The organism is Rhodococcus sp. IEGM 1305 (assembly GCF_030058635.1).
GTDB classification, from domain to species: domain Bacteria; phylum Actinomycetota; class Actinomycetes; order Mycobacteriales; family Mycobacteriaceae; genus Rhodococcus_F; species Rhodococcus_F opacus_D.
In genome coordinates this window covers 1-57,350 of sequence record NZ_JASHKX010000013.1, presented here as the reverse complement: position 1 = coordinate 57,350, position 57,350 = coordinate 1, and the positions used below count along the sequence as shown (strand labels likewise).

Sequence of the window (57,350 nt, the reverse complement as noted above, 5' to 3'; positions counted from 1 at the left end):
TCGGGACGAGCGCCTGACCCTTCCGGTGCGCGCTGGGCGTCGATCTCGTCCCGGTGCAGGTTCCGCTAACGGCGAGTGCTGCGACACTGTGGCCAAAGGGTGGGGATATTCGACAATGTCGTCCTCGGGGATTGGCGCAGGTATACAAGCGCTCCGCACGTCGGGTCATCGACGATTGTCCGGTGTTCAACTTCCCGAGCTTCGACGCCTGCGTCACAGCCCGCGGAGAGAGACGCACCGCTGAATCAGGACGCCCGGGGTGTCATCCGAGACCCGCATCAATTCCAAGCGCGCCGAGTTCGTGACGGCAATCCATTGCACTGCGGTCGGAATGTTCGGCGACCGGGCTCCTCGACCAGTTCGCGTCGGCCCTGAGCACGACCACCCGATCTTCATACAACGACCCGAAACCGAAGGAACCAGAATGAGCCGCTCCGACACCACCGAGACCATCATCGAGTTCGAGCGACTGAGCGAGACACTCGAGGGCCGCCGTCACCGCACCTTCCTGCGGGCCAGGAGCCGGCGCCGCGTCGACGGCAAGGTGGTGCTGATCACCGGTGGGGCCCGAGGCATTGGTTCGGAGACAGCGAAGGCACTCACGGCCAAGGGCGCGCGGGTGGTCGTCACCGATGTCGACGCTGCCGCTTTGTCGGAGGTCGTCGCCGAGATCGGCGCGGACAAGGCCGTCGGTGTCGTCGCCGACGTCTGCGACCTCGCGGCGATGGAGGCGGCGGTGGCCCGGGGCGTCGAGAAGTTCGGTGGTATCGACCTGGTGCTCGCCAACGCCGGGATCGCCAGCTACGGCTCGGTACTCGGGGTGGATCCGGCCACGTTCAAGCGTGTCCTCGACGTCAATCTTCTGGGCGTGTTCCACACGGTGCGGGCGGCGTTGCCGTCCGTCATCGAGCGCAACGGCTACATCCTGGTCGTCTCGTCTCTGGCGGCGTTCGCACCGGCACCGGGCCTGGCGGCCTACAACGCGAGCAAGGCCGGCGCCGAGCACTTCGCCAACGCCCTCCGCCTCGAGGTCGCCCACCAGGGTGTCGATGTGGGGAGTGCGCATATGTCGTGGATCGACACCCCCCTTGTGCGGGAGGCCAAGGCGGACTTCTCCGCCTTCCGGCAGATGCTGAACTCGATGCCCGGCCCGCTGAGCAAGACCACCTCGGTCGACGCCTGCGTGAAGGCGTTCATCCAGGGCCTGGAACGACGTCAGCGCCACGTGTTCGTCCCCGGCTGGGTCGGCATCATCGCTCAGCTCCGCACCCTCGTGAACTCGAGGATCGGCACCCACGACACCCTCGCGCAGGCGTCCCAGCTCGTTCCCTGGATGGACGCGGAAATCGCCCGGCTGGGCCGCTCGACGAGTGCCCGCAACGTCGGCGCCGCGAGCTGACCCGACAAAAACCACCTGGCAAGGCTGACACCCATCGGAATTATCCGATGGGTGTCGGCGCATTCCCAGGCTATGCCGCACCCAGCTACTGACGAATGTGCTTCCCCCAGTAGATGTGTCGGATATTTTCCTAGTCGATGCCGGGTGCGGAGCGGTCGGTATCCGATGCCTCACCGACGAGCTCGGCGAGGGCGAGTGCGACGCGCAGCTCGAGGGTGCGCTTGTCCACGGACCGTCCCAGTATTTCTTCGGCTTGCCGGAGCCGGTAGCTGACGGTGTTCTCGTGAACGCTGAGTCGTTTCGCCGTTCGGCCGCGGCTGCCGTTTTCGGAGAGGTAGACGCGTACCGTCGCGGCGAGCCGGCGGGTGGTGTCGTCCCCCAATGCCAATGAACCGAGCTCGCGTTCAACGAAGGCGCGGGCATGGTCGAGGTCTGCTGTGGCGAGCGAGCGCAGTGAGATGTCGTCGTAGCGGGTGATGCTGCCCGCGGGGCGCCCGGCCAGCTGGGCGACTCGCTGCGCTTGCAGGGCCTCGGCATGGCTGGCGCGAAACCCTGCGATGCCGCGGGCGGGCTCGCCGATCGAGACGCGGACGCCGGGCGCTGTCGCGGTCCGCAGCCGCAGCTCGTCCAGGACCCGGGACGGCACGACGGATGTGGAGCTGATCCACGCTGCAACGGAAAGTATTCCGAGGGGATGGATGAGGGTCTTGCGGCTGCCGAGTGCGGTGGCGATGTCGCGGATGGCGGCCTCGAGCACGGTGAGGGTGTCGCGTCCCTCCTCCTGGCTGTCGAGCCAGGCGATGGCGCCGAGGTGCACCCGGCCCAGTTCGTGGCGCAGCCGCCGGCCCGCCACGTCGATGTCGATGGGCTGTCCGGACAGGATCGTTCTGATCGTCTCGGCCTGGGTGGCGGCGGTGCTGCGCAGCCAACGATCGCGTTCGGCGACGTAGACCTCCTCGACCAGGCAGAGCGCGGCGTCGACATACGCGAACAGCCACGCCGACAACAGTTCGTTCGCGCGGTTCAGCTCGTCCGCGTCGGCCGCGTGGTTCGCGAGGATCGCGTTGAGGTGCGCAGACGTTGCGGCGTGGCCGAGCCGGTAGCTGCGTAGCAAGGTGGTCAGTGGTATGCCGTGCCTTGCACCGTCCTGCGCGTAGGCGAGGGTCGCCGAGCCGAGGCTGGCGGCGTCCGCGGGGTCTTCGCCGGACTGCAGCACCTCGGCGAAGAGGCGGATACTCACTTCGGTGCTCGCCCGGTTCACCTCCAACGCCTCCGCGTTGGCGAGGAGTTCGGGCAGCCGCTCGCTCGTGTAGGCGGCGACCGCGTCGGCGAGCTCGGGGGCACGGGCGGCGAGTTCGACGGCCGCGGGTTGCAGGACCGTCGACCACAGCCGTCGCTCGCGCTCACCGCGGGCGCCCACCCAGCCGGGTTCCATGCATCTCACGCTATCGCTGCGCGTGTGGCGGTGGTGTGGATATTCGACAACAGCGGGCCGGTTTGTTGGCGCGCACGGACAAGCACTCGATGGCCCTGGCCAGCGACTATTGATGCATGCCAAACAACGGAACCGAGCAGCTCCTCACCGGGGCCAGTATGGACGACTACCCGCTGACCCTGACGAGCATCGTCGAGCGCGCCGAGCGGTTTCACACCGACCGAGAGGTGGTGTCGCTTCGGCCCTCGGGGGCGATCACCCGCACCACTCTCGGTGCCTGTGCCGGGCGCGCCCGGCGCCTGGCCGGCGCGCTGACCGGGCTCGGTGTCCGCGAAGGGCACCGGGTGGCGACCCTGCTGTGGAACCAGAGCGAACACCTGGAGCTGTACTTCGCGGTCCCGGCAATGGGCGCGGTCATCCACACATTGAACCCCCGGCTGTTCTCCGACGAACTTGCCTTCATCGTCGACGACGCGCAGGACACGGTGATCGTCGTCGACGAATCACTGCTCGAGGTGTTCGACACCTTCCGCGCCGGGCACGATTTCGCCCACATCATCGTCGTCACGCACACCGGCGAGACCCCCGAGGGAATGCTCGACTACGAAACTCTGGTCGCAGACGGTGAGCCGGTGCAGTGGCCGGAGCTCGACGAACGCCATGCGGCGGCAATGTGTTACACGTCGGGCACCACCGGCCGACCGAAGGGCGTCACCTACACGCACCGGGCCCTGGTGCTCCATTCCCTGGTCGCGGCGCTGCCCGACCAGCTGGCGGTCTCGGCACGGGACACGATCCTGCCGGTCGTCCCGATGTTCCACGCGAACGCCTGGGGCCTGCCGTATGCAGCGGCTCTGGCCGGAGCGCGGCTGGTCCTGCCCGGGCCGCGTCTGGACCCGCACAGTGTGCTCGGCCTGCTCGCCGACGAGCACGTGACGATGACCGCCGGGGTCCCCACCGTGTGGATGGGCATGCTCGCCGCGATCGACGCCGAACCCGACCGATGGGACCTGTCGGCCCTGGACCGCTTGGTCGTCGGCGGCGCAGCGGTGCCCCAGTCGATGTTCGAGGGATACGACCGGCACGGGCTGACCGTCATCCAGGCCTGGGGAATGACCGAAACCGCACCGCTGGGCACGGTGTGCCGACTGCCGGGCAGCCTCGACGAAAGCGAGGCGGACGACCAGTACCGGTACCGCACCCGACAGGGCATCGCCAGCCCCTTCTTCGACATCCGCGCCCGCGACGACGACGGCCGGCTCATCGCGTGGGACGACGCCGCCATGGGCGAGCTCGAGGTCCGCGGCCCCTGGGTCGCGGCGAGCTACCACCGCGGCAAGGGCGCCGACAGCTTCACCGCCGACGGCTGGTTCAAGACCGGAGACGTGGTCCGCATCGACAGCCGAGGGTGCGTCCGGATCTGCGACCGGTCCAAGGACCTCGTCAAGTCCGGGGGCGAGTGGATCTCCTCCGTCGACCTGGAAAACCAGCTCATGAATCACCCCGCGGTCGCCCAGGCAGCAGTCATCGCCATACCCGACGACCGGTGGGGCGAGCGCCCCCTCGCAGTCGTCGCACTGCGCGCCGGGGCCGAAACCTGCGCGGACGAGCTACGTGAACACCTTGCCCAGGAGTTCGCCAAGTGGCAGTTGCCGGACCGCATCGAGTTCGTGGACGCGATCCCCTGCACCGCCACCGGAAAGTTCAAGAAGACCGCACTACGCGACCAATTCACCTCAGCCTGAACAACCACCCCACCCCAGGGTCGACCGACCCGCAACAGAAGGAACCCACCATGAGCCGCTTCGACATCACCCAGACCAACCGCGCCGTCGAACGATTGATCGAAACGACCGACAACAAGCGCCACCTCTACCTCCTGCACGCCTACAACCGTCACCGCTACCTGGAAATGGCCGGACGCTTCGAGGAAATCTTCGCCCCCGACATGACTGTCGCCAACCCCGTCTACCACTTCAACCTGCTCGGCACCACCACCACATTGGAGGGCGCCGACGCCGTCAAGGAGGTCTACCGCGAGTGGACCGGCACGGCCCAGTGCGTGTTCTACGTGGACGACGAGAAGCTTGCGGTCAGCGACCACATGATCGTCTCGACCTCGACGATGTACCAGCAGACCCCCGGCAGTGTCCTCGCGGCCGGCGGGGCACCCGTCGACCCCGACGCCACCTACCTGATGAAGTCCGCCGAGCACATGATCTGGCCCTACGACAACCAGGGCCGCCTGATCGGTGAGGACGTGTGGGAGTACGACGAATCGGTCCGCGAGATCATCGCGCTCGATCCGAGCGAGGTCCTCACCGTCGAGCAGTCCGCCGCGCTGCTCGCGCCGCTCATCAAGCCCCTTCCGGCGTTGAACCCGTTCACCGCCTGACCACAAGCGCACGAACATCGCGGTTCCCCTTCGACGACCAAGTCGTTCATCGACGGGGGACCGTGAGCGAGGCTGCGATGCGCAGGCTCATCCCCCGCCGGCCACGGACGTTCGCCAATGAACGCGTGTCCGAACTACACGACATCGCAGTCCCCGCAATCGAAAGCGCACCAGTGACGTTGACAACCCCGATCACCAGTCCCGACGAGCACGCAGCACCGCTCGACCTCCTGCTCACCAACTCCACCCGCGGTATCGCCGGCCGAATGCTGCCGCGCGGGCCGCTGACCCGGCTCGGTGTCAGCCTCGCCAAGCAGCCCCGCACCCTCGCCGGACGCGGCTCCCTCCTCGCCCGCGAACTGGGCGCCATTGCGGCCGGCAAGTCCGGGCGCGTTCCCGCCAAGAGCGACAAACGCTTCGCCGACCCGGCGTGGCACGCAAATCCCTTGCTGAAACGGACCATGCAGGCCTACCTGGCGGCAGCCGACACCGCCGACGCCGTGTTCACCGACGCGGACCTGGACTGGCGGGACTCGGAGAAGGTGCGGTTCGCCCTCGACAACCTCATCGAGGGTCTGGCACCGACCAACAATCCGTTGCTCAGCCCCCTCGGGTGGAAGGCGCTGATCGACACAGGCGGACTGAGCGCGATCCGCGGAGTGAAAGCCTTCGCCCGCGACATGGCCTCCCACCCACGGGTCCCCGCGATGGTCGACCCGGACGCCTTCGCGGTTGGGGAAACCGTGGCCACCACCAAGGGGGCGGTGGTGCTGCAAACCCGGGCGTTCGAGCTGATCCACTACGCACCGCAGACCCCGGCGGTGCACGCGGTCCCGCTGCTGGTGGTGCCGCCGGTGATCAACAAGTACTACATCGTCGACATCGCCCCCGGCCGCAGCATGATCGAACATTTCCTGCAGCAGGGCCAGCAAGTCTTCACGATCTCCTGGCGCAACCCGCAGGCCCGGCACCGCGATTGGGGCTTCGACACCTACGGCGCCGCGATCATCGAGGCACTCGATGCGGTGCAGACGATCGCCGGGACCGACAGTGCGCACCTGCTCGCCACCTGCTCGGGCGGCATCCTCGCGGCCATGGTCGCCGCGCACCTCGCCGACATCGGGGAGGGCGAGCGGATCGCGAGCCTCGCGCTGGCGGTGACCGTGCTGGATCAGACCAACGCCGGTTTCGCTGCCGCCGCGATGAGCGACCGCGCGGCCCAGGCCGCCATCCGCACCTCCGCCGCCAAGGGCTACCTCGACGGCCGCACGTTGGCCGAACTCTTCGCGTGGCTGCGGCCGACCGACCTCGTGTGGCGGTACTGGGTCAACAACTACGTCCAGGGCCGCTCACCAGCCGCGTTCGACGTGCTGTTCTGGAACTCCGACACCACCAGAATGGCGGCCGCCCTGCACAAGGACATGGTGCTGCTGGGGACCGGCAACAAGCTGACCACTCCCGGAGCCGTCACCATGCTGGGGACGCCGGTCGACCTGTCCACCGTGACCGCAGACTCCTACATCGTCAGCGGGATCGCCGATCACATCTCCCCCTGGCAAGCCTGCTACCGCAGCGCACAAATGTTCGGCGGCAAGGACAACCGATTCGTTCTCTCCACCAACGGGCACATCGCCGCCCTGGTCAATCCGCCGGGCAATCCGCGGGCCTCGTTCCGGGCCGGCAGGGTCGACGAGTCGAGCGCCGACGAGTGGTTCGAGTCGTCGGAGAAGACCAGCGACTCCTGGTGGTCCGACTACACCGGCTGGCTCGCCGACCGCAGCGGCCCGCAGATCGAGGCGCCGCACACCCTCGGTGGCCGCGACCTCCCCCCGCTCGCGCCGGCTCCCGGCACCTACGTCCACCACAACTGACCGCCGACCGAAAGACCACGATGACCACCCATCTCGACACCCCCACCGCCCTCTTGGATCTGTCCGGACACACACTCGGCACGACCGACTGGCTCGACATCACCCAAGATCAGGTGAACCGCTTCGCCGACGCCACCGACGATCACCAATGGATTCACACCGATCCCGCCCGTGCGGCCGAAGGCCCGTTCGGCGGCACCATCGCCCACGGCTACCTCACGTTGTCACTCGCACCGATGGTCCTGGCGGAAGTCCTCGAGATCGACGACACCACGGCCGCTCTCAACTACGGCCTCAATAAGGTCCGCTTCCCCGCCCCGGTACCGGTCGGAGCGCGGCTGCGCGCCACGGTCACCGTCACCTCCGCCCAGCAGAAACCCGCCGGCATCGAGACGGTGTTCGGACTCACGTACGAGGTCGAAGGCGGCGGGCGCCCGGCCTGCATCGCCGACGTCGTCGTGCTCTACCGGTGACGGCCGCCCACCCCGGGCCCGTCGAAGAGAGCTATATCGCGGCGGGCGGGCAGCGCATCAGGGTCAGCGTCCGCCGCGGCACCGGGGTGCCGGTCGTCTTGTGCAACGGCATCGGCGCCAGCTACGAGGTGCTCGACCCCCTCGTCGCGCAGCTCGACCCCGACACCACCGTCATCCGATTCGACGTCCCCGGCACCGGCGGATCACCGGTGTCCCTGGTGCCGTACGGCTTTCCGTACCTCGCCTGGATGCTGGGCCGGATCCTGACCCGGCTGGGCGTCGGCGTGGTCGACGTCCTCGGTCTGTCCTGGGGTGGGGCGCTGGCACAGCAGTTCGCGTTCCAGAATCCGCGGCGCTGCAGGCGCCTGGTCATCGTTGCCTCCGGGACCGGCATGCTCATGATCCCCGGCCACCCCCGGATCCTGGTCAAGATGCTCACACCCCGCAGATTCCGCGACCCCGACTATGCGGCGTCCATCGCCGGCGACCTCTACGGCGGCACCGCCCGCACGCAAAAAGACGACGTCGCCCAACTCTTCCTGAAGCAACTCCACCCCGGATCGAAAATCGGCTACACGCACCAACTCCTCGCGGGATCGGTCTGGACAAGCCTGCCGACACTACCGGCAATACGACAACGGACGCTGATCATCGCCGGAGCCGACGACCCCATCATTCCCGTCGTCAACGCGCACATCATGAAAACGCTTCTCCCACACGCCACCCTGCACCTCCACGACGGCGGACACATCGACCTGATCACCAACGCCACCGAACTCGCCCCAGTGATCGAGACATTCCGTCATACCTAAGAAACCAGCGGTAGCAGCAATACGGAGGGGACGACCGCGCCGGACAGGATGCCGAAGCCGATCTGTTGGCACACCAGGAGGACGACGGTCCCGCGCCGATCGCACCGACTCGGGCGAACGGAGCCATTCTTCATCCCCTCAACCGCTATTGGAGGTCGGCGTAAGGTGTGAAACACCTAATTTGCTCGATCGTGCGAAGCGGTGTGGGCGGTGTCGAATCATCGCATTGCCGGTCCTGAAGACGACGAGCTCTACCAACCAGCCGCGGCCTGTGGTGATCGGTTTCTGATCAACGGCCGGGACTGGGGCGGCGGGTTCTCGTTGGTCGAGCACCGTTTGCCGCCGAGGGTACTTGCGGCTCCGTTGCACAGGCGCATTGATGGGTGTGCAGTGCTCGTCGATCGCGCGGATGTCAGAATGCGGCGAACTCGCCGTGCTGGCCTATCGGGGACCCGAGCCCTCGCCGACGACGTTCGCCCCGGGAAGGGGTTCGCAACCCGGGTATGCCGCTGCCAGCGGGTCGGTCATCGTGTGCGCCGATCGGGTCCACGAGACCCGATTCTCCACGGCCGGGATGACCGGGCGCCGGCTGCACAGCGGGGTGTGCGTTCCGATCGGCTCCGAAGCGGTGTGGGGTGTGTTGACCGCGCACAGTCGTCGTCCTCGCGAATACACCGACCGTGACCTGACCTTTCTGCGCTCGGTGACGGCGGTGCTGTCCGCGGCGATCCGCCGCATCGAGGCCGAAGCCGCGTTGGTGCACCAGAGCTTGCACGATCCGCTGACCGGGTTACCCAACCGCGCGCCGGCCCGCCGTCGGCTCGACGAGGCCCTGGTCGCCGCGCCGCGCGGCGGCACGCGCGTTGCGCTGTTGTCGGTCGATCTACACGACTTCAAGGTCGTCAACGACAGCCTCGGCCATGCCGGCGGCGACGACGCGCTGATCGTTCTGGCCAGGCATCTGCGGTCGGCGGTGCGCCCGGGCGATACCGTTGCCCGCCTCGGCGGTGACGAATTCGTGGTGGTGTGTGAGGACGTCGCAGGTGCAACGGAGGGGGTGGCAATTGCCGCCCGGATCACCGGAAGCCTCGCCGACCTGACCCGGGCCGAATCTCCCGACTGGCCGATCAGTGCCAGTATCGGTGTCGCACTGTCCGATCCGGAGTGCACCCGCGAAGAACTCGTCCGCCGGGCGGACTAGGATGTATCGGGCGAAAGCTGCAGGGCCGGGCGGTTACGCGCTCTACGACGGCACCTTCTAGGGCGGCAGCAGAGCCCGATCGGTGCACTGCGGCCGACGTGGCAGGAAGTCGCGGCCGCCGATAGGCACCCTAGGGAGGGGAAATTGTCATCTTGACGCGGCTCCCGACCCGTCGAATACTTTCTGGACAGGGCGGATCCCGTCGACCTACGACGAAAAGACTCCGCGCTTCGCCCTTGTGACAGAAAGATATTCGCGTCGTCGACTGCTCGTGAACGCATCGGCGTGTCAGGTCGACCTGCATCAGAGGTGAAAGCGATGAACACGAGTGTGCACGTCGGCACGAAGCCTGCCCAGCTCGGCGTGCGTCCCCGCGACGTCGTGGACGTCGGACGGAATTGAGGCGCCCGATGGCCGATTTCGACTCAGATGCGACCCAGGCGGCGTCGGTCCGTGCGGTCGGCCGCGGGATCGTGGCCGAATTGGACGCTGCCGGGTTCGCAGGTGCCGAGGAGGTCGGCCGGGGCGGGTTCGGTGTCGTGTACCGCTGCCTTCAGCGTTCGCTCGGGCGAATCGTGGCGATCAAGGTGCTGACATCGGACCTGGACCCCGAGAACCGCGAACGCTTCCTGCGGGAGGGGTACGCGATGGGTGGGCTCTCCGGTCACCCGAACATCGTCAACATACTGCAGGTCGGCGTGACCGACGCCGGTCGACCGTACATCGTCATGCACTATCACCCCCGTGATTCACTGGCGGTCCAGATACGCCGCGAAGGTCAGCTGCCCTGGCCGGAGGCGATCAGCATCGGGGTGAAGCTGGCGGGAGCCTTGGAGACGGCGCACCGCACCGGCACGCTGCATCGCGACATCAAACCCGCGAACATCCTTCTCACCGCCTACGGCGAGCCGCAGCTCACCGATTTCGGCATCGCGCACATCGCCGGCGGGTACGAAACGGCCACCGGCGGGTTTACCGGGTCACTGGCATTCACCGCACCAGAGGTGCTGAACGGGGAATCGCCGACCGCGAGGTCCGACGTCTACGGACTGGGCGCGACGATATTTTCACTGATCGCGGGGAGGGCGGCGTTCGAGCGGAAGACCGGTGAGGAACTCGTTGCGCAATTCGTGAGGATCAGCAGCCAACCGGTGCCCGACCTGCGCGCCCAGGGCATCCCGGACGGCGTGTGCGCCGTGATCGAGAGGGCGATGGCGACGAATCCCGCTGCTCGGCCGGGGTCCGCCGAGGAGTTCGGACACGAACTCCAAGCCGCGCAGCGACACATCGGACTGCGTTCGGACGCGATGGCGCTGGCACCCCGGGAGGCCGCGCAGGCGACCGAGGAGCGCCCGTCGGATTCCGGTGCCGATGGATACCGTCGAATCCGCTACGAAGGTTCGGACAGCGGTCAGCGTCCGTGGGGCGAACCGACCCAGCAGCTCCAGCCGGATTCTCATCCGTCGGGACCGCCGTTCTGGCCGCCGAATGGCCCGCCGCCCTGGCCGCCGACCGGAGAATCGGGCAGCATCGGAGAGTCCCGCACAGGTCGGCGCGCGGTCCTGACCGTCCTGGCACTGGTCGTCGCGCTGGTGCTGGCCGGCGGCGGGTACCTCATGCTTCGAGAAACCACCGGCCCAGGCACCGCACGACCTACCGTCCAGGACGCCGGCGCTTCTCCTGCCGTCGACCCAACCGCGGCGTGGCGACCGGTCGAGGATGCCCGTGTTGCCCGCCAGCAGACGGCAACGACAGTCGCGGACGGGACGATCTGGGTCTTCGGAGGGTTGGACGACAACGGCGTCTCCGCCCAGCAGGAGGGCTATGACCCGGCCATCGACACCTGGAAGGCCGGCCCCGACCTTCCGGTCCCGCTCAACCATGCGATGGCTGTCACCTACAACGACGAACCCGTACTGATCGGCGGTTGGAAAGCGGAAGGTCAGAACCTGACCGCGGTCGACTCCGATCGGGTGATGGCCATGCGAGACGGCGGGTGGGTGGACCTGCCGCCGCTGAACGCACCGCGGGCGGCTGGGGCCGCGGCCGTGGTCGGCGACAAGATCGTGGTCACCGGGGGACAGGCGAACGGTCAACTGGTGGCGACGACCGAGGTGTTCGACGGTACGAAGTGGACGACGGTCGCGCCTGTCCCCACGCCACGGGAGCATCTGGCCGGGGTGTCGGACGGGACGTACTTCTATGCAATCGGTGGGCGGGATCTGGCGTCGGACCAGAACACCGCCTCGGTGGAACGGTTCGATCCCGCCTCGGGAACGTGGACGACGTTGCCGGCCATGCCCACTCCTCGCGGCGGGCTCGGTGCGGTGTTCATCGACGGCCGCATCGTCACGGTTGGTGGTGAAGAACCGACTCGCGTGCTGTCGACGGTCGAGGCCTACGACGTGGTGGCCGGAACGTGGTCGCAATTGCCGGCCCTGCGCACACCGCGGCACGGGATGGCGGTCGGCGCGGTCGGAAACACGGTGTATGCCGTCGGCGGCGGTATCAAACCGACACACGCCGAATCGACTGCTGTGTCCGAGGCCCTCCAGCTCGCGCCACGCAAGACCCAGTGGGCGCCGGCGTGGCGTCCGCTGAAGGATGCACCGATCGCCCGTCAGCAGACGGCGACGGCCGTCGCGGACGGCACGATCTGGGTGCTCGGCGGACTCGACAATGCGGGGTCGACGCCGAAGGTCGAGGGGAACGACCCCGCCATCGACACCTGGAAGGCGGGCCCCGACCTTCCGGTTCCCCTCAATCACGCGATGGCCGTCGAGTACGGGGGCGAGTTGGTGGTCCTCGGAGGCTGGGTGCCGGAAGGTCCGAACCTCACCGGGATCACGTCGGACCGGGTGCTCGCGCTGCGGAACGGCAAGTGGGTGGATTTGGCGCCGATGAACGAGCCGCGGTCGGCTGGGGCCGCGGCCGTGGTCGGCGACAAGATCGTGGTCGCCGGGGGACAGGCGGACGGCGCGTTGGTGCCGACGACCGAGGTGTTCGACGGCACGAAGTGGACGACCGTCTCGGATATCCCGACCACTCGGGAGCATCTGGCCGGGGTGTCGGACGGGACGTACTTCTATGCGATCGGTGGACGGGATCTGGCGTCGGACCAGAACACCGCAGCCGTCGAACGGTTCGATCCCGCCGCGGGAACGTGGACGACATTGACCGCCATGCCCACTCCTCGCGGTGGGCTCGGTGCGGCGTTCATCGACGGCCGCATCGTCGCGGTCGGTGGTGAACAGCCGACCAAGGTGCTGTCGACCGTCGAGGCCTACGACGTTGACTCCGGCACCTGGTCACCATTACCGCCCATGCCCACGGGAGCTCACGGGATGTCCGTTGCGACGGTCGGTCACACCGTCTACGCCATCGGCGGTGCGTTACGGCCCACCCATGCGGAGTCCACCGCGACTGCACAGGCACTGGATTTCTGGTGAGAGTGCCTGCGCGGACCGGTCGATCTTCCACCGGTCACGCACGCTGAATGTCTTCTGTCCCTGTAGTTGTGCTCAGTAGAGGGGGACTAGACTTGTCATGGGAGGGGCGAGTTTCGCAGGATGCGGGTCGGGTAGGAAGTGGTTCGTGATGAAGGTGACGGCGAAGGCCACCCGTTGTGGCGGCTGGTGGGTGGTGGAGGTCCCGGGAGTCGAGGCCTCTCTCACCCGGGCGCGGCGGCTCGATCAGGTTTCTGCCATGGTGGCGGATGCTGTGCATCTGGTCGAGGATGTGCCGGCCGAGGACATCGAGGTTGTCCTCGACTACGAGATCGGGGATTCGGCGGCGCTCATGGAGGCCCGAGCGGCCCACTTGCAGGTCGAGTCCGCCGCCCACGCGCAGGAATGTGCAGCGCGGGCCTCGCGGGTCGCGGTAGCGCATCTGCGCCGATCGGGGCTTTCGGTGCGTGATATCGGCGTCATCCTCGAGCTGAGCCCTCAACGGGTCTCCCAGCTCGACCGCGCCGGCGCTCGTACCCGATGACAGTGCGAGCGACGGGTGCATACTCGGGGCCGTGAAGTCGGTCTCCGAGTGTGGTCCCGGTACTCGTTCTGGCGCTGAGGATTTCGATGTCCGACACCCTCACGATGTTCCTCGCCGGCGACGTGATGACCGGTAGGGGCGTCGACCAGATCCTCCCCTTTCCCGGCGACCCGGAGTTGAAGGAGCGTTGCGTCCGCGATGCCCGCGAGTACGTTGCGTTGGCGGAGAAGCGAAATGGTCGGATCCCCGGCCCCGTCGGGTTCGGGTGGCCGTGGGGTGAGGCGTTGCCGATCCTCGACGCGGCGGCACCCGACGCCCGCGTCGTCAATCTCGAAACGACCGTCACCACGTGTGCTCGATTCGCTTCCAAGGGAATCAACTACAGAATGCATCCGTCGAACCTGGGGGTGCTCACCGCTGCACGGATCGACGTCTGCGTACTGGCGAACAATCACCTACTCGACTTCGGCGCCGATGGTCTCGTGGAGACCCTCGACGTGCTGACCCGCAACGGCGTGCGGACCGTCGGAGCGGGGCGCACCGTGGCGCAGGCGTGGTGTCCCGTGGTCGTGGGGGGCGGAACGGGTCGTCGGCTGTTGATCTGGGCGGCAGGTATGTCGTCGAGCGGGGTCTCGCCGCACGGGGCGGCCCGCCGGGACCGGCCGGGTGTCGCGTACCTTTCCGAACCCACCGCCGCCGAGGCAGACCGTGTCCTCGACCGGACGCGGCTGATACGGAAGAACACGGACGTGGTGGTGGTCTCTCTGCACTGGGGTTCGAACTGGGGATACGACGTGCCGGATGCGCATGTCGAATTCGCGCATCGGCTCGTCGACGGTGGTGTCGACGTGGTCTTCGGGCACTCGTCTCACCACCCGCGGCCGGTCGAGATCTACCGCGGCCACCCGATCCTGTACGGCTGCGGCGACCTGATCAACGACTACGAGGGTATCGGGGGGCACGAAGGCTACCGCGACGATCTGCGGCTGCTCTACCTGGTGACGCTGGACGCGCGCACGCACGAACTGCTCGAGCTACGAATGGTGCCGATGAGATCCCGGCGGATGCAACTGCAACGCGCGTCGACACGTGACACCGAATGGCTGCGGCGGGTCCTCGACGGGATCAGCCGCGGCTTCGGCACCCGCATCGATGCAGGCGACGACGTCCTCGTCGCCCGCGCGAGGCACGCGAAGTAGAGACCGTCGGGGTACCTTCCGCGGCGCCCGAGTCGAAATCGGACGCCGCCGAAGAGTGGAATCAGGTTACCGATCAGCGTCGACGCCGCCGCGAATCCAGTGCTGGATCCGCCAGATCACGTTGTACAGATTCCACGGTGCGACGTCGTAGGTGTCCCACGGCTGACCGACGTGTGCGGTCCATTCGGGAATCCGCCCACAACAGATCCGGTGATCCAACACGGAATAGAGTGCATTGCAGAATGCAGTACGCATCAGGCTTCTCCTGAGTCGGGGCGGTCCCGGACCGGGACTAGCCTAGGTGCGTTCTGCGCATACGAGCACACTACCGGGCTCCAACGAGAACCTATGGCCCCCACCGCCTAGAATTTCGGGTGCACGGACCCGCAGACGCGGCAATTTCGATCGGCGGAGAGTGGCAATGCAAGTTGGAGCGCTATTCGGGAGATACCGGCTGGACCGTTCGCTGACGGTGGATGTGAGCGGCGAGGTCTGGGCGGCGTTCGACACCGTCACGTCCCGGCAGGTCGTGGTGCGGGTGCTGCCGCCGGATGCTACCGAGGACGACGAATTCTGCGAACGATTCGAACGGGATGTCGGAATCGCGGCGCAGATCCGGAACCCGCACATAGTGCCGATCCACGATTTCGGGCAGATCGGAAACCGACTCTTTCTCGCAACGCCGACGACGCAGGGAACGAACCTGCGGACGATCCTCCAGACCACCAGGCCGATGGAGGTATCACGGGCGGTCGGCGTTGTCGAGCAACTGGCGTCGGCGCTGGAAGCCGTGGGCGCGGCCGGGTTGGTCGAGCAGGAAGTGTCGCCGGCGAATGTGATCGTGCAGGACGGCGGACTGATCCAGCTCACCGACGTAGGGCTCCCCACGATTCTCGGGGCCGCATCGGGCGTCTACGGCCTGACCTGTGTGTTGTACGAGTGCCTCACCGGCGAGGCGTTCCCGACCTCGGCGGTCCCGACGCCGCCCGTCGGCATGGCCGCCGTGATCGCACGCGGGACGGCGGTCGACCCCGCGCGCCGCTATCGGTCGGCGGGCGAACTCGCCGCCGCCGCCCGCGTCGCGGCGCCACCGCAACAGCCTGCCGTCGAGCCCGCTCCCGCGACCCCTCCGATCGACCGGAACCGTCGCCTGATCGTCGCCGGACTTGCGCTCGCCGCGATCATCGCTGTCGCTATTGTCGGTGGCCTGATCATCGGGTCGGGAACATCATCGCCCCACGTTGCCGTGCCTACGCCGTCGTCGAGCGCGGCCGGGCCGGTATCGCCGTCGTCGTCACCGACCGCCATGGCGAACCCGACCGCTGCCGAGCAGGTGCCGCCGGTGCAAGCACCAGCACCGACTCAGGCGCCGGTGGCGGAGGCTCCCATTCAGGAGGAGGCCATACCGACACCGGCGCCGCAATCGCCACCGGTGGTGCCGGCACCCGCACCGCCTCCGGGAGCGTTCGCTCCGCAGGTGCTGCCGTGCTACCCGGGTTACGAGCACACTCCGCCCCCGGACGGTCCGTGTCTCCCGCCCGGCTCGCCACCGGCGAATGCACCGGCACCCGTGCCTGCCCCTGCACCCGCGCCGGCCCCTGCCCCGCAGGTGCTGCCGTGCTACCCGGGATACGAGCACACCCCGCCCCCGGATGGGCCGTGCTGGGCTCCCGCGGGCCCGTGAAGTCTCACCGACGATTGTCGGTGGCGATCCAGGTGTCGTAGACCTCGCTGACTGCTGCGGCGATCGCCGGACCGTGCAGTGTCCGCGCGGCTCGTGATTGTTCGATTTGGATTCCGCCGGCAGCGTCGATGGTCAGGCGGTTGACGAGGTTGGATGGGGATTCACCGCTATGTCGTTCTCCGGGTTCGGCGACCCGAACACAGATTCCGCTTCCGTCGAGTGCCTTCGCGATCGCGTTCCGGACGTCCGCCTTGAGCCGCGCGGGAGCGAGGCCGCCGATGAGGACGTCGTTTCCTCGGTAGCCGTGAAACGACAGCGCCCACCGGAATCGTCTCGCCGACAGGGAGCGTAGAAGCGGAAAGCTGTGCACGCTGAGATCAGTCGAGGAAATGTGCCATGCCCGGTAGGCATTGCCTACCGGTCGCCACCCTTTACACACCCACAGCGTCGAATCGCGTGATCCCAGCGAAGCGACGACCTGTTCAGCCTGCTGATCCGTTCGGGTTTCGATCGCGCCACCGTGCGGTGCCAGGACCACGAGACGGTGATGTCGCCCGTCGTCTTCGAGCCGCTCGATGAACTCACCCCCGATTTCGGCCTCTTCCTCGGTCATCGCGGAGGCGGTGCACCGACGGTCGAGAATCACCGTCTGTCCCGGCGCCGCGCCGAGCCGACGACAGCCACCCTCCGTTATCCCGATGGTGTCGATCTCTTCCACATCGGTATCCGGGATCAAAGTGAACAGTGCGGTCGTTTCCCCGTGGCTCACGCGAGCCTGTTGACGCGGCTCCGCTCCCATCCGAGTCAACATCCGCGGGTGAATCCCGATACGTTCGCCGGCGGATGCCCTGGTGGAGTGATCGTGACGGACTGCGAGGCGCAAAGGCATCGAAACCTGCTGAAACGAACGATGTTCGAACACCCTTTCAGGTTAGGCTCGAATCTGTTGTGGGTGCGGTCGAAACAACTAAACCGCCATCGATCTCGACGGGCGAATCCGGTGACTCGATGAAGCCCCCTTGTCGGCAGTCCTCGTGCGGCGAAGACTCGAATCCATGAGTAATAAAGCAGTGGTCAGTCTCACCACCGGTCTCGAGGACGCCGAGAAGGTGACGGTTGCGTTTCTGGTCGCGGTCGGCGCGGCAGAACAACAGCGCGAGACGCTGATGTTTCTCACGAAAGAAGCGGTACGGCTCGCGCTCGACGGCACGATTCAGGGCGTGGCCTGCGAAGGTTGTCCGCCGCTTCCCGATCTGGCGGCACGATTCGCGACCGCGGGCGGCATCTACATGGTGTGTCCGATCTGCTTCGAGGCCAAGCACCTCGACAAAGACGCGCTGGTATCCAATGCCGAACTCGCCGGGACGGTACCGATGTGGAAGTGGATCGGCGACGAAGGGGCGGTGACCTTCAGCTACTGACCGACGGAACGGGCGGGAGCCGGGTCCAGTTACACTGCGCGCGAGGGTGATCGAGTCGATTCGATCAGGGATCACGGGGGACAGGACCGGCAGTGACCGACCGTTACGTACTCGTCGACACCGACGCCGGCGTCGACGACGCGCTTGCATTGCTCACCATTGCACAGCACGCCGGAACCGAAATCGTCGGTGTCGGAACCGTGTTCGGGAACTGCACCGAAATGCAGGCCGCGCGGAACGCCCTCACCGTTCTGTCCGTCGCCGGCATGCGTGGCGTTCCGGTGTGCGTCGGACAACCACGCCCAGGGCCACCACCTGCCACCAGCTCCCCACACGGACTCGACGGACTCGGGGACCGCGGATATCGGCCACCACCGGGCGTGGGCCCGGCGTCCGAGTCCGCCGTCGATCAACTGCTCCGCGTCGCGCAGGACCGGCCCGGTGCGGTGGACCTGCTGTGCCTGGGTCCGCTGGCCAACATCGCCGCCGCTGTCACACGCGACCCACGGATCCTGACCCGCTTCCGTTCGGTCACCATCATGGGCGGCATGGGACCCGTCTCCCGTAGAGCTGTCGTGGCTGCAGAACAGCCACAATTCCTCGAGAAAGGTGACACCAATACCAACCACGATCCAGTCGCGGCCACGGTGGTTGCTGCAGCGCCTGGGCAGATTACTTGGGTGGGAATGAATGTCACCGGCCGACTCCGATTGGCCTGGGCCGATCTCGTCGCTCGTTCCGCGGTGGGAAAGACGGCGACGTTCGTCCGCGACATCACCGAGGACTATCACCGGTACTGCACGGGCACATATCGCTCCGAGGACCCGATCTACACCGCGCACGATTCCGTCGCGGCCGCCGTGATGCTCGAGCCCACGGTGGTGCTGTCCGCCGTCGGCGCCCAACCCCAGGTGCTCCACGAGGACGGCCGGGCCGCGGTGTGGGGCGTCGCTCCAGCGCAGGGCCCGGCACACCGATTCGTGACCGACCTCGATTTCCGTTCGATCGGTGAGCGGATCACCGCCACGCTCGACGCAGATCTTCCCCACCCGGGCACGACCGGCTAGCAGTGCCCGTGTTCGACGGCGTCGACGCCCTCATGCGGAGGCGTCGAGCAGATGCAGTTCCTCCGCCACGATCAGATCGACCTCCTCGCTGGTCAGTCCGGGCAACAGATGTGCTGCCAACATCGCTCTCACCTCCTCATGTGCTCCTACTTATTCGTCGAATCGGCGATCGCGATATCGACAAGTCGGGCACATTTTCGGTAGGTGAATTTCGGCGTCGACCGCGGGAACCCGATCTCGCCCGAAGTGGTGTGGGAACGTCTGCGGACGCGGCTACTCGCCGTCGACCGGAACGGCGTCCGCACCCGGTGCGGAGGGATCGAACGGTGGCGGATCGGCCGGGTCGAATCCACCCCGCACCGTCGAGCAGGTTGCTCCCGGTTCCGGGTAGGTGTTCGGGTTCTGTCGCAACGCGGTGAGGAAGTCGGAGATCCGCGGATCGGCTACGTCGTCGAGTTTCAGTTGGTGACCCCACGACTGCAGGGACACCGCCGAGTCGAGACCGGGGTACGGCGACATCAGGGTGTACGGTTCGCCGTCGACGTTCGCTGCCAGAGCCGCGATGTCGTCGTCGTCCAGCCGGTCCGGATCATAGGTCACCCACACGGCGCCGTGCTCGAGGGAGTGCACGGCGTTCTCGCTGCGGATCGCTTCGGGATAGACAATGCCGGTGCAGGTTGCCCAGTACTGGTCGTGTGCACCGCCGAACGGGGGACTCTGGTCGTAGGCCACCCGCTGCGGTGCCTGCACATGGGCGGCGGGCGGATAGTCGACGGTGACGACCCCTTCGATTCCCAGTGACGGATCAGGATTGTCCGCGCTCGGCGAGAAGTCGCGGGCTTCGTCGTCGGCTCCGGAAGTCAGCACGTAGGCGACGACGGCGACCGCTGCCACGACGACCACCACGACCGCCAGTAGCAACCAGGGCAGGCGCCGCCGCCCTGCGGACGGTCGAGATTTCGGGTCCACACTGCGGTCGTTCGTCATTGCCGATCCTTCGTCTCACCGGGTGCCCTGACCGCGCATCCCCATCTGCGAAGCATGGTAGTAGACGGTGAGGCAACGCCCGGTTCCGCGATGACCTGGCGATCTACCGGCGGGCCATTGCTGCGATACGCAGATCGCGGGTCCGCGCCTGGTGGGCGATCATCAGGATCCGCGCCATTTCGGCCTTGCCGCTCTGCACGGCGGTCAGGATCTCGCGGTGTTCCGTTTCGATCTGCTGCAGATTGGAGGAGGCCTGGGCTTCCTCCGCGTCCACAACCGAGCAACGTCTCCGGTAGCGGTGTACGGGACCGTCCGAGTCCGCGCCGATGGTCTCCGGTGTAGACGTCGCGGAAGTGTCTCGGACACAACGTATTCGGTGCGCCGGGACGATTCATCCGCGATGCCCGCGAGAACCACCTCGTTTCGGATTCGAGGACATCCGCGTGAAGCACATCGAGATTCACGGGGTGGAACAGCCGACGGCCGACTCATTGGCTGCGAAATTCGAGGCGTCCTGCCCGATCTACAACACCATCAGGCGGGGAAGTGGAATCGAGTTGACCGTCACTGCCCACTCCTAGCTGGAGTCCTTCGTTCGGACGTGGGTGCCGCAGGAGGTTCAGAGTGACGGGCGCGGGCGGGAGATCGCGGTGTCGATCACGGCGAAGATGTCGCGCTGTTGAACCGTGCCGCCTGCGTCGGCCGTCTGGGCCGCCTCGATCAGATCATCGATGAGGCTGTCGAACAGTAGCGCCGTACGAGGGTCGGTTCGGTGGCCGGGATCGTCGAAGGCATGCAGCGCATCGACCGCGTCGCGGTATCGGCCCAGCCCGTCGGGCGCCGCGCTCACCTGCATCGTTTGCACGTTCATCGTGCTCAGCTCCGAACCATGCTGTTGGACAGCCGGGCTTCGTTCACTGCTCGACTGGCGGGATCGCAGCGGTACTGACCGGTCGTGGTGTGCCGGTAGCCCGGGCCATCCTTGACGACGGCGTGCCCGCAGTAGCGGCATTCGTGACCGGACTGCCCTATGCGGATGGTTTCGATGGTTGGGTACGTGTTGGTGCTCATTGTTCTCGTTCGTCGGTGTGGTGGGTGGTCTGTGAAAGTGGGGTTGAACGACTCGGGTGGACTTCGCGGCGCCACTGCCGTAGGGGGCCGCGTCATGCGTATTCGGCGAGGGGTTCGGCCGAACCGACGTGGGCGCGCTCCAATGCCTCCCAGACGAGGTCGTAGCGCTTGAGGGTCATCTCGTCCGCGTTCGCCAGCAGGGCGTCGAGGAGGGAGTGTGGGTCGTCCTGCCAGGAGTTCAGCGCGGCCGCGACGGTTCTGTTGGTGAACAGGCCCGATTGAGCAAGGGCGTGACTCCACTCGTCGAACAGACCGCTGTAGATGCGTTCGACAGCGTCGTGGTCGAATCCCTCGGCGACGAAATCACGCGCGAAGGTTGCCGTGACGTAATCACCGCAGGTAATCGGTTCTGCATTCATCGGTGCGAGCACCCTCCGTCAGTGGCGGCGTCGGACCAGCGGGCGACCCCGGTTCGTGAGTATGAGACAGGTCACATCGTCGCGCACTGCGGGGAGATGGCGCATCGGCCGTTTCACCGGGGGGTATACCTATCTTCTGGTCCTCGCGGCCCTCATCGGGCGGGGATGCGGACCATTCTGCCTGGTCACGGCCTCTCGGCACCGTGCACCAGATCTCACCCCCGAGGCCATCGAGGGTGTTCCAGCCCGCTGGGGCACTCACCCGGGCGGCATGTATGCGCGGCTGCGGGCGCACGGTGCCACCGACGATCCGACCCTGGATCGCGCCCTTCGCCGGGTGACCGACGGGCCGGGGCGCTACGCCGTTCGTCCGCGGAGATTCAGCGACTCGCGGCGACTCTGGTCCGGTCGTCGTGCAACGCATCGGTGATCCTGCTGCACCCGCCCTCGCGCCTGAGCACCGTCCTGCCCAGCAGCACCAAACCCCACGGGCCTATCACCCATATCGGCCAGGGGTAGATCATCACGCCGGTAGCGAGCGAGACGACGCCCCAGATCGCGATGTTGATTCCTCCGGCGGCGAGCCAAACGAGCCACTCGATCCGCTGGTGACCCGGGATGCGACGACGCGAGGGGTGGGCCGCCGGTGCCACGGGCCGCGCGAGGGCAACTGGCGGGGGTGCCGACGGAAGATCACGCAACACCTGATGCGCCTGCTGCTGGGTCGTCGACTGGTACACCTGTGCCACCCGCTGGTCGAACTCGCCGATGGTCAGTCGCCCCTCGGTGAGATGCCGCCCGAGCTCACCGACGACCTGCTCACGTTCGGAATCGGATATCCGGATGTTGTCCGCGTACTGCATCGGACCCTCCTCAGCGATGACATTCCACTGTGGAATGTCGCTTCTCACTATGATCGATATGCCACAGTGGAATGTCAACCCCCCGACTGCGCGAAGGACCGTGCCATGGCAGAACGTCCCCTCAACGCCACTGCGGCATCGCTCCTCGGGTTCCTGCACGAGGGATCGAAAACCGGGTGGGACCTGGTCGTCACCGCGCAGGAACGCATCGGCAAGTTCTGGTCGATCACGACCAGCCAGGTGTATCGGGAGCTCGCCGCGATGGAGCGTGCCGGGTTGATCGAGGCGGGGGAACGGGGCGCCCGAGAGCGCAAGCCCTACACGCTCACCGAGGACGGTCGCCGGGCGTTTTCGGAGTGGATCGAGCGCGACCCCGGCCCGGAGAACATCCGTTATCCGATGCTGCTCACCGTCGCGTTCGGCGCGCACCTTCCGCCCGAACGGTTGGCCGAGATGCTGGACTCGCACCGGGCAGCGCACGAGCGTCAGCTCGCCGAGTACGAGCGTGACGCCGTGGTCCACGGTTCCAACCGATTCGCCATGGCCACGCTCGACTTCGGCATCGTGTACGAACGTGCAGTACTCGAATGGTTCGATCGCGTCGGGAACCGTCTGGGCCAGGAAAGTCGCTGATAGCCGCGCTGCTCGCCAGTTGCGGGTCTCGGCAGTTCAGCCGATCACGCCGTCCTCGGTAACGACAGCAGTCGGCAGGTCCACCCGTTGCGGAGCGCCGGCTTCGTCGCAGATCACGGTGACGAATGCCGGAAACACTATTCGCCACGAGCCGCCGACGGGCGACAACGCGCTCGCGGCGAATTCGGCCCACTCCTTCGGCAGCAACGTCACTTGTTCGTCCTGCAGCCATTGCGGCGTGGGAATCCGGCGGTTCTGTTCCTCGACGGGATCGACGACGAACCGCACGTCGGTGGCGGTACCCGTTCCGACGTTGCGGAGCCGGAACCGGTCGACGGGGCCCCGAATGCGGCGGACTTCGAACTCGACGTGCTGCGGTTGTGGGAATGCTCGCTGCGCGGCTTCGGCGATCCGGGTCAACGCGGTGACCTGTTCGAGCGCCACGTCCAGTGCAGCCTCGGCCTCGCGCCTGGCCTGATCGGCGAGGTTTGCCTTCCGCCACGCTGCGGCAGCGGTGGCACCGAACAGCACCGCAGCCGCCGCGCCGACCCACGATGCGGTTTCCATGCGCGGAAACTTACCCGAACGCATTTCGGGGAGACTCGCTGGTGATGTCTCCACGAACGGTGAGGCGCAGGCCGACGGACCTTGCCAATCCCACGACTGCGCACAGCGCCAGCACCAGCAGCGCGAGGCTCACACCCGCCACCCTGCCCGTCGGCGGTGCCGCGTTCCGGTCCTCGACACTCACAGGTTCGTCGGGGATGACGGGCAGGAAGAAGTGTCGATGCGGCCCGGTTTGGGTGAGGACGAACATCCCGTACAGAACCAGCGAGGCCACGGCCGCGAATATCAACTGAACCGAGGAGAATTCGGGGCCCGGCCGGCTCGTCGTGAAGGTCGGCAGCACCAGGCTCAGGGTAGCCAGTGACGCCACGGTCGCCAGTGCCGCGCCCGTACCCTCCGCATTGAACAGCGCGACCCCGTATCTTCGCGCGCCGACGAACAGAGACAACCCCATGATGCCGTTGACGGTGAGCATCACCGCCGCGAATACCGTGTCGCGGGCCAACGAGGCCGTCGCCGGACCACCCGAGATCATCAGTGTCACGATCAATCCGACCTCGATGACAGTGACGGCGACAGCGAGAATCAGCGATCCGAACGGCTCGCCGACCTTGTGTGCAACCACCTCGGCGTGATGAACAGCGGCGAGCACTGCGCCGACCAGCACCACCGCCACGACGAGCACCAGCACCGTGCCGATGTCCCGGCCCCAGGTCACGCCCAACACCGCAACGGACACCGGTGGAATCACCAGCGGCCACTCTGCAGTGACCGAACGCCACCCGAACGCCATGATCAGACCTTGCCGGCTCCATCCTCTCGGGTGGACCGCAATGCGGAACCCGCATCACCCATCCGCGGCGAGCCGGCGGTGAGTTGGGTCCGGGCCGACTGGGTTCGGGTGAGTGCGGCTCGCGTGGCGGCCTCAACCGTCATCACGATGAAATCGCGTCGGCGCGAGTCCCGGTCGCGGCCACACGGAAGGGGTGTCGAAAACAGCCGGTCTGCGGTCTGGAGAGCTACCCAGCCGTCGACGAGGGTGATCACGGTGATGAGCAGTTCCTGGGCGTCGCTCTCGGAAAGTTCGGGGACAGCTTCCCGTGCGCTGGCAACTATCGCCTGAGCGTGCTTCTGTCGCGATGCTTCCGCGACAGGCGCCTCGAGTTCGAGTCCTTCCCAGAACAGCAGACGGGTGAAAGTGGGGTGCTCGCGTTGGTAGTCGAATCGGCGACCGGCGTAGTCGGCGATGGCGACGACCCCGTGACCGGACAGTTCGACAGCGGCCAGCGTGGTTGCGAGTTCATGTTCGAGGACCGCGCTGAAGAACGCTTCCTTCTTGCCGAAGTACTGGTAGATGCGCTCTTTGTTCACGCCTGCTTTCTCGGCGATCCGATCGACACGAGCACCGGCCAGACCGAACGAACTGAACTCTGCAACTCCGGCCTCGATGAGAAGTCTCTTGGTTCGTTCGGTATCCCATGCCACGGCTGCATCCTACGACAACTCCAACTGTCTGGTTGCAATCTGTAAGTCCAGCCCCTACGGTCGAAAGGCAACTGAATAGTTGGAGTTACGAGAAGGGCTACCTCAGGATGGAATCTCTTGCTCTCGCATCTACGGTGGTCGAACATTTCGCTCCGACGACCACGAAGCGCCGGCCTCCACGAACGGAACGTGCCGACGGGCATGCTCGGGATCTCGTGCCGGAGAGGGCCCCGTCCATCCACTTGCGGGTGGTCGTCACCTGGGTGTCCATCTTCCCGCTCGTCACGGTGGGCATGACCGTCATGACCCTGTCGGGTCCGATCACGGCCACCTGGCCGACCTGGTTGCGGGCTTTGTCGCTCACCGGTGTCGTCGTTCCCACGGCGGTGTATTTCGTCGTGCCACGTGTGCTTGCCCTGTCCGTCCGGTGGATGAGCTGGCGGTGCCGGAACGGTACTTCGCGGTGCAGCTCCTGAGCGGCGCGAGCGCGCGCCGCAGATTCATGTCGGAGGTGCGAGGTACGTTCTCGTTGCGACGAAAGAGGTCGCCACTCACACTCACGTATCCGAGGCAGTCCGGCTCGGGTGGATACGAGGTGCACCCGCGCCTCGTATCTTGGGGAGTGGCGACCTCTCTCGGCTCGCCACCAGCTACTCGTGGTTTCTACGTGCCGGATCAGGCCGGCTCGGCAGCGATCCGCCCCGATTTCACCGCGGCGACCAGCGTTGCGTGGTCGGCTTCGGTCTGATCGGCGTAGCTGACGGCATACCGCCCGATCACCTCGTCCAGTTCCGTGTCGCTGGCGAAGTAGCCGGCGAGAACCCGCGGATCGAGCGAGCGGGTATGCGCACGCGCGAGCAGGGCGCCGGCGAGCCGGCCGTAGTCGTCGAGATGGTCTTGCTCGAGACCGGTTGGATCGATGTCCCCTTTGAGGTTTCGGAACTGCCGCACGATGTAAGGGAGGCCGTCGATGGTCGTCCAGCCCAGCAGAAAGTCCGATTCCGCCTGCACCAGCCGGGCGCCGTGCACTATCCGCTTGCCCTCGTGTTTCGGCTCGCCGACCGGTAGGTACGCCGACAGTGCGGACGGCCGGGCCTGTTTCAGTTGAAGTACGAGCACCTCGTCCCGATTACCGTGCAGCAGGGCGATATAGCTGCGCAGACCGACGCTGCCCGTTCCGACGATCCGGAACGCGACGTCGGACACGGCGAATCGGGCGATCAGGTTCCTGCGGGACTCGCGCAGTGAGTCGACATAAAGTTCCAGACCGTCGGTCACGGCATCGGCGGTTGCGCGATCGACGTGGGTGAGTACCGGCGGATCGTCGATGAACCGTCGTCGGCGGATCCCGGTCTCGTGATCTTCGATGTGAGCGGTCCACTTCGCCGCCACCTTCTCGCTGGTATTGCGCCGCGCCTTCTGTGCGGCCTTGTCGAAGTCGTCGAGCAGAGCCTCGGCCTTGGCCCGCTCGAGCACCGACTTGTCCGGGAGCGCATTCCAGGACTGAAGGAATGGCAGTTCGGCGAGATCGCGAATGGTGCGCCGATACGATTTGACGGCGTCCTCGGCGGCCTCGATGCAGCCGTTCTCGGACACACCGCCTTCGCGACCCGCGAGGACCAGGCTCGCGGCGAGGCGTTTGAGATCCCACTCCCACGGACCAGGGAGGGTTTCGTCGAAATCGTTGATATCCATGACGATTTGACCGTCCGGTGTCCCGTACAGGCCGAAGTTGGCCGCATGCGCGTCACCGCACAGCTGCGCTGTCAATCCGGTAACCCGAGAGTCGGCGAGGTCGGCCGCCATCAGGCCCGCGGCGCCGCGCAAGAAAGCGAACGGGGAGGCGATCATCCGACCGATTCGCAGCGGGATCAGATTCGCCAGCCTTCCTCGATTGCTGGCCTCGACGAAATCGAGCACATCCGGCCGTCCCGCGCCGACCGCGGCGCTCCCGTGCGCACTCGACGGCACAGTGGCACGCAACGCGTCGCCCCGCGCGAAGACGTCGTCCGCCTCGATCTGGGTTCGCAGGTCGACGGCTCGCGCTCGATTCTTCGTCACCTCGGCGACACTATCCCAGGCCCAGTCACCGTGTACCTCGTCAGCATTCGTCGCCGCCGTCTTCGCCACACGACATTGTGGTGAAAGAGTGGTTATGCTTCGGTTTCCGGTGGTCGGCAGCATCCGGCGCCGGAGACACGTTCCGGCGGCATGCCGTGCCGTCGGGCCTTCCTTAACGGAGGAACGTCATGTCCGCTGAATCCGTCGCCGCCACCCCCGAGCCCGCCGGTGGGCACATCCGATTGACCTCACACAGCGGCGGTGTCGGCGCCCTGCCGATCCACTGGGGAGCACCCACGCCGTCCGAGCGCGGACCGGTGGTCGGTACCACCACCAACCGCGCCCACCGCAACGTGATCGGAACGCACAGCGGCTCGTACAGCATTTACCGGGCACTGGCGGTGGCGTCGGGCGCGCTGTCGCGCCATCACAAGGCCGACCTCACCGATACCGCGCCCACGAACATCATCGGCCCGTACCCGCAGTGGAGCGAGCCCGGCAAGATCGTGAGCCTGGACCCGTGGGGTGCCACGGTGGCCGAGGTCTTCGCCGCCGAGTTGGCGGCGGGTCACGACATCCGCCCGAGCATCGCTGTCACCAAGGCGCATGTGATCCTGCCGGAGGTCATGGAGGCCATCCAGAAAGGTCGCCTGCACCCGGACGGCCGCTTCCTGCTGCCCAGTGGTGCTGCGCTGGTAACCAAGGCGGCGATCGAGCCCGTCTGGCACCTGCCGGGTGTGGCGGAGCGCTTTCACTGCAGCGAGACGGACCTGCGCCGCGTGCTGTTCGAGGAGACCGGCGGCATGTACCCCGAGCTCGTGACGCGCTCGGACCTCGAGGTGTTCCTGCCCCCGATCGGGGGTCAGACCGTGTACATCTTCGGCGATGCTCGTGACCTGGCCGATCCCGGGGTGGAGCTGACCGCACGCGTACACGACGAGTGCAACGGCTCGGACGTATTCGGTTCCGACATCTGTACCTGCCGCCCGTACCTCACGCATGCGATCGAGGAGTGCATCCAGGGTGCGCAGCGCGGTGGCGTGGGCCTGGTGGCGTACTCCCGCAAGGAGGGCCGGGCGCTCGGCGAGGTGACCAAGTTCCTGGTCTACAACGCGCGCAAGCGCCAGGTGGGCGGCGACACGGCCGACCAGTACTTCGCCCGCACCGAATGCGTGGCCGGCGTGCAGGACATGCGCTTCCAGGAGATGATGCCCGACGTGCTGCACTGGCTGGGCGTCAGAAAGATCCACCGCCTGGTCTCCATGAGCAACATGAAATACGACGCCATCACCGGCTCGGGTATCGAGGTCGCGGAGCGGGTGGACCTTCCCGCGGACCTGATCCCGGCCGACGCGCGCGTGGAGATCGACGCCAAGATGGCGGCCGGCTACTTCACGCCCGGCGCTGTGCCGGACGCTGACGAATTGGCGAAGGTCAAGGGCCGGGAGTTGGACGGATGAGCGTGACCGGCGTCGGTCCCGTCCTGGACACCGGGCGGGCCGAGGATGCGACCGCCGCTCTACGTACCACGTCGGCCGTGCGGGAGCGAGCACGACAACTGCTGTCCCGTGCGCGCGAGGGCGATTCACTCTGGTTCGGCATCGACGACGACGCATTGGAGGCGGCCGCGGCGGAGGTCGCCGCCGTCACGCGTGCCCGCTATCCAGACCTGACAATTCCGTACCACAGCCGCTGGCGCCATTTCGAAGCCGGCGGCGTGGACCGCAAGGCCGAGCTGGATGCACGACTGACCGCGCTGGACGCGCCGGGCCGCGCCCGCGCCATGATCGACCTGGCGGTGGTCAGCGTCCTGCTCGACGCAGGAGCCGGTCCCGACTGGCACTACCACGAGGTGGACGGCGGGCAGCGCTTCGCGCGTTCCGAGGGACTGGGCGTCGCGAGCTGGCACGCCTTCCTCGGTGGCCTGTTCTCGAGCGACGCGGCGCACCCGCTGCAGGTCGATGCGGCCGGACTACGCGGGCTGGATACCGACCGGCTGGCCGAGGTGTTCCAGGCCGGCCCGTCCAATCCGTTGGTGGGTCTCGAAGGTCGCGTGCTGCTGCTGCGACGGCTGGGCGAGGCGCTCGCCGCGCAGCCCGAAGTGTTCGGCCCGCACGGCCGGCCGGGTGGCCTGTTCGATGTGCTGGTCGCCCCACAGGGTGCCGCCGCGGCGACGGTCGCCGCCCACGACATCCTGTCGCAGCTTCTGACGTCGCTCTCGGGCATCTGGCCTACGGGCAACGCCATCGGCGCCGAACCGTTGGGCGACGTCTGGCGCCACGACGCGGTGGCCGGTCCGGGCTTGACCCGGGGCTGGATGCCGTTTCACAAACTGTCGCAATGGCTGAGCTATTCGTTGCTGGAGCCCTTCCAATGGGCGGGCGTCCGGGTGGTCGGGTTGGACGAGCTGACCGGCCTGCCCGAATACCGCAACGGCGGTCTGCTTCTCGACACCGGTGTGCTCCGCCTGCACGATCCGGTCTGGGCTGCACAAAACTGGACGGCCGGAGACGAATTGGTGGTCGAGTGGCGCGCGTTGACGGTAGCCCTCCTGGACGAACTGGCCCCGCTGGTGCGCGCACGTCTGGGCGTGGATTCCCGAGAGATGCCGCTGGCCTGCGTCCTGGAGGGCGGCACCTGGGCGGCGGGCCGCGCGCTGGCACAGCGCTCGCGGGGTGGGCTGCCGCCGCTGAACATCGCCAGCGACGGCACGGTCTTCTAGAAGAAACGAGGACGACTACATGGGCACGGTACACGTGATCGAGCACCCGCTGGTGCAGCACAAGCTCACGATGATGCGCCGTAAGGATGCCTCCACCAACAGCTTTCGTCGACTGGCGAACGAGATCTCCGCGCTGATGACGTACGAGGTCCTCCGCGACATCCCGATGCAGGAGATCGACGTCGAGACACCGCTGGAATCCACCACCGGAAAGGTCATCGACGGTAAGAAGCTGGTCTTCGTCTCCATTCTGCGCGCGGGCACCGGCATCCTGGACGGCATGCTGACAATTGTGCCGGGCGCGCGCGTCGGCCATATCGGTCTCTACCGCGATCCCAAGACCCTCGGAGCTGTGGAGTACTACTTCAAGATGCCCGGCGATCTGCAGGAGCGCGACGTGGTGGTGATCGACCCGATGCTTGCCACCGGCAACTCGGCCGTGGCGGCGGTGGAGCGACTGAAGGAATGCGGCCCCAAGTCCATCAAGTTCGTCTGCCTGCTGACCTGCCCCGAAGGCGTTGCCGCCCTGCACAAGGCGCATCCCGACGTCCCGATCTACACCGCCGCCGTCGACCGCCAACTCGACGAGCACGGCTACATCCTGCCCGGCATCGGGGACGCAGGCGACCGTCTCTTCGGCACCAAGTAGCGGGCCCGGTCTTCACGGGGCAGTGGTTTCCGGCGCTTCGAGTTCGGTGTCCGGGGGTGTGGGGAATCGCAGCGCGAGCGCTGTCTTGATTTCGATGTGACGCAACAGGAAGGCGCGCTCGTCGAGCCGCTTGCGCCGCAGCCAGCCGGTGACCTCGTCGTTGCACTTACTGGCGTTGCACGAGCCGCAGGCCGGGGCGATGTTGTCGAGGGTGTAACGCCCGCCGCGGGACAGCGCCTGCACGCAGTCGCGTTGCAACGGCTTGTCGGTCGCGCCGCAGTATGCGCAGCCACCCCACGCCTCGGTGAGCGCACTCCACTGCTCGGCGGTGAGGTCGTGCTCGACACTCTCCATCCGACGCTTGCGTTTACGGGCGCCCCTGGCCCTGCGACTCCGGTTGACCGCCATCGCCCCAGCGTAGGACTCGGGACGGGTCAACCGGCGACAGGGGGCACGCTCTGTTCGAAGCTGAACACGTTCTCCGGGTCGTAGGTGGCCTTGACCTCGCGCAGCCGCTCGCGGTGCGATCCGTAGTACTCGCGTTCCCAGTCCGACGCGGCGGCGTTGGGCACGTTGACGTAGGCACCGTCGCCGTAGGGGCGCAGCGCCCGCCAGAAGTCGGCCGCCCAGCCCAGTGCCGTGGAGTTCAGGGCGGGGTCGTTCCAGGCGGCGCCCGGCTCGCAGTAGAACAGCGCGTCGCGGTGCGGGAACGCGGACCCACCAGGCGGAGCGTGCCGGACGGCACCGCCGAAGCTCGAGCAGAAGAAATTGCTCGGCGGGCTGGGCGTGTTGGCCATGTAGTGGACGATCAGATCGATCGCCTCATCGGGGAAAGGTTGGGTGACGAACTGCGAGTAGAACTTCCAGAGGAAGACGTCGTTCGGCCCCCTGTCGACGTCGCCGTACACGGACGGCCAGGGGCCCTCCGTCACGGTCACGTCGGGATTGCCGATCGCCAGCAGCGACCGAAGTTGGTCCTCGAGGTCCCGCCGCGCACCGCCGTACATCAGTGCAGACAGCTCGACCGCGGTGGAATCGACCTCCAGCGCGCTGGTCAGCCGGTCGTCGGCGACCGGCGCGTCGCGCTGCCACCCGCGAAGCAGGGCGCCCAGGTGGTCGTGACCGGTCCACCTCGCGACGAGGAATGTGACGTTCGAGAGCTCGTGCAGCCTCAACGTGTAGGACGTCGCAATCCCGAAGTTGCCGCCGCCCCCGCCACGGCACGCCCACAGCAGGTCGGAGTTGTTGTGCTCGGTGGCCTCCACGACCTTCGCCGAGCGCGCGCCGTCGGCCACCACCACCTCCGCGGCAAGCAGGTTGTCGCACGCCATACCCATACTGCGGGTCAGTAGTCCGAAGCCACCCCCGAGAATCACGCCACCGAGACCGACGCCGCCCTCGGAGCCGGTCGGAACGACGAAGCCGTGTTGCCCGAGGGCCGCGACCGTCTCCTGCTGCGTCAGCCCCGTCCCGACCGTCGCCGTGCGCGCCGCTTCGTCGATCACGATGCTCTTCATCCGACTGACGTCGACGACCAGCCCGCCGTCGATCGACGACCAGCCCTCGAGGCTGTGGCGACCGCTGCGGGCACGCAGGGCGATGCCTTCCTCGCGAGCCCAGCGGACCGCGTTGACCACGTCCTGCGTGTCACAGCAGAACACAATCGCCTCGGGATAGCGGGAATGCAGGCGGTTCCAGCCCACCCGCGCCGCCTCGTAGCCGGAATCGCCGGCACGCACGACATCACCGGTGAGCATGGTGGTGGTAGTCAGGGGGTTCATCTCTCGGTCAGTGCGAGAAGACATCGGCGTCTCCCGGCTCGGTGTCCAGTACCTCGCGTTTGAAAATCAACAGGTACGCGAAGTACAACCCGCCCGCGAGGAGCAAGCCGACCGCAATCAGGATCGAGGTCAAAGCACTCGAGGGCGAGACGATCACGAACAGCACGACAGCCGACCACACCAGCGCGCTGATCGCGACCGGCAACTCGAAGCGCCCGAGATCGAACGCACCCGCCTTCCGATCCAGTCGCCTCCGCACCGCAAGGTAGAGGACGATTATCGCGCCGTAGAGAACTGCCGAGATGACCGTCCCCACCGTGAGCAACTCCAGCAGGGCGCCACCCGGCAGCACGGCCATGAGGACGACCCCCACGACGACGATCAGGATGGTCGCCGGAATGGGTGTCTGCGTGCGCGGGTTGACCCGACGCATCAGTCGGTAAGCAGGAAAACGTGCGTCGCGCGACATCGCGAACACCATCCGCGAGCAGGTGGCCAGGGTCACCATCCCGGCGCCGAAGAATGCGAACGCGATCGCGACCAGCAGCGACCTCTCCATGACCGGACCCAGCTGATCGCGCAGGATCGCCGCCACCGGCGTGTCACTATCGCTCACCCGGGGGATATCTTTGATCGCGATCGTGAGCGCGATCAGGAACACCAGTCCCAGCACAGCCGCCGCCACGACCGATCCCACGATCGCGCGCGGGACGCTGCGAAACGGATCCTTGGCCTCCTCAGCCATATTCGCCGCGGAGTCGAAGCCGACGAGCGTGGCGAGCCCCATGATCATCGCAGCCATCAACCCACCGCCGACAGCGAAATAGTTGGGGGCGCCCTCGGTGATACCGCGCGAGGTGAGATTGCCGACCGAGCCCTCGCCCGAGATTGCGACAGCGACGAAGAGCCCGATCGCCAGCACCACCACGATCACCAGTTCGAGCCCCACCGCGCCCGACGTGATCAAGCCGACGAGGCGCGTAGAGAACACGACGAGCACCGCCTGAACAAGCACCACGACGAGCGTGATCATGCGTGCCGTGCCCTCGTCCGGCTGCATGCCGAACAGTGGCATGAGGGCGCTGCTCGCCATCGCATTGTCGACCGTCACCACGCCCAGCGCCAGGTAACAGAAGGTCAGCCAACCGAACAACCAGCCGACTTTCGGGTTGGCCAGCCGCGAGGCCCATTGGTAGGAGGAGCCGCTGAGTGGGATGCGGGCCGCGAACTGGGCGATCACGAGCGCCACCAGGGTCTGCCCCAGCGCCACGATGATCCAGAGCCAGATCCCCACCGGCCCCGCGTCTCGAAGCACGTCGTCGTAGGTGCCGAAGATCCCGACCGCCACCGAGATGAATGCGAACGAGACAGCGAACACCTGAAAGGAGCCCAGAGTTCGCTTCAGCTCCGGTTTGTAGCCGCAGTCTTCACATTCTTGATTGGCGCTCTGTGCGCCCATCACGTTTTCTGCCGTCATCTCGGCCGCCTCACGTTCAGTCGGGAACTGCGGAGAAGTCGATTCGCTTGAAGCGACCCGTCACAACGAGACCCGTTCCACGATCAGAGCGAGACCGGTCTGTTTCATCCTCCACCTCATGGATTCGGATGTCATCGATGGTTCGTCTTTCTAAATACTCCGAGATGCGCGCGGGGCGCGTCAGCCCACACGTCTCGGCCGCCGAGGCCAATGGCCCCGGCGGCCGCGAGAGAGTGCTATCGATCCAGAGTGAGTCGGTGTCGACCGGATGTCACATCCAGGGCATATCGGGATCGAGCGAGTGGGAGATCACCCCGTCGTCGGGCTCGAGGGGGTAGTAGACCTGGTGGATGGTGGCACCCTGCTGGGAGTTCACGGTCGCGGCGGCGGGGCCGTAAAGGGTTGTGCCGCCAGGCTCGACCAGAGTGGTGCCGGGCTCGACGAGGGTCACCTGCGGGGGCACGTCTTCGTCGGGGGCGTCGCAGGCGACCATGGGCCACGCGTTTGCGCAGCCGATTCGGTCCCTGACCTCGACCTTGTACGGCGAGAGTCCGGATTCGGGGGAGACGACTTGCGGGAACGTCGACTGGGCGGGTGCGGCGGCGGCAGTGGCGCTCTGGGCCATGAACATTCCCAATCCGAGGGCGGCGCCCGTTGCGGCTGCTGCGGCGATGCGTGTCTTCGTCGAGTTCATTGCGTTGCTCCTGAGTGTGGTGTGTGAATTTCCGTGTCCCTTGTGGACGAACACCAGTCTTCGCCGGAAGGGGGGTCCGACAACGCCCCCTGAAGGGGTGGTCGGACATCCATCCAGGGGTGGATGTTTCCACCCCTGGGGGTGTTTCGCATTCACGAAAGAACAGTGCTCTGCCGCGGTCGGCGACGTCAGAGGTAGAGGTCGACGAGGGTACTGATCACCGACCAGTGCGTCGTCCGTGCCCGCACGGTCCTCAACTCGGGGTAGACGATGCGGAAGGTGCGCGCGAGGGCGACGCTGAGTCCGCCGGTGATGTCTGGAAGCCCCGATCGGGTTTCGGTTGCGAGGACGCCGTCGAGGGGCGGGTAGTCGGACAGTCGTTCGACGATCGGATCTACCCGGAGGCCGGGTCCGAGCTCGCGGAACAATCCGATGTTCTCCTGCAGGCCTCGGGTGATCGGCAGGTCGGTGGGTTCGACGATGTGCCGGTGCTGGGCGGCCGCGCTCTCCTGCGCGACGAGGAGCAGGTCGTAGAGTTTCGCGGTGACGACGTCGTCGAATCGGTGAAAGTCGTCTCGGACGACGCCGAGACTGGCGACGTCCCGGAAGATGTCCGCGAACTGGTCGAACGTCATGAGCGTCCCATGGCTTCCGGCCTCCGCACGTTCCATGAGGTGATCATCCTCCGTGATGCGGTCACGCATCCGACGAACCGCGCGCAAATGATGCCCGGTCCGGAATCCCGTTGTCCGCCACGGCGTCCAGCGTCCGCTGCGAGTGCTTCCCTGGCCGGGCCCCGTGGAGAGAACCTGTCCTACCTGGCCGGTCGGCCCATGGGTTGTGCAGGACCACGACCAGCGAGTACAGCGAAAGGTATGACGTCGACGAAATGGACGCGGTGGTTGCCGTTGGCCGCCGTCGCGGTGCTCGTCGTCGTGCTCGCGGCGAGCGGGATGGTTCCCGTCTGGCCGGGACTGCTGCACCTGGTCGCGCTGCCACCGCTGGATCAGTTCACGGACCTGCGACTTCTGCTGGTGCGTACCGACTCGTGGCCGCAGTTCCTGGTGCTGGTGGGCCTGGTGTCGGCCGTGCGGGTCCTGCTGATGGCCTGGCTTCTCGGTGGACTCGATGCCCGACGCCTCCGCTTCGCCGCGATGTTCTACGCGGCGGCGTTCGGCCCCGTCCTTCTTGCGGCGCTCGGTGACGCGACCGCCTACGCGACGCTGTACTCGCGGGCGTTCTGGCCGGCGGTGGCGTTGGTCGGATTGCTGGTCGTGATCCTCGGCCCGGTCCCGTGGCAGGGCGGGGTCACCCTGCGCGAGGCGATGGCGCGGGCGTGGCGCCGCGGCCTGCGGATCGAGGTGATGGTGCCGTACTGCGCGGCGGTCCTCGGGCTCGGCGCTCTGGCCGACCGGGCCCCGGCCCTCACCGTGCTGCTCGTGCCGGTCTCGGCTGTGGCGACGGGACTGACGGTGTGGGCGATGGACCGTGCGCCGGTCACCCGGCCCGTTGCGGCGCTTGCTGTCGTGCTCGTCATGGTGACGGCGGCGTCGGTGATCTTTGTTCGGACACGAGGATATGACGATCCGGAACCCGGATCCCGACAGGCCGGTTCGCTGTTCCTCATGTCCGGAATCAATTCGCGATCGGGGCAGGGGAGCATCCCCCGGGCCGACGTGCACCGGCTGGGTTACGAATGCGATCAGGTCTACTACTTCTCCTACGCCGGCCCCGGCGACGGGCAGCCGCAGCGCGACTCGACGTGTCCGATCAGGTCGGGGGCCCCGTACGAATCTGCCGACACGCAGCGCCCCGTCGAGGAACAGGTCGCGTTGTTTGCCGAACAGACCGCGAACCTGCAGCGGCCGTTGACCGTTGCCGCACATTCCCACGCCGCGTGGATTGTGTGGGACGCGGTTGCCACCGGGCGGGCGCAGGTCGATGTGCTGGTGCTGGTGGGCGTCTTTCCGCAGACCCCGCTCGGCTTTCCACCCCCGGATGGCGATCGACGGGGCAGGGTGTTCGGCGACCTGTTGCGGTGGGCGGCGCCGGTGACTGACCTCGTCTTCTTCCACTTCGACCCCGACACGCCCGCGGCGCGGCAACTGCTCGGCACCGCGGGCAGTGCGCAGGCCATTCTCGGCGAGCCGCTGCCTGGGGAGGTGCGTGTTCTGAGTATCACCTCGGCTGCCGATCTTCCCCTGATGCCGCACGGCTGGCGGCTGGACGTCGAACGCAATGGCTGCCCGGTCCGCGCCGCGCACTCCGCGTTGCCCACCTCGGCTGCCTTCGACGACGAGGTGATCCGGTTCCTGGACCACCGGGATTCTCCACCGTGCCCGATGTGGCGGGACTGGGGTGCGGTCGTGATGCACGCGTTCGGGGTGCCGCCGAGTGGGAGCTGACAGACAGCGGTGCGACTCAGCTGTCCCGACCGACGACACCGAATTGTGTCGAAGCGGACGAGGCGATTTCTCGGACGCCGGAGCACGCCGCGGAGTTAAATGGAATGACGCAGGCGTAATGGATTTCGGCAGCGAGTAAGCCCAACTCAAGGTCCGCCGCCGCCCGCTCCGGTCGCGTCTCAACCGTGCGGGAGGCATAGCGTCGGGGTGCGCGATGATCGAAGCAGTGACAGGGCTCCTTGCGAGGAGAACCGAACCCGCCGATGCCCGACCCGATCCGCCCGAGCACATCGATCACGATGAAGGTGTCCGCGGTGTCGCACTCGGAAGACTCCTGGCGGTCGCGATGTTGACACGAGCGCAGGCTGCACTACTCGTCGCGGATGCGCTCGATCAGCTCGAACTGGCGCGCGGCGAGGGGCCCTACCCATTCCGCCTCCGGAACGCGACGGTGTCCGACGCCGGGCATCTCACGATCGAGTGCGCGGGCAGTGCGTCCCGGCGAGACATGAACGAGGCGGTGGTCGAACTTCTCCGCAGCATTGCGACGAACTGTCCCGGTACGGCCCTGGCCGACCGGTTGCACGAATCGCTCGCCGAAACAACAGATCTGGATGCGTTGGTGCACCGGGTTCGTCAGGCGATCGCACCCGACGTCGACCCAGCCGAGGAGAGAAGGAAACGCTGCCAAATTGCCGGGCTCGTCGCGGCCACCACAGGACGGCCGCGTCCGGACACAGGGGTGGTGGAGGAGCGGACGGACGTCCGGGACTGGCCGTATGTGGCGACGGGTTCCACGCTCGCACCGTCAGGCTGGTTGCCACCGGTCCGGAATCCGTGGCATCGCAAAAGGAGACGGCCGTCGCGGCGACAGGGAGCACTCGGCCTGATCGCGATCCTGATACTCGTCGCTGCAGCGTGGATGGCTCCACGGGTGTGGTCGGAGCTGCGCCGGGGATGGGACGCCGTCCTGAATCCCGTGAATCCCTCGGAGCAGAATCAGATTCGGCCCGTGTCGCCGCCTCCACCGGAACCCCGGGCTGATCAGCCACCGCCGGTGACGAACGATGTCGGCCGGCCGCCGCCGCCCGTCGACATCGGTGCCCCCGGGAGTGCGGGGCCGATCACCCTCGTCACGGTCACGCGCGCCAACGGGGAGTGCCTGCCCGGGCAGGCGTGCGCGATCCGAGTCGACATTCGCCTCGATCCGGCAGCAGCTGTCGGCAGTGTGACCTGGCGGGTGAACGTGTACGACCGCTGTACCGGCGAGGTGCGGCCCGCCAGCGAAGTGACGCTGCCCGTTCAGCCCGGGTCACAACAGGTCTACGGCATCGTCCGGACCGATCTGCCGCCGGGCGCTGCACTCGCCCTCGCGGCCGTCACCAGCGCCCCGGCGACGGCCGCGTCCGAGCCGCTGCTGGTGCCCGCCGAAAACGCTCGCTGCTGAGCGCCGGGGGAGGGGTGGGATGCACGACGACAAGCACGACGACAAGCAAGACGACAAGCACGAATCCGACCCGTGGATCGTCGGTGCGGCGATCGTTCTCGTCGTGCTCGGCCTTCTGAATTTGCTCTCGACAGGGAAGACGGCAGACGCTGTTCGCCACACGCTCTTCGCCGTTGCCGGTCTCGGCATCATGTATGTGGTGTCCCGCCTGCGGATGAGTGATCTCCGCGCCTTCGGCTGGGCAGTGTTCACCGTGGCGACCGTGTTGCTGGCGGTCGTGCCGCTCGCGGGGGTCGCGACCAAGGGTGCTCAACGCTGGCTGGACTTCGGCGTATTCACCGTCCAGCCGTCCGAACTGGCCAAGCTCGCCCTGGTTCTCGTGCCCGCGAGCATGCTCGCCGGTGGGTTCACGCTGGCACGATTCATCGCGACCTTGGCGATCGGGGGCGTACCCATTGCACTCGTCGCACTCCAACCCGACCTGTCGACTGCCGTCGTTCTCGTTGCGACGGCAGGAGTCATGCTCATCCTCGCCCGCGTCCCGCTGCTGCCCCTGGTTCCGTTGTTCGTGCTGGGTCTCGCGTCGCTTCCGCTGGCCGTGCTCTTCCTCCGCCCCTACCAGCTCGAACGGGTCCACGTGTTCCTGTCGAGCAACGCCGACCCCGCCGGCGCGGGATGGGCCGAGTTGCAAGCGAACATCGCGATCGGCAGCGGTGGCCTGTGGGGGCTGGCGCGCGACCCGATGTACGCGGTGCGGGCCGAGTATCTTCCCGAATCGGAGCACGATCTCGCGTTCGCCAGCCTGGTGTACGGGTGGGGTTTGATCGCCGGGTTGGCTGTCGTGGTGGCAACGTCGGTCATCGTGTGGCGGGCTGCACTCTCCGCGCGCACGGCGCGCACGCGCGAGGCCGCACTCGTCGCGGCCGGAATCGGCGCGTTGTTCGGCATCCACGCGCTGGTGTCGATCGGTCAGAGTCTGTCGCTTCTGCCCCATACCGGCATGCCGATTCCCCTCTTCAGTTACGGGGGCACCGCCGCCATCGTCGGTTTCGTCGCCATCGGACTGGTGCTCGCGGTGCGCCGAGACGGCGTCGCGCGACCGCTGTGGACCCCGGATCCCCGACGGCGACGCCGCCCGCGTGGAATGTCGGCGGGCACCCTGACGATGACCGCGGCACTCGTCGCGATGTCGGTGTTCGCCTGGCAGTTGCAACACGACCGGGGTGCGGAATTCCGGGCGATGAGCGACCAGCAGATGATGCGGTGCATCCGCCTGCCCGCAGAGCGCGGACTGATCCTCGACCGCAACGGTATTCCGCTCGCAGTCAATGTCGCCGAGTACGCCGTGGCGGTGGTCGCTCGGATGTTCGAGGAGAACGACGACGACACCCGCAACCGGTTGGCCGCTCTGCTCGCCACGTCTCCCGACGAGTTGGCGGGCCTCATCGAGGCCGGTGGCGAGGGGGAGTCTCAGGTGGCCGTGGGCAGGGTCGCGCCCGACCAGGCGCGGCGCATCGTGGATGCGCGACTGCCCGGTGTGCTCGTGGTGCCGTCCGGTCGCAGGCAGTACCCGTACGGTGCCGTGCTCGCCTCTGTCCTCGGACACGTCGGCGTCGCCGACGCCGACGACATGGAACGCTGGCCGCATCTCGTACTCGGGTCACGCGTCGGCAAGGCGGGACTCGAGAAGCAGTACGACGCTCTGCTCCGCGGCAGCGACGGCAAGCAGTGCATGTATGTCGATCCGTCCGGGCATCCGGTGGCCGCCGGCGAACGCGTGGACCCGGTACGGGGCCACGATCTGCGCCTGCACCTCGACATCGGGGTCCAGAACCTGGCCACCGACGCGCTCGTGGAGGCGATGCGCACCAGTAAGGGCGACCTCGGTGCCGCCGTCGTGATGGACGCGCGGAACGGAGCCGTGCTGGCCCTCGCCAGTGTCCCGGGGGCCGACAACAACGTCTACGGACCTCCGGCCGACCTCGTCGCCCTCGCGGCGCAGAGTCAGACTCCGGGGCCGAGCCCGTTGCTCAACAACGCCACCCAGACCGCGGTCCCGCCCGGCTCCACCTTCAAGATCGTCGTCGCGGCGGCGAATACCCAGTACCCGGTGCTGTCGCCGGACACGGTGATCGACACCGGCGCCGCCTACACCTACGGCGGCCACACGTTCCGGAACTGGCAACCGATGGGCCCGCACAATCTGCTCCAGGCGATTCAGTGGTCCGACAACGTCTACTTCTACAAGCTCGGTGAACTCTTGGGCCCGGAGAAGATGGCGGACGTCGCGGGGCAACTCGGCGTCGGCCGGCGGTCCGGGATCGACCTGCCCGGCGAGGCCGAGGGGTTCCTCGGCACCCCGGAGAACGTCGGAAGTATCGGGGCCACCTGGTATCCCGGGTCGACCCTGTTGATGGGTATCGGACAGGGCACCGTCAGCGCGACCCCGATACAGGTGGCGCGCTGGACGTCGGGGATCGCCACCGGCGCGATGGTGACGCCCCAGCTCGCCGCGGCGTACGGGTCGGACTCGGTGCCCATACCGACAGCGGCGCCGCAGCGTCTACCCTTCGCCGACCTGCTCGGTCCCGTCCGGGCAGGCATGCGGGCGTCCGCGTCGGCGGGGACCGCCGGGCAACTCGCGGACCTCCCGGTCCCGGCAGGCGCGAAGACCGGCACGGCGGAGGACCCGTCGGCGCCCGGAGAAGGACTGAACGCCTGGTTCTCCGCGGTCGCGCCTTTCGACGCACCCCAGATCCAGGTGTCGGTGCTGATCCGCGGTGGTGGCTTCGGGTCGGCGACGGCGGGCCCCGTGGTCAAGAAACTCCTCGACCACTACTTTCCGCGACCACCCGCGCCGGCGCCGATTCGGTGATCAGGCGCTGTAGGCGGCAACCACCTCAGGGTGCACCAGACAGGCAGTAGCGCCCTCGGCGACGCAGGTGAGCGGGCGCTCGGCGGTCTTCACCGGGAATCCGAAGGACTCTTCGAGCAGCTGGGACAGCCCGCGGAGCAACGCGCCGCCACCGATGACGAGCAGCCCCTCCGACATCACGTCACCGATGGCCTGCGCGGGGAGGTCGTCCAGGCATTCCGTCAATGTCTGCACGATTCCGGTTGTCGTGGGCCGCAACGCCTCCACGATCTCTTCGGTCTCGAGTGTCACCAGGCGTGCGCGGCCGGTCACGGCGTCGCGGCCCTCGACGACGAGCGACTGCCCCTCGGCGCTGTCGGGTTCACCCAACTTGGCACGCTCGGCGGTGAGTTCGCCGACGACGATCTTGTGCTCTGCCTTCAGGTACTGGTATAGCGCGTTCGTCAATTCGTCGCCCGCGACGCGGCAACTACGGTGAGAGAGAATGCCACCGAAACAGATGGCGGTGACTTCCGAAGTGCCGCCGCCGATATCGACGACGAGGTGTGCGCGTGGTTCCATGGGGTTGATTCCGCAACCGAGCGCACCCGCCACCGGCTCCGGTACCAACCCCACTTTCCGCAAACCGGCCTCGTGGCCGACCTCGAGCAGGGCCCGACGCTCGAGCGGGGTGGCACCCGCGGGGACCGAGATGACTCCCTTGGGCCGCAGCCCGTATCGCCGTGCAGAGGAGACCCGCTTGATGACGGCCGTGACGAATGCCCGCGCCGACTCCAGGTCCACGATCACCCCGTCGCGCATCGGTCGAACCGGCGTGATTCCGATAGGAGTGCGGCCGACGAGACTTCGCGCCTCCGTGCCGATTGCGAGAGCACGGTGCGGATCCTTCGTTCGAACGAGCATGAAGGACGGCTCGTTCAGTACGATGCCGTCGTCGGGAGTTCCGACGACAGTGTTGGCAGTTCCGAGATCGATACCAAGTCCACCCACGTCGGCCTCCAGAGGGATTCCAGCGAGATGATGTTGATGTTACGCAGCCGCAGCGTCGTTCGGAAGGTATTGCGTGACACCGAAGACTCCCGGCAGCGATCAGGAGGGCCGCGGGATGTCCTCGGTGCGTCGTCGTGCCCGCTCCCACGGCCACGTCATCAGGGCCCACACCGCGAGAATCAGTGTCGTCGCGCTCAGTAGGTACAGCGGCCAGGGACCCAGAACGTCCAGAAGGGTCGCGGTGGCGGGCTTTCTGTTGAGGAAGCCGTAGTTGGTTCCGGCGACGCGGTTGAACGTGAAGGTCACTGCCGCCCAGACGACGGTGACCAGGACCGTGAACCGGTAGCTGCGCCACCGGGGCCGCATCCTTCGACCCCACGTCAGATAGATGGCCGCCCAGACCACGAGCAGGTGAATCGCCCAGAACGCGAGGAACTGGTAGTGGGGGAAGTCCGGGCCGGTCAGAACAGGTGAGATCAACGCCTGGGTGCTCAGCACGAGTCCCCAGTAATACGTGAGCGCGTAGGCCCACTGCGCCAGGGACCACAGGGCACAGGCCGCCGCCACGGTCGCGAGATCGGTCAGGCGCAGCGGTACCGAGCCGTCGATCGTGGGCGGAATCGAGAAATGAACCAGCGTCGCGCCGTATATGGCGGCCGTCAGCACCGCAAGGACTCGGCCCAGGCGCCGGGCTTGCGATTCGGTCTGCCTCCGTCCGAGCCAGACCAGAACCGCGGCCCCCACGACGAAGAGCGCGATCATCGCCCAGTACGACGGGCCGTACGCCGTGAATTCCCTGTCCGATGAGAACACTCTCGATCAGCTCCGCACCGTCGTCACACGAAGTCGAAAACCGGTGGGAGAACGCCGACCATCAACGCCGCCCACACGCCGAAGACGGGAAGGTAACGGGTCTGCCAGCGTTCGGTGGAGCTGAATCCGCGGCGGCCACGCAGGAACCCGAGGATGAGATGAGCCGACCACGTCAGGTTGACGAGGAGGACCAGGTTCATTCCGAGTGCCGCCACCTTGTTCGGGGTGAAGCCGAATTCCGCGATGCGAGTCAGCATGGCGAACAGCATCAGCAGGTCGACCGCGAGGGCACTGACGACGAGGACGAGTTGGAGGCGGTCGAACAGGTCGGGCGGCAGGTAGGGGTCACGGGCCGAAATTGCGTACAACAGCAATCCCAGGACGACGACGAGGATGAGATCCATCAGGATCAACAGGTTTCGGTCGACGTCGACGACGCTGCCGGTCGTCGCGAATGCCGTCAGCAGCACCAGCAGCATGAGTGTCGTCAGCGGGGTGAACACGCGGGTGAGGACAGGGGCGATGTTCTCGACCACATTTTGTTTCGCCTCCACGAGCCATGCGGCGACGATGACCGCGCCGGCCGCTCCGAACGGCAGCACCCAGTCCTCGATGAACCACTCGACGCTCAGGCCGAGCGCGTCGAACGCACCGATCGTCAGGCCGATGAGGACGCCGCCGCCGAGGGCGAGGAGGGTCAGGTAGACGACCCATTCGCCGGTGAAGCGGATGAAGTCCATTCGCCGCCGGTCCGATCGCCACTGACCGCCGACATATGCGAGGCCGACGGCGAACCACAGCGCGATCGGTGCGTGGATCGCCGCGATCACCTCGGTGGAGCCGTTCGATGCGAACGGGAAGACGTTCAGCAGTACCGCCGCCAGCGCGAACGGCACCAGCAGTACCGCGGCGAGGCGGGGTGTCATCTGTCGCTTCCAGGCGAAGTATCCGGCGAGGAACGGAAGAACGAACAGGCTGAGATTGCGCGCGAGGTCCTGCTCGTCGAGTGTCGCCACGCCTGCCTTGACCGACAGTGCCGCGCCGACGGCGAGCCCGAGAACGACGAACAGCTCACGTGTGGGGCGAGTGCCGTCGCCATCCGACGCGGCGGGCATGAGGACGAGTTGCTTCCACAGCCGATCGGAGTGCTCGCGAGCGAACTCGCGGGAGATGTCGTCGACGTTGCCCATGCGTTTGACCGCGACCAGGAATGCCTCGTCGGTCCTCAGCCCGGCGGCGGACAGGTCCGAAATCTGATCACGGAGATGGTCTTCCATCTCGTCGGTGTCGGCGGCGGATATCGCGTGACGGCGCTCGACGTAACCCCGCCACTGACCGATCTGCGATTCCAGCTCCTTGTCGGTATCCATCACGACCATCCTTCGGCGGTGGCTGGGGGTAGTTGGACGGAGCGCCACACCTGGCTCAGCGCGTCCGCGACGACGTCCCATTGGGCGCGTCGTTCCGCGAGCATCTCCCGGCCCGCAGCGGTGATCGTGTAGTGCTTGCGCCTTCGCCCGCTGTCGGAGGCCCCCCACGACGCCGACACGTACCCCAATCTTTCCAGGCGATGCAGGAGGGGGTACAGCATTCCGTCGGTCCACTGAATCCGCCCGCCGGACAGAACGTTGACTCGTTTCAAGATGGCGTACCCGTAGGACTCGCCTTCCGCGAGAATTCCGAGCACGAGGGGAGTGGCCGAAGCCGCCACCAGATCCTTCTCGATATGCATAGAACCCCTATCCCTAGATCTGCTAGTCATTAAACTAGCAGAGCGGATCGGGGGTCGGTGCGCAGCTCGCGGAAGCCGAAAGCGACAACCTGGGGTTGACGCTCGCTGTGCGTCAACCTAGAGTTGACGCATGGAGAATTCGGATCGCACAACCCCACCCATCCGACTCGACGAGCTCATCGACGCGATCAAGAAGGTGCACGCCGAGGCTCCGCTCGAGCAACTCACCGACGCGGTCCTCGCCGCCGAACACCTCGGTGAACTGGCCGACCATCTCATCGGCCACTTCGTCGACCAGGCCCGCCGCTCGGGGGCATCGTGGACCGAAATCGGAAAGAGCATGGGCGTCACGAAGCAGGCCGCGCAGAAGCGGTTCGTCCCCAAGGATCCTGGGCAGGCCTCCGACCTCGACCCGAATCAGGGATTCAGCCGGTTCACTCCGCGCGCACGACAGGTGGTGGTGATCGCGCAGAACGAGGCCAGGGCGGCACGCAACGCCGAGATCCTGCCTCAGCATCTCGTCCTCGGACTCCTGGCCGATCCCGAAGGACTCGGCGCCCGGGCGATCGCCGCGCAGGGCGTGGAACTGGATTCGGTCCGGCACGCCGCGACCGCGACGCTGCCCCCCGCCGCCGAGGAGGTGCCCGCACTCGTTCCCTTCGATGCTCAGTCACGCAAGGCGCTCGAACTGACGTTCCGTGAGGCACTACGTTTGGGGCACAACTACATCGGCACCGAGCACATCCTGCTGGCCCTGCTCGAGGTCGAGGACGGGGTCGGTGTGCTCACCGGACTGGGTGTCGACAAGGCTGCCGCCGAGGAGAACATCGCCGCCAACCTCGACGCCATCGTCGCCGCCCGCGAAAAGGAGTGACCTCGCAGGGGCTCCCTCACCGCCGCGGTGCTCAGGTGAAGGGCGTCCCGCCGGTGACGCCGAGCACTTCTCCGGTGACGTAGCTGGATTCGTTCGATGCGAGGAATACGTACGCCGGTGCCAGTTCGGCCGGCTGGCCGGGTCTGCCCAGAGGCACGTCGTCCCCGAACTGCCGATAACCGTCGGCGGGCATCGTCGCGGGGATCAACGGCGTCCAGATGGGCCCAGGTGCAACGGCATTGACCCGGATTCCCCGCTTCGCCACGTCGGCCGCCAATCCCTTGGTGAAATCGATGATCCCTGCCTTCGTGGTGGCGTAGTCGAGAAGCCCGGGTGACGGATTCATCCCCTGGATCGACGAGGTGTTCACGATCGTCGATCCAGGATCCATGACCGCGACGGACTTCTTGCACAACCAGAACAGCGCGTAGAGGTTCGTGCGCAGGACACGGTCGAACTGCTCGGTGGTGATATCGGCGATACCACCCGTCTGCACCATCTGAAAGGCCGCGTTGTTCACGAGAATGTCGAGACCGCCGAGTTCACGGACCGTCAGGTCCACGAGAGTCTGACAGTGGTCCTCCGACGTGATGTCGCCAGTCGCGACGACGCCTCGTCGTCCGGCCTCTTCCACCAGTAGCACGGTCTCCCGTGCATCCGACTCCTCGTCGTCCAGACAACTGACCACGACATCCGCACCCTCGCGAGCAAACGCGATCGCCACCGCTCGCCCGATGCCCGAATCCGCGCCGGTGATCAGGGCGCGGCGACCATCGAGGCGACCGCTTCCCCGATAGGACTTCTCGCCGTGATCCGGGGCGGTCACCATGTCGGAGGTCAGTCCCGGGTGCGGCAGCTCCGGTTGGTGTTCGCGATCGGGGGCGGGGTACTGCGTAGTGGGATCCTGCCGGGCGTACTGGTCGGTCATTCTCGTACCCTTCTTCGTCTTCTGTCGAATCGGCAAGCAGGACTGATAAGTTCGCCGAATCAGAGGCGCTTCCCGCCACGCTTACCCCTTCCTGAGCACCCGGAAACCGGCTGCATCCGCGACCGGAAGCCGTGCGTCGACAGATCAGGGCAGGGGGCCGGTTTCCGACAGTGCGGTGTTTCCGCGTAGGCCGTGAGCGTCTTTGCCGGGGGAGGCGCCGAACAGACGGCGGTATTCGCGATTGAACTGTGAGGGGCTGTCGTAGCCGACGTGATCCCCGACGCCGGCGACGTCACCGGGGTGACCGGGGGAGTATCAACGGGATGTCACCCCTCAATTCGCCGGCAATATCCGCCGAACCGCGCGAATCGAGGCCGCCGGGATCGCCGGATTCCACACCTCGCGATCAGAGTAGGACCAGGCGTACGTCGGACTGCCGTCGCAAATGCAGTCGAGTAGTCCCGGCTCGTCGAGTTCATCGGCCGACCATTCGTACAAATGCTGCAGCCGCGGCCCGATCAGACCGTAGTCCAGCATCTCACCGACGTTGTGCTCAGCGGCGACATACGCCGCGACGTCGTCTCCGAGGGGATATCGGTCGGGAAGGACCCGAGAAAGGGACAGGAAGATCCCGGTCATCGAGAGGCGAGGATCTCCCAGAATGGGGCCGGCCGGCGCGAGCCGCCCCAGCGCCAGACGCGGCGCCGCGACCAGGGCATGGGCGTAGAGAACACGGAGCAGTACCACGTTGAGAAAGAAGCGCTCCGGACGGCTCTCGGTACAGGCAAGGTCGCGATGGTCCAGGTAGGCGGAGGCAATGCTCGCATTGTGGGCCCGGTACCACGTACGTGCGGTCGGATCGGCAACGAACAGCATCCACAGATCGACCGTGTGCGAGGACGGCGTCCCTCCCATTCCGCCGCTCCGGGCGCCGGCCTCGCAGCCGTCGCGCATCAGCCGTTCGTTGACCGCTCGCCACCACGGACTGCCGGGCGGCATCGCACCGAGCGGCGCCAGCACGCCGCGACCGATCTGCCAGCGCATGAACGACAGTGCCGCCCGGCGGAACGGCAAGTGCCGGGGTGCGTTGCCGATCGGACCGTGATAAGTACGGGCGATCAGCGCGAGTCGAGCTGCAGGATCGTCACGCACAGCGTGGACCTGATCGACTGCCCACTCTGCGGCGGAACGTCGCGAACTCACGCTCCCTATTGTCGGACCCGCCGGTCCGAGGAGGAAGGGTGCGATTTCTACTCGGCCGCCTCGCCGGTCGGCCGCTGATCGGTTGCCGACACGGAGAGAGGTAACCGGCCAGGCCTGCCGAGGCGCCGAAGCCATCGTGCCGAGACACGCGCGGGACTACGGTAGCTCCTCGACGGTCACCCATCTCGGGTCTATCCCGGCCCGAAATCCCTTCCACGACGGATGGCGGAGCCGCCGGTCCAGGGTGAACTCGCGGTACTCGACGGTGCCGACGAGAATCGGTTCCACCCAGCGCGCGTGAGTGGCAAGCTCATCGGGAACATGATTGTCGAAGGGGCTGGTAGGGCGCTCGAGTGGCCGGAGCAGCATGAGCGTTCGGCGCCGGTGGGATTCGGTGAAGCCGGAGCCGACGTGCCCGACGAATATCAAGCCGACCTGGTCCGCGTGGGCACCGACGATCAGCGACCGCAGACCGCCGCGGCTGGTCGCTTCCCACCCGCCGACGACCACTTCGGCGCTGTTGCGTAGCGGAGTTTTGATCCAGTCCGGTGAGCGGCGTCCGGGGCGATAGGGCGAGGTCATTCTCTTGGCGACAATTCCTTCATGGCCGTGCGCGTCGGCCAACCGGAGCATGTCCTCGCCGTCGACGTCGACCCAGTGTGGCGGGACCTGCAGAGCCTCACCCTCCAGACCGAGGTTCAGGTCGGCCAGGAGTTGTCGGCGCTCGAGGTACGGCCACCGCAGGATCGGCGCCCCGCGGTGCACCAGCAGATCGAAGATGTTAAAGGCGACCGGTACGGCGCGCTGCAGCGCGGCCGGTGGATTCTGGATGGGGGTCCGCTGTCGGAGCAGGTCGAAGCGCGGTCGGCCGCTGCCGGCAGCGGGCGCGACGATCTCACCATCGACTGTTACGCCTCGGCCTGGTTTGATCTCGGAGAGTCCGGCGGCGATCTCCGGGTATGCGGCGGTGATGTCGGCGCCGTCGCGGCTGAACAGGTGCACCGCGGCCGGGGTGACGGTGGCGACGGCGCGTACACCGTCGAATTTCATCTCCACCGCCCAGTCGTCTCCACCCGGCGGTGAGCCGAGCGTCGCGAGCATCGGTTTCACCGGGCGGAGAGGTAGTGCGGGCTGATGGGCGGGCACAATGCTGATTCTCCCCCCTCGTTCTGCCCCGGCGCGGCATCGCCCGGATCGACGTCAGGTGGATGCCGATCACCCTCGCCACACTCCACATCCCGCCAGAACTGCCGACCCCAGCTATCTCAGCGATACGGTCGTCGGAGCACGCGACAAAAAGCCGCCCACCGACGCTAATCAGTGTTTCTGGCGTGCTGGCGGTGCCGCTCGCGGAAACGAGCGCGGTGCCGCTCGAGGACGACGACGTCGGTATCGCGGAGAGCCTGCCGTTGTCCGCGGGCGATGGCGTATCGCACGGCGGCACTGCGCCGCCGCAACATCTGTGCGTGGGTGGCTGCGAAGTCGTCGTCGAACAGAATCGCTGCGGCCTCGTCGCATTCGATCAGCACCCACTCGTACGCCAGCCGGGCCGGGGCAGCGTCGTCGAAGAACAACGGCATCACCGTGTCGTCGACCAGGTGGAAGGGAATGCGCGCGATTCGGTACTGGAGGCGGCCGAGCGCTCGTGCCGCGGCTGCGACTCCCATGCATTCGATGGTAAGTGGTACGACGTGCACGCGGTATCAATTCCGCTGCCTCACAGTCGGACCGGGTTCCTTGTGAGCGGCCCGCCGCTGAGCCCGCCGACAATTCCGCTGCTGAGGATCGACACGCAACCAGGTGTGCCGACAATCGACCGGATGGTGTAGCAGACAGTGGACACACTATGCGACCACGTCGAGCACACTGGGCAGCTCGCATGCTCCGCGGAAGTGCTGGCGGCTCTGCGCGGGCGAATTCCCACACCGGAGGGGAGCGCGGCCTAGGGTCGGAAGCATCCGGTCTTCGTCGGCGTCGTAGAAGGAGGTGACAATGTCACCTGCGACTCTGGTGTGTCTGCCGTACGCGGGGGTGGGCGCGTCCTTCTTCCGCGATTGGCAGAGTTGTGCGCCGCGTGGACTCGACATCCTCCCCGTGCAGCTACCCGGCCGCGAGGAACGCTTTGGTGAGGACCTGCTCACCTCGGTCGACGCCGCCGTCCACGACATTGCGCCGCGCGTGCTGCCGGTCCTCCGGGAGTCTTCCGAGGTGGCCGTGTTCGGGCACAGCCTCGGTGCGGTCCTGGCCTATGAGCTGGCGCATCGCCTGACCGCCGACGGAGGCGTCGCGCTGACCCGCCTGTTCGTGAGTGGATCGCCAGGTCCGGCGACCGTGCGGGAGATCCGGGCGTCGTCGTTGGCGGATGAGGAATTCCTCGACCAGGTGGGTGAGCTGGCCGGGTACTCCCACCCTGCGCTGGCGAACCCGGAACTGCGCGAGCTGCTGTTGCCCGTCGTCCGGGCCGACGTCGAGATGCACGAAAACTATCGGCCACCACCACATCCACCGCTGGACGTCCCGATCACCGCCCTCCGAGGGCGGGGTGATCACCTCGTCGGTGCCGCTCAGTTGGCGGAGTGGGCGGCGACGACGACCGCGGGGACGTCGGTGATCGAGGTCGACGGCGGACACATGTACCTGACCGAGCACCCGCACGCGCTGGTACGGCTGCTTGCCGCGCAGCTCGCCGAGGACGCTCGGTGAGCGCCGACCTCGCCGGAAAGACGGCCTTCGTGACCGGCGCAGCGCGGGGTATCGGCCGTGCCTGTGCCGTCGAGTTCGCGGCGGCTGGGGCCGATCTCATGCTCGTCGACATCACCCGGAATCTGGCCGGGGTGCCATACCCCCTCGGTTCGCAGAGTCAGCTCGACTACACCGCGGAGTTATGCCGCGAGCACGGTGCGACGGTTCTGACCCAGGCGGTGGATGTCCGCGAGCTCGCAGAGATCACGGCAGCGGTGCAGGTCGCCCACGAACGATTCGGTCGCCTCGACGTGCTGCTCAACAATGCGGGAATCGCCGCACCGTCCGGAAAGGTCGCGCACGACATCACCGAATCCGAGTGGCGTCTGATGATCGACGTCGACCTCTCCGGGGCGTGGCGGACCATCGCGACGGCCGGACGGATCATGGTCACCCAGCGCAGCGGAAGCATCATCAATGTCGCCTCGACGGCAGGGCTCGTCGGGTACCGCCACTTCGCCGGGTACGTTGCGGCGAAGCACGGCCTGGTCGGCCTCACCAAGGCCGTCGCCCTCGACTATGCGCCGAGCGGGGTCCGGGTGAATGCGCTGTGCCCGGGATCGGTGCGGGACAGCAGCGAGTACGAAGGGCGGATGCTGGCGGAGATCGCGCGCTCCCTGGGTGTCGGCGTCGATGAGCACGAGTCGGTTTTCGTGCAGGCCCAGCCGACCAACAAGCTCGTCGAACCCGGCGAGGTCGCGGCAGCGGCGCGGTGGCTCGCGTCCGACGATGCGCGTGGAGTCACGGGTGCCGTGGTGACGGTGGATGGCGGCTTCACGGCCCGGTGAGAACGATGAGTCCGTGTCCGCAGGCCCCAGTCGCCGCGCGTCTGTCGACTACGATTGCTTCATGCACCAATCTCCTTGGGGGAGGTCTGGACCGGTGCGCACGGCGTTCGGCCATGCGATGACGGTGCGGGTGCCCCGCGGAGTGAGCTCGGACATGCTTGCGGTGCGGTGGGGTACGGCGTCCCGTTGCTGGTGGGAGCGCGCGACCAGGCCGACGCGGCTATGGGTGGTGGATGTCCCGGCCGGTTCGGCGTCGGAGGAGGCACGACGCCGGCTTGCCGCCGAGTGCCGGCGGCCCGTCGCTGTCGATGGTCCGGCGGTGCGCGCCGTCGTGATGCAGTACCTCGACCAGGTGGCCGATCTGGTCGTGATTGCCGACCGCCGTGATCTCGACACTGCCTCGCTCACGCTCGTGTGTGACGTGCTCGTCGGCGCGCGCGACGCCGACACGGTGACCGCGAATCCCGTGGGTCGACATCGGCACGGTCGGGCACTGGGCGGATGGAGCGCGGAGGTACTGCGTTCCTCCCACCCGCTGGTCGCGGCCCGTGAGGATATGACGGCGACGGTGGCCGCTGCCGCCGCGGTGGTGACCGGTAGGCGTGACGACCTCTCCGCGGTGACGGTTCCGGTGTGGCGGGTCGACCGGACGCGGCCGCCACGAACGCTCGGCGGATTCGAGAGCTGGGTCGACCTGGCCTTCCACACTTCCCTGGACCGCACTCTGGCCGAGCTGGTCGAGGAAGTGAAAAGCTCACGGCAACATGAGGTCTCGTGGGACTTCGCGAAGAGTGGAGAAATGGGCAGTACGGCAACCGGGGTGCTGGGGACGGTTACGCGTGACTCCGGACGTGAGTACCTCCCCTGCCAGACGGCACCGTTTCCACTGACACTCGTACCGGTGGTCGACACCGGCGGGCGCGTCACACTGGAGGTCTACGCCGACCCGGTGACTGTGGACGCCGACACGGCGGCGCGGTTCGGGCAATGGGTCGCCCGGGTGGTGGACGGACTTCGCGACCCGTCACCGGGACGACGTCGTGTGTTCGGCGCGGCGGTGGCACCGGTGGGTGCCGGTGTGCGAGCGCCTGTCTCCGGCGGGAGGATCGAGGATCTCGTCGTCCGGCACGCTCACGAGCGTCCCGACGCGGTCGCGGTGACCCATGGCCGGCGCACATTGACTTACCGTGCACTCGAGGAGCAGTCGGCCTGGATGGCGCGAGGTCTTCACGATCGGGGAGTCGGCCCAGGGGACCGGGTCGGAATCTGTGTGGATCGGTCGGTCGACCTCGTCGTGACGATGCTTGCGGTGTTGCGCAGCGGTGCGGCGTTTGTTCCGATGGACGTGCGGCATCCTCCGGATCGGCTCGCATACACGGCGCGTGATGCCGGTGTCCGATTGGTCGTGACCGAGTTGGAGGGCGAAGTCCGGTGGGCCGGAGTACCGGCGGTGACGCCGGCGGAGTTGCCGGGATCGGTATCGGGCCCGGGTGAGGTGGATTGGGCTGTGGGAGGCGACGGCGCCCCCGCCTACGTGGTCTACACGTCGGGGTCGACGGGTCGGCCGAAAGGCGTGGTGATTCCGCATCGTGCCGTGCCGGCGCTGATGTCGGCCACCGCAACCGAATTCGCGCCGACTCCCGGGGACACCTGGTCAATGTTCCATTCGCCCGCCTTCGATTTCTCGGTGTGGGAGATCTGGGGCTCGTTGTCGACCGGTGGCCGACTCGTGATCGTGCCGTACTGGATCTCGCGGTCCCCAGTGGAGTTCCACACATTGCTCGCCGACGAACGCGTCTCCGTCCTCAGTCAGACGCCGTCCGCATTCGTCCTCCTGGCCGCGGCTGACCGGGATCTCGAGCCGCTGTCCGCGCTCCGCCTCGTCGTGTTCGGCGGTGAGACTCTCGACCCCCGGGTGGTACTGCCGTGGCTCGACCGGTATCCGGAATCACGATGCCGGTTGGTGAACATGTTCGGGACGACGGAAACCACCGTGCACGTCACCGCGCACACCGTGACGCGGCGCGACGCCCTGACCGGGTCGCGCACGGTGGGGAAACCACTACCCGGCTGGGAGACGGCGGTCGCGGACGAGTTCGGCGATCCTCTGCCGAACGGTCTGACCGGTGAGATCTACGTCGGCGGGGCCGGTGTCGCGCTCGGGTACCTCGACCGCGCCGGACTGACGGCCTGCCGCTTTGTCGCTGCACCCGGCGGGTCCCGCTGGTATCGCACGGGCGATCGCGGAAGAATTTGTGGCGACGGCAGCCTCGAGCATCTCGGTCGCGTCGACGCCCAGGTCCAGATTCGCGGGTTCCGTGTGGAACTCGACGAGGTGCGTTCCGTGCTCCTCGACGATCCCGTCGTCACGGCAGCGGCCGTGGTGCCCTCGGGAAGGTCGGAAGACCCGGCCGGAATCGCGCTCGACGCCTACGTCGTTCCGGGCGGGTCCGCTGCGGCCGGGGAGACGGAGACGGTCGCAGCGATACGCGAACGCGCGGCCCGATTCCTACCGGAGCACATGGTGCCCCGTTCTATCACCCTGGTCGACGCTTTGCCGCTCACCATCAACGGAAAGCTCGACGTGGCAAGGCTTCCCGATCCGGTCCTTCGGTCTCTGCCGCTCGATGTCGTCGAACCGCAGGACGGTGCCCCCCTCACTGATGGTGGAACAGCGCACATGCTCACCGACATCTGGGAGTCGGTGCTGGGAGTCCCGGTGTCGCTGGACGACAACCTCTTCGAGCTCGGAGGGAACTCACTGTGCGCGATCAAGGCCGACGGCATGATGCGGCGGCTCGGCCTTCCGGCCCTCCCGATGCGGGAGCTGTACCGGCACCCGAGCATCCGCGGAATCTGCGGCACTCTGGCGCGGCTCTACCCGCCCCGCCCGGATACGTAGTTTTCGACGAGCATGCCGATCGCACGTGCTGGTTTCGGTTGCATCATGTCGTTGTGTCCGCACTCGACGTGTTCTTCCTGCACGGTGCCGGTGATCGAGTCGCCCCATCCGTCGTCGACGGACGGCGCGCTGCCGGCGCGGGGACCGACGACCGCGGTGATCAGAAGCGCGTCCCCGCGAAAGACTCTCGGGGCGAATCGCGTCGACAGCCGGGTCGACCGGTCATATCCCTCGGCGATGCGCCGCAGCTGGTCTGCCGTCACGGCGGCTGCGGGACCGTAGGCCTCGCCGAGGCGGTCGTGGGCGTCGGAGTACGTGAGCGGTCGGGCGTCGTCGCCGGGTCCGACGTCGACCCCCAGCCCACGCAGAAGGTCGCCGACGTCCAACGGGTCGGGTTCCGCAGTCGGTTCGCCCACGTAGCTGTCCAGGAGCACGAGGGACGCGACCTCCTCACCCCGGTCCTGCAGCTCGGTGGCCATGGCATGCGCGATCAGACCGCCGAGCGACCAGCCGAGCAGATGATACGGTCCCGCCGGCTGGACGGCACGGACCTCGTCGAGGTATCGGTGCGCCAGGTCCTCGATCGAGTCGTAATCGGGGCCGCCGCCGAGGGAGGGCAACTGCAGTCCCCACACGGGCCGGTCCGGTGAGAGATGGCGCACCATGCCGGTGTATGCCCACGCCAGGCCCATCCCGGCGTGGACGCAGAATAGAGGTGCGAGCCGGTCACCACGGCGCAGCGGCACGACAACCCGGAGAGCTTCGTCGGTGGTGCCGGGCACTTCTGTGGCGAGGCGGGCCGCGAGCCCCGCGGGAGTGGGGTCCAGGAAGAGGGCCGGAAGCGGCACCGGCCGGCCCAAACGGAGCTGCAGGCCCGCGGCGACGCGGACCGCGGACAGTGACGTGCCGCCGAGCGCGAAGAAGTCGTCCTCCACTCCGATCGGGCGGTCCTCGCCGGTGTCGACGACTTCCGCGAAAGCCTCGACGACGGCCCGCTCCACGGCCGTAGACGGTGCACGGAATCGTTCGGGCCGGGGACCGAACTCGGGTTCGGGGAGGGCCGAGCGGTCGAGCTTGCCGGCCGGGGTGAGCGGCACCTCGTCGAGTACGACGACCGCGGCGGGAACCAGATACGGCGGAAGCTGCGCGGACAACGCCGTGCGCACCGCACTCGCGTCGACGTCCGCGCCGTTCGCACCGCGGACGTAGGTGACGAGTATCGGTTGCCCGTCCGGACCGGTTCGCCCGACGGTGGCCGCGAAACCGATGTCCGCGCGCGCCGTGAGGATCGAATCGACCTCGCCTGGTTCGACCCGGAATCCGCGCACCTTGATCTGGAAGTCGGTGCGGCCGAGGTGTTCGAGCGTGAGGTCGGGCCGGGTGCGTACCAGGTCACCGGTGCGGTACATCCGCGACCCGGGGGTGGCGAACGGGCAGGCGACGAAATGGGTCGCCGTCGTGGCGGGGCGAGCGTGGTAGCCGCGGGCCAGGCCGGGCCCTGCCAGGTACAGCTCACCCGGGGTTCCCGGGGGAACGGGATGCAGCCGGGCGTCGAGGACGGCGGCGGTGAACCCGCGGACGGGGCGCCCGATGGTGACGGGTTCCGCCGGTGCCAGTGGTTCACTGACATGCGACCAGATCGTCGTCTCGGTCGGACCGTACAGGTCGAGCATGCGTCGGCGGGGCGCCCATCGCCGGACCAGGTCGGTCGGGCACGGTTCACCAGCGACGGCGAGGACCCGCAGCGAGTCGAGTCCCGCCGGTTCGAGCGTGGCGAGCGCGGTCGGGGTAATGAACGCGTGGGTGATCCGCTCAACGGCGAGGATGTCCGCCAAGGCCGCCCCGCCGTAGGTCAGCGGGGGTACGAGCACGACCTGGGCACCCGCACAGAACGCCATCGTCAACTCGAACAGCGACGCGTCGAAACTGGGGGACGCGAGGTGCGAGACCCGCGCATCGGGCGTGACGTGGAGGTGGTGACGTTCTTGCTCGAACAGGTTTGCCAGACCCCGGTGCGACACAACCACGCCCTTCGGGGCGCCGGTGGACCCGGACGTGTAGATGAGATAGGCGGGGTTGTCCGTGCGCAGCGGAGCTGTGCGGTCGAGGTCGGTCACCGGCGTGGCAGGAAGGTGCCGCATCTGCGTCTCGAAGTCGGGATCATCGAGCACCAGCCACTCGACCGTGTCGGGCAACTGTGCGCGATACCCAGCGACGGTGAGGCCGAGCACAGCGCCGGCGTCGGCGAGCATATGGGCGATCCGGGTGGGCGGATACGTCGGGTCGACGGGTACCGACGCCGCACCCGAGCCGGCGACCGCCCACACGGCACGGACCCACGCGATCGACCGCGGCAATGCCAGGGCGACGAACCTTTCCGGTGCGGCACCCCGAGCGATGAGCAGCCGGGCGAATTGCGCGGAGTCGGCGCCGAGTTGGCGATAGGTGAGCGTGCGACCGGCATCGGACACGGCCACCCGGTCGGAGTGCCGCTCCGCCGCCCCGGCCAGCAGGTCGGGCCACACCCGCGCCGGGAGGCCGGGCGGTCCGGAGACAGGTGCGTCCTCGTCCTCGTCGCCGAGCGTGAGGTCTCCGACCGGGTCGTCCGGGTCGGCGACGACCGCCGCGACGAGACGGGTCAGACGATCGGCGAAGCCCTGCACGGTCGCGACGTCGAAGATGTCGGTGGCATAGGTGAATCCGGCGGCGATCCCGTCCGGTGCACCGGACTCGTCGAACGTCTCGGCGACCACCAGTTCGAGATCGACCTTGACGACGGGCGGCGTGTACTCCGCGACCGTGACGGTCAGGTCCGGCAGCGTGATCTCTGGTCGCTGGACGCTCTCGAACTCGAGGGACACCTGGAACAGCGGTGAGCGGGAGGTCGACCGCGCCGGATCCACGGCCTCGACGACGCGCTCGAAGGGCAGGTCGGCGTGCAGGAAGGCGCCGAGATCGACGTCCCTGGTGCGGTCTAGTACCTCGGTGAACGACCGGGAGCCGTCGACAGGCGTGCGCAGGGCGAGTGTGTTGACGAACATGCCGACCAATGGGTCCAGCCGGGGATCGGGGCGGCCGGCGACGGGGGTGCCGATCACGATGTCGGAACTGCCGCTGAGGCGGGCGAGGAGGACGGCGAATACCGCGTGAATCGCCATGAAGAGCGTCGAGTTGTTCTGCCGCGCGAGCGCCACTAGTGACCGGTGCAGGTCCCGTCCGATGTGGAACACGACCCGATCCCCGTGGTGGGTGCGGTGGGTGGGTCGGGGTCGGTCGGTGGGGAGGGGGAGGGTGT

General features: G+C 67.2%; 52 protein-coding genes and 1 pseudogene. 26 read left to right on the top strand and 27 right to left on the bottom strand.

Annotated features, from left to right (window positions below):
* Positions 1-424 precede the first annotated feature (424 nt).
* Positions 425-1,399, top strand: coding sequence for an SDR family oxidoreductase (locus QM693_RS19610; protein WP_283353195.1), 975 nt, complete (start codon positions 425-427; stop codon positions 1,397-1,399).
* A gap of 130 nt (positions 1,400-1,529) precedes the next feature.
* Here the strand turns inward: QM693_RS19610 and QM693_RS19605 are convergent, their stop codons facing one another.
* Positions 1,530-2,834, bottom strand: coding sequence for a PucR family transcriptional regulator (locus QM693_RS19605; RefSeq protein ID WP_283334167.1), 1,305 nt, complete (start codon positions 2,832-2,834; stop codon positions 1,530-1,532).
* Between the two features lie 116 nt (positions 2,835-2,950).
* Between QM693_RS19605 and QM693_RS19600 the strand changes: the two genes are divergently transcribed.
* From QM693_RS19600 to QM693_RS19560, 9 genes are all read left to right on the top strand, one after another.
* Entirely contained in the window at positions 2,951-4,579 is a 1,629-nt protein-coding gene (locus tag QM693_RS19600) for a long-chain fatty acid--CoA ligase (RefSeq protein WP_283334168.1), read from the top strand.
* Positions 4,580-4,629: 50 nt separating this feature from the next.
* The gene (locus QM693_RS19595; RefSeq protein WP_283353194.1) at positions 4,630-5,229 is read left to right on the top strand and encodes a hypothetical protein; all 600 of its coding nucleotides are present in this window, start codon (positions 4,630-4,632) and stop codon (positions 5,227-5,229) included.
* Positions 5,230-5,402: 173 nt separating this feature from the next.
* Complete coding sequence (locus QM693_RS19590; protein ID WP_283353193.1) at positions 5,403-7,100, top strand: PHA/PHB synthase family protein; 1,698 nt, start codon at positions 5,403-5,405, stop codon at positions 7,098-7,100.
* Positions 7,101-7,120: 20 nt separating this feature from the next.
* Positions 7,121-7,573, top strand: a complete 453-nt coding sequence (locus QM693_RS19585; protein ID WP_283353192.1) for a MaoC family dehydratase — start codon at positions 7,121-7,123, stop codon at positions 7,571-7,573.
* On the top strand, positions 7,570-8,385 hold the full coding sequence (locus QM693_RS19580; RefSeq protein ID WP_283353191.1) for an alpha/beta fold hydrolase: 816 nt from the start codon (positions 7,570-7,572) through the stop codon (positions 8,383-8,385). Before QM693_RS19585 ends, QM693_RS19580 begins: the two co-directional genes overlap by 4 nt.
* A 379-nt stretch (positions 8,386-8,764) precedes the next feature.
* Positions 8,765-9,586 (top strand): sensor domain-containing diguanylate cyclase, encoded by an 822-nt coding sequence (locus QM693_RS19575; protein ID WP_283334175.1) that lies wholly within the window; start codon positions 8,765-8,767, stop codon positions 9,584-9,586.
* A gap of 410 nt (positions 9,587-9,996) precedes the next feature.
* Complete coding sequence (locus QM693_RS19570) at positions 9,997-13,035, top strand: serine/threonine-protein kinase (RefSeq protein ID WP_283353190.1); 3,039 nt, start codon at positions 9,997-9,999, stop codon at positions 13,033-13,035.
* 148 nt (positions 13,036-13,183) lie between these two features.
* Positions 13,184-13,576, top strand: a complete 393-nt coding sequence (locus tag QM693_RS19565) for a hypothetical protein (RefSeq protein ID WP_283353189.1) — start codon at positions 13,184-13,186, stop codon at positions 13,574-13,576.
* Between the two features lie 86 nt (positions 13,577-13,662).
* Positions 13,663-14,775, top strand: a complete 1,113-nt coding sequence (locus QM693_RS19560; protein WP_283353188.1) for a CapA family protein — start codon at positions 13,663-13,665, stop codon at positions 14,773-14,775.
* Positions 14,776-14,841: 66 nt separating this feature from the next.
* On the opposite strand, the gene QM693_RS19555 is transcribed toward QM693_RS19560, so the two are convergent.
* Positions 14,842-15,030, bottom strand: a complete 189-nt coding sequence (locus tag QM693_RS19555) for a hypothetical protein (RefSeq protein WP_283353187.1) — start codon at positions 15,028-15,030, stop codon at positions 14,842-14,844.
* Between the two features lie 166 nt (positions 15,031-15,196).
* Here QM693_RS19555 and QM693_RS19550 point away from each other — a divergent pair, with 166 nt between their 5' ends.
* The gene (locus QM693_RS19550; RefSeq protein WP_283353186.1) at positions 15,197-16,459 is read left to right on the top strand and encodes a serine/threonine-protein kinase; all 1,263 of its coding nucleotides are present in this window, start codon (positions 15,197-15,199) and stop codon (positions 16,457-16,459) included.
* Between the two features lie 4 nt (positions 16,460-16,463).
* On the opposite strand, the gene QM693_RS19545 is transcribed toward QM693_RS19550, so the two are convergent.
* On the bottom strand, positions 16,464-17,348 hold the full coding sequence (locus tag QM693_RS19545) for a poly-gamma-glutamate hydrolase family protein (protein WP_348539671.1): 885 nt from the start codon (positions 17,346-17,348) through the stop codon (positions 16,464-16,466).
* 166 nt (positions 17,349-17,514) lie between these two features.
* Here QM693_RS19545 and QM693_RS19540 point away from each other — a divergent pair, with 166 nt between their 5' ends.
* Both QM693_RS19540 and QM693_RS19535 read left to right on the top strand, forming a co-directional pair.
* Positions 17,515-17,880 (top strand): DsrE family protein, encoded by a 366-nt coding sequence (locus tag QM693_RS19540; RefSeq protein ID WP_011593566.1) that lies wholly within the window; start codon positions 17,515-17,517, stop codon positions 17,878-17,880.
* Between the two features lie 92 nt (positions 17,881-17,972).
* On the top strand, positions 17,973-18,947 hold the full coding sequence (locus QM693_RS19535; protein ID WP_283353185.1) for a nucleoside hydrolase: 975 nt from the start codon (positions 17,973-17,975) through the stop codon (positions 18,945-18,947).
* Positions 18,948-19,220: 273 nt separating this feature from the next.
* On the opposite strand, the gene QM693_RS19530 is transcribed toward QM693_RS19535, so the two are convergent.
* Together QM693_RS19530 and QM693_RS19525 are read right to left on the bottom strand one after the other, a co-directional pair.
* On the bottom strand, positions 19,221-19,934 hold the full coding sequence (locus tag QM693_RS19530; RefSeq protein WP_283353184.1) for a thioredoxin-like domain-containing protein: 714 nt from the start codon (positions 19,932-19,934) through the stop codon (positions 19,221-19,223).
* Between the two features lie 103 nt (positions 19,935-20,037).
* Positions 20,038-20,208 (bottom strand): hypothetical protein, encoded by a 171-nt coding sequence (locus tag QM693_RS19525; RefSeq protein ID WP_283353183.1) that lies wholly within the window; start codon positions 20,206-20,208, stop codon positions 20,038-20,040.
* A gap of 169 nt (positions 20,209-20,377) precedes the next feature.
* Between QM693_RS19525 and QM693_RS19520 the strand changes: the two genes are divergently transcribed.
* Positions 20,378-20,515 carry a hypothetical protein gene (locus QM693_RS19520; protein ID WP_280784237.1) on the top strand — a complete coding sequence of 46 codons (138 nt, stop codon included), beginning with the start codon at positions 20,378-20,380 and terminating at the stop codon, positions 20,513-20,515.
* 38 nt (positions 20,516-20,553) lie between these two features.
* Here QM693_RS19520 and QM693_RS19515 read toward each other — a convergent pair whose 3' ends face one another.
* From QM693_RS19515 to QM693_RS19500, 4 genes are all read right to left on the bottom strand, one after another.
* The gene (locus tag QM693_RS19515; RefSeq protein WP_283353182.1) at positions 20,554-20,790 is read right to left on the bottom strand and encodes a hypothetical protein; all 237 of its coding nucleotides are present in this window, start codon (positions 20,788-20,790) and stop codon (positions 20,554-20,556) included.
* Positions 20,791-20,810: 20 nt separating this feature from the next.
* Positions 20,811-21,005, bottom strand: coding sequence for a hypothetical protein (locus QM693_RS19510; RefSeq protein ID WP_105413888.1), 195 nt, complete (start codon positions 21,003-21,005; stop codon positions 20,811-20,813).
* Between the two features lie 92 nt (positions 21,006-21,097).
* Positions 21,098-21,424, bottom strand: coding sequence for a hypothetical protein (locus QM693_RS19505; RefSeq protein ID WP_283353181.1), 327 nt, complete (start codon positions 21,422-21,424; stop codon positions 21,098-21,100).
* 380 nt (positions 21,425-21,804) lie between these two features.
* Positions 21,805-22,287 (bottom strand): DUF1707 SHOCT-like domain-containing protein, encoded by a 483-nt coding sequence (locus QM693_RS19500; RefSeq protein WP_283334195.1) that lies wholly within the window; start codon positions 22,285-22,287, stop codon positions 21,805-21,807.
* Positions 22,288-22,392: 105 nt separating this feature from the next.
* On the opposite strand from QM693_RS19500, the gene QM693_RS19495 reads away from it, so the two are divergent.
* Positions 22,393-22,920, top strand: a complete 528-nt coding sequence (locus tag QM693_RS19495; protein WP_283334197.1) for a PadR family transcriptional regulator — start codon at positions 22,393-22,395, stop codon at positions 22,918-22,920.
* 36 nt (positions 22,921-22,956) lie between these two features.
* Here the strand turns inward: QM693_RS19495 and QM693_RS19490 are convergent, their stop codons facing one another.
* From QM693_RS19490 to QM693_RS19480, 3 genes and pseudogenes are all read right to left on the bottom strand, one after another.
* Entirely contained in the window at positions 22,957-23,487 is a 531-nt protein-coding gene (locus QM693_RS19490; RefSeq protein WP_283353180.1) for a hypothetical protein, read from the bottom strand.
* A 79-nt stretch (positions 23,488-23,566) separates the two neighbouring features.
* Positions 23,567-24,280: pseudogene (locus QM693_RS19485) on the bottom strand (calcium:cation antiporter); the annotation flags it as partial.
* Positions 24,281-24,282: 2 nt separating this feature from the next.
* Entirely contained in the window at positions 24,283-24,972 is a 690-nt protein-coding gene (locus tag QM693_RS19480; RefSeq protein ID WP_283353179.1) for a TetR/AcrR family transcriptional regulator, read from the bottom strand.
* Between the two features lie 248 nt (positions 24,973-25,220).
* On the opposite strand from QM693_RS19480, the gene QM693_RS19475 reads away from it, so the two are divergent.
* Positions 25,221-25,448, top strand: coding sequence for a putative antibiotic biosynthesis monooxygenase (locus tag QM693_RS19475; RefSeq protein WP_283353178.1), 228 nt, complete (start codon positions 25,221-25,223; stop codon positions 25,446-25,448).
* Between the two features lie 199 nt (positions 25,449-25,647).
* Here QM693_RS19475 and QM693_RS19470 read toward each other — a convergent pair whose 3' ends face one another.
* Positions 25,648-27,033 carry a DUF2252 domain-containing protein gene (locus QM693_RS19470; RefSeq protein WP_283353177.1) on the bottom strand — a complete coding sequence of 462 codons (1,386 nt, stop codon included), beginning with the start codon at positions 27,031-27,033 and terminating at the stop codon, positions 25,648-25,650.
* Between the two features lie 188 nt (positions 27,034-27,221).
* Here QM693_RS19470 and QM693_RS19465 point away from each other — a divergent pair, with 188 nt between their 5' ends.
* Genes QM693_RS19465 through upp form a run of 3 tightly spaced genes read left to right on the top strand, consistent with a single transcriptional unit; the run spans position 27,222 to position 30,404 of the window.
* Positions 27,222-28,493 (top strand): GTP cyclohydrolase II, encoded by a 1,272-nt coding sequence (locus tag QM693_RS19465; protein ID WP_283353176.1) that lies wholly within the window; start codon positions 27,222-27,224, stop codon positions 28,491-28,493.
* The gene (locus QM693_RS19460; RefSeq protein WP_283353175.1) at positions 28,490-29,755 is read left to right on the top strand and encodes a URC4/urg3 family protein; all 1,266 of its coding nucleotides are present in this window, start codon (positions 28,490-28,492) and stop codon (positions 29,753-29,755) included. Before QM693_RS19465 ends, QM693_RS19460 begins: the two co-directional genes overlap by 4 nt.
* Positions 29,756-29,774: 19 nt before the next feature.
* Positions 29,775-30,404, top strand: coding sequence for a uracil phosphoribosyltransferase (upp, locus tag QM693_RS19455; RefSeq protein ID WP_105413894.1), 630 nt, complete (start codon positions 29,775-29,777; stop codon positions 30,402-30,404).
* A 12-nt stretch (positions 30,405-30,416) separates the two neighbouring features.
* Here upp and QM693_RS19450 read toward each other — a convergent pair whose 3' ends face one another.
* The 5 genes from QM693_RS19450 to QM693_RS19430 form a co-directional block, all read right to left on the bottom strand.
* Positions 30,417-30,758, bottom strand: coding sequence for an HNH endonuclease (locus QM693_RS19450; protein WP_280784274.1), 342 nt, complete (start codon positions 30,756-30,758; stop codon positions 30,417-30,419).
* Between the two features lie 80 nt (positions 30,759-30,838).
* Positions 30,839-32,185: an FAD-binding oxidoreductase gene (locus QM693_RS19445; RefSeq protein ID WP_283353174.1), complete on the bottom strand. Its 1,347-nt coding sequence runs from the start codon at positions 32,183-32,185 to the stop codon at positions 30,839-30,841.
* Positions 32,186-32,192: 7 nt separating this feature from the next.
* Entirely contained in the window at positions 32,193-33,662 is a 1,470-nt protein-coding gene (locus tag QM693_RS19440; RefSeq protein WP_283353173.1) for an APC family permease, read from the bottom strand.
* A gap of 271 nt (positions 33,663-33,933) precedes the next feature.
* The gene (locus tag QM693_RS19435) at positions 33,934-34,356 is read right to left on the bottom strand and encodes a hypothetical protein (RefSeq protein ID WP_105413897.1); all 423 of its coding nucleotides are present in this window, start codon (positions 34,354-34,356) and stop codon (positions 33,934-33,936) included.
* A gap of 188 nt (positions 34,357-34,544) precedes the next feature.
* Positions 34,545-35,027, bottom strand: coding sequence for a DUF1931 family protein (locus QM693_RS19430; protein ID WP_283353172.1), 483 nt, complete (start codon positions 35,025-35,027; stop codon positions 34,545-34,547).
* A gap of 204 nt (positions 35,028-35,231) precedes the next feature.
* On the opposite strand from QM693_RS19430, the gene QM693_RS19425 reads away from it, so the two are divergent.
* From QM693_RS19425 to QM693_RS19415, 3 genes are all read left to right on the top strand, one after another.
* Positions 35,232-36,761: a hypothetical protein gene (locus QM693_RS19425; RefSeq protein WP_283334208.1), complete on the top strand. Its 1,530-nt coding sequence runs from the start codon at positions 35,232-35,234 to the stop codon at positions 36,759-36,761.
* 214 nt (positions 36,762-36,975) lie between these two features.
* Positions 36,976-38,208 carry a hypothetical protein gene (locus QM693_RS19420; RefSeq protein ID WP_349307417.1) on the top strand — a complete coding sequence of 411 codons (1,233 nt, stop codon included), beginning with the start codon at positions 36,976-36,978 and terminating at the stop codon, positions 38,206-38,208.
* A 19-nt stretch (positions 38,209-38,227) separates the two neighbouring features.
* Positions 38,228-41,083: an FtsW/RodA/SpoVE family cell cycle protein gene (locus tag QM693_RS19415; protein WP_283353171.1), complete on the top strand. Its 2,856-nt coding sequence runs from the start codon at positions 38,228-38,230 to the stop codon at positions 41,081-41,083.
* Here QM693_RS19415 and QM693_RS19410 read toward each other — a convergent pair whose 3' ends face one another.
* From QM693_RS19410 to QM693_RS19395, 4 genes are all read right to left on the bottom strand, one after another.
* Complete coding sequence (locus QM693_RS19410) at positions 41,084-42,073, bottom strand: rod shape-determining protein (RefSeq protein WP_025432626.1); 990 nt, start codon at positions 42,071-42,073, stop codon at positions 41,084-41,086. It lies immediately after the preceding gene.
* A 99-nt stretch (positions 42,074-42,172) separates the two neighbouring features.
* Entirely contained in the window at positions 42,173-42,886 is a 714-nt protein-coding gene (locus QM693_RS19405) for a YwaF family protein (protein WP_283353170.1), read from the bottom strand.
* A gap of 23 nt (positions 42,887-42,909) precedes the next feature.
* The gene (locus tag QM693_RS19400; RefSeq protein WP_283334213.1) at positions 42,910-44,256 is read right to left on the bottom strand and encodes a permease prefix domain 1-containing protein; all 1,347 of its coding nucleotides are present in this window, start codon (positions 44,254-44,256) and stop codon (positions 42,910-42,912) included.
* Entirely contained in the window at positions 44,256-44,618 is a 363-nt protein-coding gene (locus tag QM693_RS19395) for a PadR family transcriptional regulator (RefSeq protein ID WP_283353169.1), read from the bottom strand. The genes QM693_RS19400 and QM693_RS19395 overlap by 1 nt, the downstream gene beginning before the upstream one ends.
* 130 nt (positions 44,619-44,748) lie before the next feature.
* On the opposite strand from QM693_RS19395, the gene QM693_RS19390 reads away from it, so the two are divergent.
* The gene (locus tag QM693_RS19390; protein WP_280784263.1) at positions 44,749-45,492 is read left to right on the top strand and encodes a Clp protease N-terminal domain-containing protein; all 744 of its coding nucleotides are present in this window, start codon (positions 44,749-44,751) and stop codon (positions 45,490-45,492) included.
* Between the two features lie 31 nt (positions 45,493-45,523).
* Here the strand turns inward: QM693_RS19390 and QM693_RS19385 are convergent, their stop codons facing one another.
* From QM693_RS19385 to QM693_RS19370, 4 genes are all read right to left on the bottom strand, one after another.
* Entirely contained in the window at positions 45,524-46,420 is an 897-nt protein-coding gene (locus tag QM693_RS19385; protein ID WP_283353168.1) for an SDR family oxidoreductase, read from the bottom strand.
* 333 nt (positions 46,421-46,753) lie between these two features.
* Positions 46,754-47,464: a hypothetical protein gene (locus QM693_RS19380; protein ID WP_283353167.1), complete on the bottom strand. Its 711-nt coding sequence runs from the start codon at positions 47,462-47,464 to the stop codon at positions 46,754-46,756.
* Between the two features lie 315 nt (positions 47,465-47,779).
* A complete protein-coding gene (ligD, locus tag QM693_RS19375; protein WP_283353166.1) occupies positions 47,780-48,769 on the bottom strand; it encodes a non-homologous end-joining DNA ligase in 990 nt (329 codons plus the stop codon).
* A 167-nt stretch (positions 48,770-48,936) separates the two neighbouring features.
* A complete protein-coding gene (locus QM693_RS19370) occupies positions 48,937-49,290 on the bottom strand; it encodes a hypothetical protein (protein WP_280784267.1) in 354 nt (117 codons plus the stop codon).
* Between the two features lie 325 nt (positions 49,291-49,615).
* On the opposite strand from QM693_RS19370, the gene QM693_RS19365 reads away from it, so the two are divergent.
* From QM693_RS19365 to QM693_RS19355, 3 genes are all read left to right on the top strand, one after another.
* Positions 49,616-50,326 carry a thioesterase II family protein gene (locus QM693_RS19365; RefSeq protein ID WP_283353165.1) on the top strand — a complete coding sequence of 237 codons (711 nt, stop codon included), beginning with the start codon at positions 49,616-49,618 and terminating at the stop codon, positions 50,324-50,326.
* Positions 50,323-51,153: an SDR family oxidoreductase gene (locus QM693_RS19360; RefSeq protein ID WP_283334217.1), complete on the top strand. Its 831-nt coding sequence runs from the start codon at positions 50,323-50,325 to the stop codon at positions 51,151-51,153. Before QM693_RS19365 ends, QM693_RS19360 begins: the two co-directional genes overlap by 4 nt.
* 94 nt (positions 51,154-51,247) lie before the next feature.
* Positions 51,248-54,055 (top strand): non-ribosomal peptide synthetase, encoded by a 2,808-nt coding sequence (locus QM693_RS19355; RefSeq protein ID WP_283353164.1) that lies wholly within the window; start codon positions 51,248-51,250, stop codon positions 54,053-54,055.
* On the opposite strand, the gene QM693_RS19350 is transcribed toward QM693_RS19355, so the two are convergent.
* Positions 54,031-57,350: non-ribosomal peptide synthetase (locus QM693_RS19350; protein ID WP_283353163.1), on the bottom strand; the 3,320-nt coding region annotated here is incomplete at its 5' end. The genes QM693_RS19355 and QM693_RS19350 overlap by 25 nt on opposite strands.

Excerpts from the sequence above, each read along its gene's own strand:
- QM693_RS19610 (WP_283353195.1), top strand. The coding sequence starts at position 425 with ATGAGCCGCTCCGACACCACCGAGACCATCATCGAGTTCGAGCGACTG.
- QM693_RS19605 (WP_283334167.1), bottom strand. The coding sequence starts at position 2,834 with ATGGAACCCGGCTGGGTGGGCGCCCGCGGTGAGCGCGAGCGACGGCTG.
- QM693_RS19600 (WP_283334168.1), top strand. The coding sequence starts at position 2,951 with ATGCCAAACAACGGAACCGAGCAGCTCCTCACCGGGGCCAGTATGGAC.
- QM693_RS19595 (WP_283353194.1), top strand. The coding sequence starts at position 4,630 with ATGAGCCGCTTCGACATCACCCAGACCAACCGCGCCGTCGAACGATTG.
- QM693_RS19585 (WP_283353192.1), top strand. The coding sequence starts at position 7,121 with ATGACCACCCATCTCGACACCCCCACCGCCCTCTTGGATCTGTCCGGA.
- QM693_RS19575 (WP_283334175.1), top strand. The coding sequence starts at position 8,765 with ATGGGTGTGCAGTGCTCGTCGATCGCGCGGATGTCAGAATGCGGCGAA.
- QM693_RS19570 (WP_283353190.1), top strand. The coding sequence starts at position 9,997 with ATGGCCGATTTCGACTCAGATGCGACCCAGGCGGCGTCGGTCCGTGCG.
- QM693_RS19565 (WP_283353189.1), top strand. The coding sequence starts at position 13,184 with ATGAAGGTGACGGCGAAGGCCACCCGTTGTGGCGGCTGGTGGGTGGTG.
- QM693_RS19560 (WP_283353188.1), top strand. The coding sequence starts at position 13,663 with ATGTCCGACACCCTCACGATGTTCCTCGCCGGCGACGTGATGACCGGT.
- QM693_RS19555 (WP_283353187.1), bottom strand. The coding sequence starts at position 15,030 with ATGCGTACTGCATTCTGCAATGCACTCTATTCCGTGTTGGATCACCGG.
- QM693_RS19550 (WP_283353186.1), top strand. The coding sequence starts at position 15,197 with ATGCAAGTTGGAGCGCTATTCGGGAGATACCGGCTGGACCGTTCGCTG.
- QM693_RS19545 (WP_348539671.1), bottom strand. The coding sequence starts at position 17,348 with ATGCCTTTGCGCCTCGCAGTCCGTCACGATCACTCCACCAGGGCATCC.
- QM693_RS19540 (WP_011593566.1), top strand. The coding sequence starts at position 17,515 with ATGAGTAATAAAGCAGTGGTCAGTCTCACCACCGGTCTCGAGGACGCC.
- QM693_RS19530 (WP_283353184.1), bottom strand. The coding sequence starts at position 19,934 with ATGACGAACGACCGCAGTGTGGACCCGAAATCTCGACCGTCCGCAGGG.
- QM693_RS19515 (WP_283353182.1), bottom strand. The coding sequence starts at position 20,790 with ATGCAGGTGAGCGCGGCGCCCGACGGGCTGGGCCGATACCGCGACGCG.
- QM693_RS19510 (WP_105413888.1), bottom strand. The coding sequence starts at position 21,005 with ATGAGCACCAACACGTACCCAACCATCGAAACCATCCGCATAGGGCAG.
- QM693_RS19505 (WP_283353181.1), bottom strand. The coding sequence starts at position 21,424 with ATGAATGCAGAACCGATTACCTGCGGTGATTACGTCACGGCAACCTTC.
- QM693_RS19500 (WP_283334195.1), bottom strand. The coding sequence starts at position 22,287 with ATGCAGTACGCGGACAACATCCGGATATCCGATTCCGAACGTGAGCAG.
- QM693_RS19495 (WP_283334197.1), top strand. The coding sequence starts at position 22,393 with ATGGCAGAACGTCCCCTCAACGCCACTGCGGCATCGCTCCTCGGGTTC.
- QM693_RS19490 (WP_283353180.1), bottom strand. The coding sequence starts at position 23,487 with ATGGAAACCGCATCGTGGGTCGGCGCGGCGGCTGCGGTGCTGTTCGGT.
- QM693_RS19465 (WP_283353176.1), top strand. The coding sequence starts at position 27,222 with ATGTCCGCTGAATCCGTCGCCGCCACCCCCGAGCCCGCCGGTGGGCAC.
- QM693_RS19460 (WP_283353175.1), top strand. The coding sequence starts at position 28,490 with ATGAGCGTGACCGGCGTCGGTCCCGTCCTGGACACCGGGCGGGCCGAG.
- upp (WP_105413894.1), top strand. The coding sequence starts at position 29,775 with ATGGGCACGGTACACGTGATCGAGCACCCGCTGGTGCAGCACAAGCTC.
- QM693_RS19450 (WP_280784274.1), bottom strand. The coding sequence starts at position 30,758 with ATGGAGAGTGTCGAGCACGACCTCACCGCCGAGCAGTGGAGTGCGCTC.
- QM693_RS19445 (WP_283353174.1), bottom strand. The coding sequence starts at position 32,185 with ATGAACCCCCTGACTACCACCACCATGCTCACCGGTGATGTCGTGCGT.
- QM693_RS19440 (WP_283353173.1), bottom strand. The coding sequence starts at position 33,662 with ATGACGGCAGAAAACGTGATGGGCGCACAGAGCGCCAATCAAGAATGT.
- QM693_RS19435 (WP_105413897.1), bottom strand. The coding sequence starts at position 34,356 with ATGAACTCGACGAAGACACGCATCGCCGCAGCAGCCGCAACGGGCGCC.
- QM693_RS19430 (WP_283353172.1), bottom strand. The coding sequence starts at position 35,027 with ATGGAACGTGCGGAGGCCGGAAGCCATGGGACGCTCATGACGTTCGAC.
- QM693_RS19425 (WP_283334208.1), top strand. The coding sequence starts at position 35,232 with ATGACGTCGACGAAATGGACGCGGTGGTTGCCGTTGGCCGCCGTCGCG.
- QM693_RS19420 (WP_349307417.1), top strand. The coding sequence starts at position 36,976 with ATGATCGAAGCAGTGACAGGGCTCCTTGCGAGGAGAACCGAACCCGCC.
- QM693_RS19415 (WP_283353171.1), top strand. The coding sequence starts at position 38,228 with ATGCACGACGACAAGCACGACGACAAGCAAGACGACAAGCACGAATCC.
- QM693_RS19400 (WP_283334213.1), bottom strand. The coding sequence starts at position 44,256 with ATGGATACCGACAAGGAGCTGGAATCGCAGATCGGTCAGTGGCGGGGT.
- QM693_RS19395 (WP_283353169.1), bottom strand. The coding sequence starts at position 44,618 with ATGCATATCGAGAAGGATCTGGTGGCGGCTTCGGCCACTCCCCTCGTG.
- QM693_RS19390 (WP_280784263.1), top strand. The coding sequence starts at position 44,749 with ATGGAGAATTCGGATCGCACAACCCCACCCATCCGACTCGACGAGCTC.
- QM693_RS19385 (WP_283353168.1), bottom strand. The coding sequence starts at position 46,420 with ATGACCGACCAGTACGCCCGGCAGGATCCCACTACGCAGTACCCCGCC.
- QM693_RS19380 (WP_283353167.1), bottom strand. The coding sequence starts at position 47,464 with ATGCGCTGGCAGATCGGTCGCGGCGTGCTGGCGCCGCTCGGTGCGATG.
- QM693_RS19370 (WP_280784267.1), bottom strand. The coding sequence starts at position 49,290 with ATGGGAGTCGCAGCCGCGGCACGAGCGCTCGGCCGCCTCCAGTACCGA.
- QM693_RS19365 (WP_283353165.1), top strand. The coding sequence starts at position 49,616 with ATGTCACCTGCGACTCTGGTGTGTCTGCCGTACGCGGGGGTGGGCGCG.